Origin of the sequence: Streptomyces hazeniae, from assembly GCF_031845485.1 — a bacterium.
Taxonomy (GTDB): Bacteria; Actinomycetota; Actinomycetes; order Streptomycetales; family Streptomycetaceae; genus Streptomyces; species Streptomyces hazeniae.
In genome coordinates, this window is record NZ_JAVREQ010000017.1 from 1 (window position 1) to 57,671 (window position 57,671).

33 protein-coding genes (1 of these 33 running past the window's edge) are annotated in these 57,671 nt (G+C 73.7%); 21 read left to right on the forward strand and 12 right to left on the reverse strand.

Features of this window, described 5'->3' with window-relative positions:
- Positions 1-275: 275 nt before the first annotated feature.
- The gene (locus RM572_RS18480) at positions 276-1,295 is read left to right on the forward strand and encodes a DoxX family protein (protein WP_311674468.1); all 1,020 of its coding nucleotides are present in this window, start codon (positions 276-278) and stop codon (positions 1,293-1,295) included.
- A gap of 164 nt (positions 1,296-1,459) precedes the next feature.
- Entirely contained in the window at positions 1,460-2,212 is a 753-nt protein-coding gene (locus RM572_RS18485; protein WP_311674469.1) for a VWA domain-containing protein, read from the forward strand.
- A gap of 18 nt (positions 2,213-2,230) precedes the next feature.
- Here the strand turns inward: RM572_RS18485 and RM572_RS18490 are convergent, their stop codons facing one another.
- The 3 genes from RM572_RS18490 to RM572_RS18500 all read right to left on the reverse strand — a co-directional run bounded on the left by RM572_RS18490 (position 2,231) and on the right by RM572_RS18500 (position 5,152).
- Positions 2,231-2,737, reverse strand: a complete 507-nt coding sequence (locus RM572_RS18490; RefSeq protein ID WP_394813639.1) for an ATP-binding protein — start codon at positions 2,735-2,737, stop codon at positions 2,231-2,233.
- Between the two features lie 275 nt (positions 2,738-3,012).
- On the reverse strand, positions 3,013-3,780 hold the full coding sequence (locus RM572_RS18495) for an enoyl-CoA hydratase/isomerase family protein (RefSeq protein ID WP_027765952.1): 768 nt from the start codon (positions 3,778-3,780) through the stop codon (positions 3,013-3,015).
- 100 nt (positions 3,781-3,880) lie between these two features.
- Positions 3,881-5,152, reverse strand: a complete 1,272-nt coding sequence (locus tag RM572_RS18500) for a L,D-transpeptidase (RefSeq protein ID WP_394813640.1) — start codon at positions 5,150-5,152, stop codon at positions 3,881-3,883.
- Positions 5,153-5,455: 303 nt separating this feature from the next.
- Between RM572_RS18500 and glgX the strand changes: the two genes are divergently transcribed.
- The 4 genes from glgX to RM572_RS18520 all read left to right on the forward strand — a co-directional run bounded on the left by glgX (position 5,456) and on the right by RM572_RS18520 (position 14,117).
- Entirely contained in the window at positions 5,456-7,669 is a 2,214-nt protein-coding gene (gene glgX / locus RM572_RS18505; RefSeq protein WP_394813641.1) for a glycogen debranching protein GlgX, read from the forward strand.
- Positions 7,670-7,743: 74 nt separating this feature from the next.
- The gene (locus tag RM572_RS18510; protein ID WP_311674471.1) at positions 7,744-9,741 is read left to right on the forward strand and encodes an ABC transporter ATP-binding protein; all 1,998 of its coding nucleotides are present in this window, start codon (positions 7,744-7,746) and stop codon (positions 9,739-9,741) included.
- Between the two features lie 53 nt (positions 9,742-9,794).
- Positions 9,795-11,630, forward strand: coding sequence for an ABC transporter ATP-binding protein (locus tag RM572_RS18515; RefSeq protein ID WP_311674567.1), 1,836 nt, complete (start codon positions 9,795-9,797; stop codon positions 11,628-11,630).
- A 588-nt stretch (positions 11,631-12,218) separates the two neighbouring features.
- Complete coding sequence (locus RM572_RS18520) at positions 12,219-14,117, forward strand: M4 family metallopeptidase (RefSeq protein ID WP_311674568.1); 1,899 nt, start codon at positions 12,219-12,221, stop codon at positions 14,115-14,117.
- Here RM572_RS18520 and RM572_RS18525 read toward each other — a convergent pair.
- The 4 genes from RM572_RS18525 to RM572_RS18540 form a co-directional block, all read right to left on the reverse strand.
- Positions 14,114-15,451 carry a glycosyltransferase 87 family protein gene (locus RM572_RS18525; protein ID WP_311674472.1) on the reverse strand — a complete coding sequence of 446 codons (1,338 nt, stop codon included), beginning with the start codon at positions 15,449-15,451 and terminating at the stop codon, positions 14,114-14,116. The genes RM572_RS18520 and RM572_RS18525 overlap by 4 nt on opposite strands.
- Entirely contained in the window at positions 15,448-17,424 is a 1,977-nt protein-coding gene (locus tag RM572_RS18530; RefSeq protein WP_311674473.1) for an ArnT family glycosyltransferase, read from the reverse strand. The genes RM572_RS18525 and RM572_RS18530 overlap by 4 nt, the downstream gene beginning before the upstream one ends.
- 15 nt (positions 17,425-17,439) lie before the next feature.
- On the reverse strand, positions 17,440-18,294 hold the full coding sequence (locus tag RM572_RS18535; protein ID WP_311674474.1) for a TauD/TfdA dioxygenase family protein: 855 nt from the start codon (positions 18,292-18,294) through the stop codon (positions 17,440-17,442).
- 78 nt (positions 18,295-18,372) lie between these two features.
- Complete coding sequence (locus tag RM572_RS18540) at positions 18,373-19,389, reverse strand: isocyanide synthase family protein (protein ID WP_311674475.1); 1,017 nt, start codon at positions 19,387-19,389, stop codon at positions 18,373-18,375.
- 229 nt (positions 19,390-19,618) lie between these two features.
- Here RM572_RS18540 and RM572_RS18545 point away from each other — a divergent pair, with 229 nt between their 5' ends.
- On the forward strand, positions 19,619-20,629 hold the full coding sequence (locus RM572_RS18545; RefSeq protein ID WP_311674476.1) for a LysR family transcriptional regulator: 1,011 nt from the start codon (positions 19,619-19,621) through the stop codon (positions 20,627-20,629).
- Between the two features lie 18 nt (positions 20,630-20,647).
- Here the strand turns inward: RM572_RS18545 and glgP are convergent, their stop codons facing one another.
- Together glgP and RM572_RS18555 are read right to left on the reverse strand one after the other, a co-directional pair.
- Positions 20,648-23,224, reverse strand: a complete 2,577-nt coding sequence (gene glgP / locus RM572_RS18550; protein ID WP_311674477.1) for an alpha-glucan family phosphorylase — start codon at positions 23,222-23,224, stop codon at positions 20,648-20,650.
- 107 nt (positions 23,225-23,331) lie between these two features.
- Entirely contained in the window at positions 23,332-24,855 is a 1,524-nt protein-coding gene (locus tag RM572_RS18555) for an alkaline phosphatase D family protein (protein ID WP_311674478.1), read from the reverse strand.
- 602 nt (positions 24,856-25,457) lie between these two features.
- Here RM572_RS18555 and RM572_RS18560 point away from each other — a divergent pair.
- From RM572_RS18560 to glgB, 4 genes are all read left to right on the forward strand, one after another.
- The gene (locus RM572_RS18560) at positions 25,458-27,512 is read left to right on the forward strand and encodes an alpha-1,4-glucan--maltose-1-phosphate maltosyltransferase (RefSeq protein ID WP_311674479.1); all 2,055 of its coding nucleotides are present in this window, start codon (positions 25,458-25,460) and stop codon (positions 27,510-27,512) included.
- On the forward strand, positions 27,509-29,305 hold the full coding sequence (treS, locus tag RM572_RS18565; RefSeq protein ID WP_311674480.1) for a maltose alpha-D-glucosyltransferase: 1,797 nt from the start codon (positions 27,509-27,511) through the stop codon (positions 29,303-29,305). Before RM572_RS18560 ends, treS begins: the two co-directional genes overlap by 4 nt.
- A 169-nt stretch (positions 29,306-29,474) precedes the next feature.
- Positions 29,475-30,980 carry a maltokinase N-terminal cap-like domain-containing protein gene (locus RM572_RS18570; RefSeq protein ID WP_311674481.1) on the forward strand — a complete coding sequence of 502 codons (1,506 nt, stop codon included), beginning with the start codon at positions 29,475-29,477 and terminating at the stop codon, positions 30,978-30,980.
- A 628-nt stretch (positions 30,981-31,608) separates the two neighbouring features.
- On the forward strand, positions 31,609-33,807 hold the full coding sequence (glgB, locus tag RM572_RS18575) for a 1,4-alpha-glucan branching enzyme (protein WP_311674569.1): 2,199 nt from the start codon (positions 31,609-31,611) through the stop codon (positions 33,805-33,807).
- A 42-nt stretch (positions 33,808-33,849) separates the two neighbouring features.
- On the opposite strand, the gene RM572_RS18580 is transcribed toward glgB, so the two are convergent.
- The 3 genes from RM572_RS18580 to RM572_RS18590 form a co-directional block, all read right to left on the reverse strand.
- The gene (locus RM572_RS18580) at positions 33,850-34,464 is read right to left on the reverse strand and encodes a DinB family protein (RefSeq protein WP_311674482.1); all 615 of its coding nucleotides are present in this window, start codon (positions 34,462-34,464) and stop codon (positions 33,850-33,852) included.
- Between the two features lie 66 nt (positions 34,465-34,530).
- Positions 34,531-35,154 (reverse strand): GyrI-like domain-containing protein, encoded by a 624-nt coding sequence (locus RM572_RS18585; protein WP_311674483.1) that lies wholly within the window; start codon positions 35,152-35,154, stop codon positions 34,531-34,533.
- Between the two features lie 115 nt (positions 35,155-35,269).
- Positions 35,270-36,604, reverse strand: coding sequence for a cation:dicarboxylate symporter family transporter (locus RM572_RS18590; protein WP_311674570.1), 1,335 nt, complete (start codon positions 36,602-36,604; stop codon positions 35,270-35,272).
- 313 nt (positions 36,605-36,917) lie between these two features.
- Here RM572_RS18590 and RM572_RS18595 point away from each other — a divergent pair, with 313 nt between their 5' ends.
- The 10 genes from RM572_RS18595 to RM572_RS18640 form a co-directional block, all read left to right on the forward strand.
- On the forward strand, positions 36,918-38,837 hold the full coding sequence (locus tag RM572_RS18595) for a sensor histidine kinase (RefSeq protein WP_311674484.1): 1,920 nt from the start codon (positions 36,918-36,920) through the stop codon (positions 38,835-38,837).
- A complete protein-coding gene (locus RM572_RS18600) occupies positions 38,834-39,574 on the forward strand; it encodes a response regulator (RefSeq protein WP_311674485.1) in 741 nt (246 codons plus the stop codon). Before RM572_RS18595 ends, RM572_RS18600 begins: the two co-directional genes overlap by 4 nt.
- Positions 39,575-39,674: 100 nt before the next feature.
- On the forward strand, positions 39,675-41,033 hold the full coding sequence (locus RM572_RS18605; RefSeq protein ID WP_311674486.1) for an ABC transporter substrate-binding protein: 1,359 nt from the start codon (positions 39,675-39,677) through the stop codon (positions 41,031-41,033).
- A 122-nt stretch (positions 41,034-41,155) separates the two neighbouring features.
- Entirely contained in the window at positions 41,156-41,965 is an 810-nt protein-coding gene (locus tag RM572_RS18610) for a carbohydrate ABC transporter permease (protein WP_311674571.1), read from the forward strand.
- Positions 41,966-42,112: 147 nt separating this feature from the next.
- Entirely contained in the window at positions 42,113-42,961 is an 849-nt protein-coding gene (locus tag RM572_RS18615) for a carbohydrate ABC transporter permease (RefSeq protein WP_394813642.1), read from the forward strand.
- Between the two features lie 91 nt (positions 42,962-43,052).
- Positions 43,053-51,212 carry an aminotransferase class III-fold pyridoxal phosphate-dependent enzyme gene (locus tag RM572_RS18620; protein WP_311674487.1) on the forward strand — a complete coding sequence of 2,720 codons (8,160 nt, stop codon included), beginning with the start codon at positions 43,053-43,055 and terminating at the stop codon, positions 51,210-51,212.
- 11 nt (positions 51,213-51,223) lie between these two features.
- Complete coding sequence (locus RM572_RS18625; protein WP_311674488.1) at positions 51,224-53,191, forward strand: AMP-binding protein; 1,968 nt, start codon at positions 51,224-51,226, stop codon at positions 53,189-53,191.
- Positions 53,188-54,000, forward strand: a complete 813-nt coding sequence (locus RM572_RS18630) for an aspartate/glutamate racemase family protein (RefSeq protein WP_311674489.1) — start codon at positions 53,188-53,190, stop codon at positions 53,998-54,000. The genes RM572_RS18625 and RM572_RS18630 overlap by 4 nt, the downstream gene beginning before the upstream one ends.
- 11 nt (positions 54,001-54,011) lie before the next feature.
- Positions 54,012-56,636 carry a non-ribosomal peptide synthetase gene (locus tag RM572_RS18635; protein ID WP_311674490.1) on the forward strand — a complete coding sequence of 875 codons (2,625 nt, stop codon included), beginning with the start codon at positions 54,012-54,014 and terminating at the stop codon, positions 56,634-56,636.
- Positions 56,633-57,671 carry the 5' end (the start) of a non-ribosomal peptide synthetase gene (locus tag RM572_RS18640; protein WP_311674491.1) on the forward strand. The gene runs 7,070 nt beyond the window's last position, so the window shows 1,039 of its 8,109 coding nt (coding positions 1-1,039); the start codon lies at positions 56,633-56,635; its stop codon lies off the right edge, out of view. The genes RM572_RS18635 and RM572_RS18640 overlap by 4 nt, the downstream gene beginning before the upstream one ends.

Sequence of the window (57,671 nt, forward strand, 5' to 3'; positions counted from 1 at the left end):
CCACACCCACACCCCCGCCCACGGCCCCGAAGGTCTCCCTCGCCAAACCCACCCCACCCCGCCCCGGCAGCCCCGCCCACATCATCCAGAACGGCGGCACCTGGCGCGAAGCCCTCCACGCCGCCACCGGCACCGGCACCGGCACCGGCTGACGGACCCCCCGGACGCAGGCGGTCACCGCTGCTCACCCGGTCGCGTGTACGCAGCGTTGTGCAAGGTGCGGCTCATTGGGTACGCGGGCAGAGTGAGGACGTAGCGAGAGAGGTGTTCATCAGATGATCCTTCGTCGAGTTGCCCGTCCCTTGTTGGCTGCGACCTTCGTGTACGGCGGGATCAGTGCCCTGCGTGCGGTGGAGGCCCACGCACAGGCCGCGAAGCCGCTCCTGGACCAGACCGTCGGCAGGTACGAGGACCAGATCCCGGACAACGTGCCCACGGATGCCGAGACGCTGGTCAAGATCGACGCCGCCGTGAAGATCGCCGCAGGATCGGCGCTGGCCTTCGGCAAGGCGCCACGCGTGGCGGCGCTCTTCCTCCTGGGCAGTCTGATCCCGACCACCGCGGCCACCCACCGCTTCTGGGAGGAGTCGGACCCGGAGGCCCGGGAGCAGCAGCTCGTGCACTTCCTGAAGAACTGCGGGCTGGCGGGCGGACTGCTGCTCGCCGCGGCCGACACGCACGGCAAGCCGTCCGCGGCCTGGCTGGCGCGGCACAGCGCGCACACGGCCGGCAAGCGCATCGGCACCGCCGGGCACGCGGCCGAGCTGTACGCGGCGCACGCCCTGAAGCATCACAAGAAGAACGCCAAGCGCGGCGCCAAGCTGGCGAAGAGCATGGGCAAGGGCGGCGCCAGGGGCAAGCTCTTCGGCCGGTCGAAGAAGAGTGGTCTCCAGAAGGTGCAGCACGCGGTTCTGGACGCTCAGCACGCCGTGCTGGAGGCTCAGCACGACGGCATGCGGAAGGGCCGCAAGGCCTGGGGGAAGTCCAGGAAGCACGGGCTCAAGAAGGCCCAGCACAGCGTGGCGCAGGCCCAGAAGCAGCGGGACGAACTCGCCAAGAAGGCCCGGCAGGGCGTCAAGCAGGCGAAGAAGTCCGACCTCGCCAAGAAGGCCCGGCACGGCGTCAAGCAGGCGAAGAAGTCCGACCTCGCCAAGAAGGCGCAGCACGGTGCCAAGCACGCACGCACGTCCGACCTGGGCAAGCGCGCCGAGCACCGCGTACGTGCCGCACAGCACGCGACGCAGGCCCGGGCCGAGCAGGCCCGCGGCTACGCCCGCAGCGCCCTGTCCCACTGAGGCCGGGCACTCCCCGGGCGCGCGCGTTTCCGCAGGCCGGATGCGGCGGGGGCGGACGGTTCACCGCGAACCGTCCGCCCCCACCGCTGTGTGCGTCTAGGCTCGGCGGTACCGACGGCACAGGCTCCGGGAGCAGCGGCCCCGGAGGACGAGGGGGCACCGCCATGGCGAGCGACGACGTGAAGCGGCCGGAGGGTGGCGGCGGAGGAGCCGCGGTCAGCCTGGAGAAGATGCAGCAGGCCGCGCCGGGCCTCGTGAGCCTGTACAAGCAGGCCGCCGTCAGCCTGGAGAAGCGGCGGCTGAGCGGCGTACGGGCGGCGGTGTACCTGGTGCTGGACCGGTCGGGGTCCATGCGTCCCTACTACCGGGACGGTTCGGCACAGCGGCTGGCCGAGCAGGCACTCGGACTCGCGGCGCACTTCGACGACGACGGCCGCGTGCCGGTGGTGTTCTTCTCCACCGGGGTGGACGGTGTGGCCGAGGTGTCGCTGACGGACTACGCCGGGCGGATCGGGGCGCAGCACGACGCGTTGGGGCACATGGGCCGGACGAACTACCACCTGGCGATGCAGGCCGTGGTGGACCACTACCGGGCGAGCGGGGCGAGCGACCCGGCGTTCGTGGTGTTCCAGACGGACGGTGGCCCGACGTCGAAGTCGGCGGCGGAGCGGGTGCTGTGCGAGAGTGCGGCGCTGCCGCTCTTCTGGCAGTTCGTCGGGTTCGGCGAGGACGAGTTCCGGTTCCTGCGGAAGCTGGACGCTCTTCCGGTGCCGGCGAAGCGGGTGGTGGACAACGCCGGATTCCTGCCGCTGGGCGCCGATCCGCTCGGCTGGTCGGACGCCGCTCTGTACGAGGGGCTGACCGACGAGTTCCCGCAGTGGCTCGCCGCGGCCCGCGCCGCGGGCGTACTGCGCTGAGCGCCGCCCCCGGCCCCGCTACCGGGGGTCGGGCAGGCGCATCTCGAACCAGGTGGACTTGCCGCGCGGCAGCAGGTCCACGCCCCAGCGGTCGGCGAGGCGGTCCACGAGCCACAGGCCCCGTCCGCTGGTGTCCATCTCCGTGACGGGCAGCAGGCAGGGCAGGCCGCGCGAGGGGTCGCGGACCTCGATGCGCAGCCGGCCGCGCCGGCGGTGCATACGCAGGCCGAAGGTGCTCGCGCCCGTGTGGCGTACGGCGTTGCCGACGAGTTCGGAGACCAGCAGCACGGCGTGCTCGGCGGTGGTGGCGGGGGCGGCCCAGCCCTGACGCAGCACGGCTTCGGCGAGGCGCCGCGCGGTGGCCGCGGACTCCGGGCGGTTGGGCAGTCGCACCTCGTCGCGCGTCGGGTCGCCCACGAGTTCCACGACGGCGCCGAGGGTCGGCGGACTGCCAAGGCCCCCCAGGACGACTCCCGTCTCCGTCGCTGCTCCGGTCATGCTCGCCACGTCACCCTCTCCGGCCATGCGGACCATCATGGCGCGTGCAAGCACACTTCGTGGCTGTTCCGGAATATTGCTGACCTGGGAGTCAGGTCGGAGATCTCCGGATCTGGCATATGCCCTGGGGCGACCGGCCGCCCTGATCACGTCGATGACCAGCGACTACGTTCCGCGCAGGCATGATCACTACCCGTCCGGGGGCATGCGACACCCGCCCCCGGAAACGGCGGAGGGGTGACGCGCGGACGGCATGCGCCACCCCACGCCACCCCCGGCCGTTCGGGAGCCTCGCGGACGAGTCAGCGGAACCTGGCCTTTCCCGGGCCGTCCTCCACGAAGCTGCGCATGCCGGTCTCCCGGTCCTCGGTGGCGAACAGGCCCGCGAACCAGTTGCGTTCGATGGTCAGGCCGGTGTCGATGTCCGTCTCCAGCCCCGCGTCGACCGACTCCTTGGCCGCGCGCAGCGCCATGGCCGGGCCCGCGGCGAGCTTCGCGGCCCACGCGTGCGCCGCCTCGTACACCTCGGCGTCCGGCACGACCCGGTCGACCAGGCCGAGGGTGAGCGCCTCGTCCGCCTTGACCTGGCGTCCGGTGAAGATGAGGTCCTTCGCCTTGGCCGGACCGACCAGGCGGGACAGGCGCTGCGTGCCGCCGGCTCCCGGGATCAGGCCGAGCAGGATCTCCGGCTGACCGAGCTTGGCCTTCTCGCCCGCGATGCGGATGTCCGCGCACAGCGCCAGCTCGCACCCACCACCGAGCGCGTAGCCGGTGACGGCGGCGACGACCGGCTTGGGGATGCGGGCCACCGCCGTGAAGGCGTCCTGGAGGCCCTTGGACCGGGCGACCATCGCCGCGTGGTCCATGCGCTGCATCTCCTTGATGTCCGCGCCGGCCGCGAACACCTTCTCGCCGCCGTAGATCACGACCGCGCGGACGTCCTCACGGGCGGTCGCCTCGTGGGCGAGTTCGAGGAGCCGGTCCTGGGTGGCGACGTCCAGGGCGTTCATCGGCGGGCGGTCCAGGCGGAGAGTGCCGACGCCGTCGGCCACTTCGAGAGTCACAGTCATACGGGCAGGTTAGCGTTCGTTCACACGCCTCGGCCCCCGCACCCGGCGCGAAGGGCGCCGGGTGGGGGGGCCGGTCGTGTCGGCCGGGCGGCCCGGAGGGCTACTGCTCGGCGGTCCATTCCTCCCAGGACATGTTCCAGGCGTTGAGGCCGTTGTCCGGGGCGATGGTCTCCGGGTCGGCGGAGTTCTTCACCTGCACGACGTCGCCGATGAGGGAGTTCTCGAAGAACCAGGCGGCCGCCGCCTTCTCGTCCCAGCCGCCGCGCACGTCGTCCAGGCCGATGCAGCCGTGGCTGGTGTTCGTGGAGCCGAACGTGGCCGACGAGGCCCAGTAGTTGCCGTGGATGAAGGTGCCGGAGGTGGACAGCCGCATCGCGTGCGGCACGTCCTTGATGTCGTACTCGCCCTCGCCGTCGTCGTCGGTGAAGCCGACGGTCGCGCCGTTCATCCGGGTGACCACGTACTTCTCGCTGATCACCATGATGCCGTTGTACGTGGGCGTGGCCGGGGCGCCGGCGCTGATCGGGACCGTACGCAGCTCCTTCCCGTCGCGGGTGACGGTCATCGTCTTCTTCTTCGCGTCGACCACGCTGACCTGCGAGCGGCCGATCTCGAAGGTGACCGACTTCTTCTGCGACCCGTAGACGCCGTCCGCGCCCTCCACACCGTCGAGGTCGAGGTCGAGCGTGACCTCGGTGCCGGCCGCCCAGTACTCCTCGGGACGGAAGTCGAGGCGCTGGTTGCCGAACCAGTGGCCCTCGACGTCCACCTCGGGCTCCGCCGTCACGGAGATGGCCTTCTCCACGGCCTCCAGGTCCTCGATGGCCCGGTTGAAGGTGATCGAGACCGGCATGCCGACGCCGACCTTGTCGCCGTCCTCCGGCTGGAAGAAGCCGACGAAGGAGTCACCGGGAACGAGGGTGGAGAACTTCGCGTTCTCGGCGGCCTTCCGCCCCTCGGAGTCGGTGGCCACCGCGTTCACGGTGTAGGTCGTCTTGGTCCGCAGGTGCCCCTCGGGCTTCCACGCGCTGCCGTCGGCGGTGATCGCGCCGGGCACCTTCTCGCCGTCCGCGGTGCGCACCACGACCTCGGTGAGCTTCCCCTTCTCGGCGCTCACCGCCAGTTCGCCCGTGGTCGCCACGTCGTCGGCGCCGTCCTCCGGAGCGATGGTGACGACCGCCTCGGACGGCCCGCTCGGCTTCGCCTTCTCCGGAGTCCGTTCGTCGGCGGCGCTGTTGCCGCCCCCGCAGGACGACACCACCAGCAGCATCACGACGAGGAGGACGACGAGTCCCGCCGCCCCTCCCCCTATGAGGCGGGCCCGGCCGCCCGCCCGCGTCTCCGCCCCGTCAAGTATGGCCTTGAGTTCCACTGTGGCCTGTTCTCCCCTCGCGCACGAACGCGCTCCCCAGGTGGCGCCGTCGGGAGCGCACCACGCGCGTGTGACCGGTCAGACAACCACACACATGCGGGGGTTGTGCACCTGCAGTGTCACCGTTCGGTCGCGGTTTCCGCCGGTGAGGGGCATGCCGGGAGAAAACGTGCGCGGCTGCGGCGCAGGGTGAGCGCTCCGTGCCGGGCTGTCACCCGTTCGGCGTCACCGGGAGCCGTTCCGGCCCTCCCCGGAGGGCCCGGCGGGTGAGGATCACCGTGTGCACCGTGGAACGGAGGCTCACTGGTGACGCAGGCACCCGCGCGGACGAACGACCCGACGGACCCGCCGGCCGTGTGGCCGGGCAGTCCGCAACCGCTCGGCGCACGCCACCACCTGGGGCCGGACCGGACCCCGGGCACCAACTTCGCACTGTGGGCGGGTGGCGCCGAGGCCGTCGACCTGTGCCTCTTCGACGACGACGGACGGGAGACCCGGCACCGGCTGGCCGAGCCGACCCACGAGATCTGGCACGGCTTCGTCCCCGGAGTCCGGCCCGGTCAGCGCTACGGCTACCGGGTGCACGGCCGCTGGGACCCGTGGACCGGCGCGCGCTGGAACCCGGCGAAGCTGCTGCTCGACCCGTACGCCCGCGCGGTGGACGGCGAGTTCGTGCTGACGCCCGAGGTGTACGGCCACGTCCGCGACTGGCCGCAGCAGGACCTCGCCGACACCGTGCGGGACGAACGCGACTCCGCGCCGCACGTGCCGAAGGGCGTCGTCGTCGACGACCGCGACAGCTGGACCGACGACCGCCGCCCCAAGACCCCGTGGGCCGACACGGTGCTCTACGAACTGCACGTGCGGGGCTTCACCAAACGCCATCCCGGTGTGCCGGAGGAACTGCGCGGCACCTACGCCGGACTCGGGCACCCGGCGGCGCTCGACCACCTCACCGGGCTCGGCGTGACGGCCGTCGAACTGCTGCCGGTGCACCAGTTCGCGCACGAGGACCACCTGCTGCGGCGCGGTCTGCGCAACTACTGGGGCTACAACTCCGTCGGCTGGTTCGCCCCGCACGCCGCCTACTCCGCCTCCGGTACCCGCGGCCAGCAGGTCGGCGAGTTCAAGCGGATGGTGCAGGCGCTGCACGGCGCCGGGATCGAGGTGATCCTCGACGTCGTCTACAACCACACCGCCGAAGCGGACGAACGCGGGCCCACGCTGTCGCTGCGCGGCATCGACAACCGCGCCTACTACCGCCTCGCCGACGACGCCCGCCGCTACACCGACTACACCGGCTGCGGCAACACCCTGCACGTGGTGCGGCCGCACACGCTGCGGCTGATCACCGACAGCCTGCGCTACTGGGTGCAGGAGATGGGCGTGGACGGCTTCCGCTTCGACCTGGCGGCGGCGCTGGCCCGCTCCCTGCACGACGTCGACATGCTCTCGCCGTTCCTGGCCGTCATCGCCCAGGACCCGGTGCTCCGGCGCGTGAAGCTGATCGCCGAACCGTGGGACGTGGGCGCGGGCGGCTACCAGGTGGGCGCCTTCCCGCCGCTGTGGACGGAGTGGAACGACCGCTACCGCGACACCGTGCGCGACTTCTGGCGGGGCGCGCTGCCCGACGTGCGGGACCTCGGCCACCGCCTGTCCGGGTCCAGCGACCTGTACGCCTGGGGCGGGCGGCGGCCCTACGCCTCGGTCAACTACGTCACCGCCCACGACGGCTTCACCCTCCGCGACCTGGTGAGCTACGACCGGAAGCACAACGAGGCCAACGGCGAGGACGACCGGGACGGCACCGACGACAACCGGTCCTGCAACCACGGCGCCGAAGGCGACACCCACGACCCGGAGATCCTGGCGCTGCGGCGACGGCAGCTCCGCAACCTGCTCACCACACTGCTGCTCTCCACGGGCGTGCCGATGCTGACGGCCGGCGACGAGGCGGGCCGTACGCAGGGCGGCAACAACAACGCCTACTGCCAGGACGACGAGACCTCCTGGACCGACTGGAGCCTGCTCGACGATCCGGGGTGGCGGGCGCTGTACGAGCTGACCGCGCGGCTGCTGCGGCTGCGCCGCGACCACCCCGTGCTGCGGCGCAAGGCGTTCTTCTCCGGCCGGCCGCACGGCCCGGAGGGGGTGCGGGACCTCACGTGGTTCACCGGGTACGGCGAGGAGATGACCGAGGCCGACTGGTTCGCGCCGAGCGCCACCCTGGGGATGTACCTGCACGGGCGGGATCTGCCGCAGCGCGATGCCAAGGGCCGCCCGGTGTCCGACGACTCGTTCCTGTGGCTGCTGCACGCCGGCACCGCGACCGGAGCGTTCCGGCTGCCCGGCCCGCCCTGGGGCGCGGTGTACGAACTCCTGGTGGACACCGCGCGCGAGGACCAGGCCGAGCCGCCGGGCACACTGCTCCGTCCGGGTGACAAGCTGCCCCTGCCGCCCCGCTCGGTGCAGCTGCTGCGCGCCCGGCCCCAGCAGGCGCGGGACGTCCGGTCGTAGGTCCGCGGACGGAGGCGGGAGGGGCCAAAAAAGCGAGTGTGCGGTGTCAGTGGCGAACCGTACGCTCGCTCCTGATGACTGCCACCGACCTCGCCGCCACCGACGACCCCACCGACGACCGCTCCGCCGACACGCCCGCCGCCCGCGGTGGCGACGGGCCGCCCCCGGAAGGGCAGCGGGCCGACGGCGGCGACGGCAGATCCGCGGTGCGGTCGCTGCTGCGGCTGTGGCCGTACCTCAAGCCGGTGCGGGCCCGTTTCTTCACGGCCGCGTTCATCGCGATCGTCGCGTCCTGCATGGGGCTGGTCATCCCGCTGGTCCTGAAGTGGATCGTGGACGGTCCGGTGGCGGCCCGCGACACGCGGGGCGTGTGGCTCGGCGGCGCGCTGCTGCTCGGCGTCGGCATCGCCGAGGCCGCGTTGTTCGGGCTGCGGCGCTGGCTGGTGGCGCGGCCGCTGGCGAGCGTCGAGGCGGCCATGCGCGCCGACCTGTACGCCCACCTGCAACGGCTCCCCGTGGCCTTCCACGACCGCTGGCCCAGCGGGCAGCTGCTGTCGCGGGCGACCACCGACCTGCAACTGCTGCGCATGTTCCTCGCCTTCCCGCTGACGTTCCTGGTGGTCAACGGCACCACCATCCTGGTCGGCTGCGTGATCATGTTCGTGCAGGACTGGGTGCTCGGTCTGGTCGTGCTCGCGCCGCTGGTGCCGCTCGGGGTGCTGTGCTCCTTCTTCGAGGCGCGCTACTTCATCGTGGCGCGGCGCGCGCAGGACCAGATCGGCGACCTCACCACGGTCGTCGAGGAGGCCGTGCTCGGCATCCGCATCATCAAGGGCTTCGGCCGCCACAAGAGCCAGGCACGGGCCTTCCGCGCGCTGTCCGGGCGGCTGCTCGGCACCGAGATCCACAAGGCCCGGCTGCTCGCCGGGATCTGGGCGTTCATCATGACGCTGCCCGAGCTGGCGCTCGGTGCGGCGCTGGTGCTCGGCACGATCCAGGTCGCCGAAGGCGACCTGTCGGCGGGCACGCTGGTGGCGTTCCTGTCGACGGCGCTGGCGCTGCGGTGGCCGGTGGAGTCGCTCGGGTTCCTGCTGGCGATGAGCAACGAGTCGGCCACGGCGACGGACCGCGTCTTCGAGGTCCTCGACGCCCGCGTCCCCGAGGACGCGGGCACGGCCGGCGACCGGACTGCGACGGGCGACAGGATCACGGACGACCCCGGCTCCGGCATGCGGTTCGAGGGCGTGACCTTCCGGTACCCGGACGCACCGCCCGGTGCGCAGCCGACCCTCGACGGTGTCGACCTCCACGTCCCGCCCGGCGAGACGATGGCCCTCGTCGGCGCGACCGGCAGCGGCAAGACGACGCTGACCGCGCTCGTCCCCCGTCTGCACGAGGCGACCGAGGGCCGCATCACCCTCGACGGCGTGGATGTCACCACCCTCCCCCGCGCGGACCTCCGCGCCCTCGTCGCCGTGGCCTTCGAGGACCCGACCCTCTTCTCCGCCACCGTGCGGGAGAACGTCCTGATGGGCACCGACGGCAGCGGCACCCGCACGGACGACGCCGCGAAGGCGGACGAGAACGCCCTGCACCGGGCGCTGCGCATCGCGCAGGCCGACGGCTTCGTCGCCGCGCTGCCCCACGGCGTCGACACCGAGGTGGGCGAACAGGGGCTGTCCCTGTCGGGCGGCCAGCGCCAGCGCCTCGCCCTGGCCCGCGCCGTGGTCGGCTCCCCGCGTTTCCTCGTGCTGGACGACCCGCTGTCGGCCCTCGACGTGCACACGGAGGCCGCCGTGGAGGCGGCGCTGCGGGAGGTGCTGGCCACGACCACCGCCCTGGTCGTGGCGCACCGGCCGTCCACCGTGCTGCTCGCCGACCGGGTCGCGCTGCTGTCCGGCGGGCGCGTCACCGCCGTCGGCACCCACCACGAACTGCTGCACACGCACCCCGAGTACGCGGCACTGATGTCCGGCGACGACCGGCGCGACGCGGACGGGGACGGGGACGGCACAGATCCGGACACGGCCGCAGACGTCGCGTCCGGCACCGAAGGGAGCCTGAAGGCGTGACGACGACCGTCGACAGCGGCGCCACACCGGCCACGGACCCCGCGGCGGGGTCGGTGACGGGCGAGGCCCTCCCCACCACTCCGCCGGGACCCGACCAGGACCCCTTCTCGCAGGACGTGCTGCCGGCCCCGCGCGACGCGCCGCGGACGCTGCTGCGTTCCCTGCTGCTCCCGCACCGGCCCCGCGTCGCGCTGGCGGCCGTCCTGCTGCTGCTCCAGCAGGCGGCGGTGCAGGCGGGCCCGCTGCTGGTGGCGTACGCGATCGACGCGGCCGTCCCGGCGATCCGGGACGCCGCCGACTACGGTCCGCTGATCGCCGTCGCCCTCGGATACCTGGTGTGCGCGCTGGCCGCAGGCGGGCTCCAGTACGCCTTCGTCACCACCGCCGCCCACGTGAACCAGCGGGTGCTGCTCGAACTGCGCGGCCGCATCTACCGGCACGCCCAGGCGCTCAGCGTGGACTTCCACGACCGCTACACCTCCGGCCGGCTCATCTCCCGCGCCACCACGGACGTGGAGGCGCTGCGCGAGCTGCTGGACGAAGGGCTCCAGGAGCTGCTGACCGTCGTGGTGTCGGTGGGCTACATCCTGGCCATGCTGCTCTACCTCGACTGGGGGCTGGGCGCCTGCGCGCTCGCGTCGTTCGTGCCGCTCTCGCTGCTCGTGCGCTCGTTCCAGAACAGGTCGCGGCGCATCTACCGGACGCGTTCCACCGCGATCGCCGCGGTGATCGTGAAGTTCGCGGAGACGATGAACGGCATCCGCCCGGTGCAGTCCTTCCGCCGCGAGAAGCCGAACGACGCGGCCTTCCGCACGCTCAACGACCGCCACCTGAAGGTCAACGGGGACGCCATCCTGGAGATGGCGCGGTATGTCGTGGGCTCCCGTCTCACCGCGAACTTCGCGGTGGCGGCGATCGTGCTGTGGGGGGCGTACCGGGTGGCGGACGGCGGGCTGGAGCTCGGCGTGCTGGCCGCGGCGGCGCTCTACCTGCGTCGCCTGTACGACCCGATCGACCGGCTCGGCATGTTCCTCAACTCCTTCCAGTCGGCGAGCGCGTCGCTGGAGAAGGTCGCCGGCCTGCTGGCGCAGCAGCCGTCCGTGCCGGAGCCGGAGGCGCCGCGCCCGCTGCCGGACCGCACCGGGGACACGCCGGGCCGCGAGGTGGTCTTCGACGGCGTCCGGTTCGCCTACCGCACCGGCGGGGAGGTGCTGCCGCAGTTCGCTCTCACGGTCCCGGCCGGGCAGACGGTCGCCGTGGTCGGCGCCACCGGTGCGGGCAAGTCGACGCTGGCGAAGCTGCTGGCCCGGTTCTACGACCCGACCGAGGGCCGGGTGCTGCTGGACGGCGCCGACCTGCGGGATCTGGACACCCGGACGCTGCGCAGCGGTGTGGTGATGGTGACCCAGGAGGCGTTCCTCTTCTCCGGAACGGTCGCGGAGAACATCGCGATCGGCCGCCCGGACGCCTCCCGCGACCAGATCGAGGAGGCGGCGAGGGCCATCGGCGCGCACGACTTCATCGCCGCCCTCCCCGAGGGCTACGACACGGACGTACGCAAACGCGGCGGCCGGATCTCGGCGGGTCAGCGGCAACTGGTGTCGTTCGCGCGGGCGCTGCTGGCCGACCCGGGCGTGCTGATCCTGGACGAGGCGACCTCGTCGCTGGACATCCCGGGCGAGCGCGCGGTGCAGGAGGCGATGACGACGGTGCTCAAGGGCCGTACGGCCGTGGTGATCGCGCACCGGCTGTCCACGGTGGACGTGGCGGACCGGGTGCTGGTGATGGAGGACGGGCGCATCGTCGAGGACGGCCCGCCGTCGGAACTCACCGCCCGCGACGGCCGGTACGCCCGCCTGCACCGGGCCTGGCGGGACAGCCTGGCCTGAGCCCGTACCCGCCCGTACCCGCCCGTACCGCGCGGGCCGTACGAGCGCGGGCGCCGTGCGGCGATTCGCCTCGTAGGGGCCGCTCCGGGTCGATCGCGTGGATTGCCCCGGAGCGGCCCGTACGTGACCGCCACATGCCCGGAATGCGGACGTGCCGGGTCAGCAAACGGTCAAGTTTTCGGATTGACGCGCGTCACCCTCCCGATGCCTTGGTGACATGAACGCGTCCACGTGGCAGGGTTCCCGTGGTTCACCGGACACGGCACGCCGAGTCCGACAACTGAACAGCGAGTTGCACGGAACGGTCGGATTTTCGGCCATGTTGTTGTCGCGCCCCTGACAAGGCGCGGCGACGGTGCCACTCTGACTCCGGTCGGCTCCGCACTCCCCCATGACCCACCACCCACAGTGCGCCGCCACACCGGTTCCCCCCACACGCGTCACTCAGCTGCACACGTTCTGCACCCCACCGAGGCCGCACCACCCGAGCGGCCCCAGCAGAGTAGGAGTCACCGCGTGAGAACCCCATCCCCACACCGCGTCGGCAGACGCACCCGCACCGCAGCAGCCCTCGTGGCCACGGCCGCCATGGTCGCGGTCGGCATGCAGGCCACCGCCACCGCAGCCCCCGAGGGCGGCCGGCTGGACCCCGGCGCCCTCCCGGCGAACATCAGCGCGGCCGAACGCGCCGGTCTGATATCCGCGGCGGAGGACCGCGAGGCGGCCACCGCCGACGCGCTCGGGCTCGGCTCGAAGACCGAACTGCGGGTCAAGGACGTCGTGAAGAACCGCGACGGCTCGACCCACACCCGGTACGAGCGCACGTACGCCGGTCTGCCCGTCCTGGGCGGTCAGATCATCGTGCACCGCACCCCCGACGGTTCCGTCGACGGGGTCGACAAGGCCACCACCGCGCGCATCCAGGTGCCCACCACCAAGGCCGCCGCGAAGCACAAGCCGGCCAAGCCCGACGCCAAGGGCAGCAAGGCGCCGCGCAAGGTGATCTGGGCAGCCGACGGCACGCCGACGCTGGCCTGGGAGAAGGTCGTCGGCGGTGTGCAGGAGGACGGCACACCCAGCGAACTCCACGTCGTCACCGACGCGAAGACCGGCGAGAAGCTGTACGAGTGGCAGGCCGTGCACAACGGCGCCGGCAACAGCATGTACGCCGGCCAGGTCGAGATCGGCACCACCGGCTCCAGCGGCAACTACCAGCTGAACGACGCCCAGCGCGGCGGCCACAGGACACTGGACTCCGACAACGGGAACCAGGTCTTCACCGACGCCGACGACGTCTGGGGCAACGGCTCGCCGTCCAACACCCAGACCGCCGCCGTCGACGCCCACTACGGAGCGGCACTGACCTGGGACTACTTCCAGCAGGTGCACGGCCGGGACGGCATCCGCGGTGACGGCGTCGGCGCCACCAGCCGCGTCCACTACGGCAACGCCTACTCCAACGCCTTCTGGCAGGACTCCTGCTTCTGCATGACCTACGGCGACGGCGCGGGCAACCAGAAGCCGCTGACCTCCATCGACGTCGCCGCGCACGAGATGTCGCACGGCGTCACCTCGCACACCGCGGGCCTCGTCTACAGCGACGAGTCCGGCGGCCTGAACGAGGCCACCTCCGACATCTTCGCGGCCGCCGTGGAGTTCCACGCGAACAACTCGGAGGACGTCGCCGACTACCTGGTCGGCGAGAAGATCGACATCCGCGGCAACGGCACCCCGCTGCGCTACATGGACCAGCCGAGCAAGGACGGCAGCAGCCTCGACTACTGGTCCTCCGGCGCCGGCGACGTGGACGTCCACTACAGCTCCGGCATCGCCAACCACTTCTTCTACCTGCTGTCCGAGGGCAGCGGCGAGAAGACCATCAACGGCGTCACGTACAACAGCCCGACGTACGACGACGAGGCCGTCACCGGCATCGGCATCGGCAAGGCCGAGCAGATCTGGTTCAAGGCCCTGGCCGAGAAGATGCTCCCGAACGAGACCTTCGCGCAGGCCCGCACGCACACCCTGCAGGCCGCCGGCGAGCTGTACGGCGCCGACAGCCCCGAGCAGCTGGCCGTGGCGCACGCCTGGGCCGCGGTGAACGTCGGGGACCGTCCCGGCGACCCCGGTGACCCGGGCGGCGAGGGCGAGTTCGAGAACACCGACGACGTGGCGATCCCGGACGGCGGCGCCGCCGTCACCTCGCCGATCGACGTCACCGAGGTCGGCGGCAACGCCCCGAGCGACCTGAAGGTGGCCGTCGACATCAAGCACACCTACCGCGGCGACCTGGTGATCGACCTGGTGGCCCCCGACGGCACCGCCTACCGGCTGAAGAACTCCGGCTGGGACTCCGGTGACAACATCAACCAGACGTACACCGTCAACGCCTCCTCCGAGGCCGCCGACGGCACCTGGAAGCTCCGCGTCCAGGACGTCTGGAGCTTCGACACCGGCTACATCGACAGCTGGAAGCTGACCTTCTAGGTCTTCGTCCCGCTGTGGGAACCTGCCGCCGTCCTGGCCGGCGCCGCACGCAGAGATGCCGCGGTGGCCGCCAGGACGGCGGCGAACAGCAGCAGGTAGAGGTTGCCGTAGAGCACCTCCAGCCCGTACCGGGGCGGGAGTGCCACGAGCCCCAGCGGCGGAGCGTCCATCCGGTGCCCGGTCAGGAAGTGCAGCGGCCAGGCGAACACCAGGAGGAACGCGCAGCCCAGGGCGAGCGCGACGCGGCCGCGGGCAGCGGGGCGCAGCCGCACGACCGTGTAGACGGCCAGCGGGGCGAACCAGACCCAGTGGTGACTCCACGACACCGGCGACACCGCCGCCGTGGTCAGCCCGCACAGCAGGACGCCGAGCAGCGGCAGACCGCGCCGGTGCACGAGCGCCGCAAGGCCCAGGCCCAGCACCGCCGTCGGCACCGCGACCGCCAGCCACAGCACGAGGGGCGGGTCCGCGATGCCCGTGGCGCGGGCGAGCAGACCGTTCATCGACTGGTTCATCGGACTCGCGACCTCGCCGAGCCGCTCCGACCGCAGGAACGTGCCGCCCCAGTAGTCCAGGCTGTCGCCCGGCGCGGCGGCCAGGCCGATCAGCGCGGTGACCGCGGCGGTCCCGGTCGCGGTGGCCGCCTCCCGGTACCGGCGGGTGAGCAGCAGGTGGACGATGAACAGCGCGGGCGTGAGCTTGATCCCGGTCGCGACCCCGACCCCCACGCCGCGCAGCCTGCGCCGCCACCGCCCGTCGCGCTCCCCCGGGCCGGCCCCGCCGCCCGCGAGGTCGGCGAGCACGAGCAGCATGAGCAGCAGGTTGACCTGGCCGAGGTAGAGCGTCCAGGACACCGGTTCCAGCCACAGCAGCAGCGCGGTGAACGCCACGACGAGCCCCGCGCCGCCTGCGGTGCGGCGCCCGCCCGGTGCGAGCGGCCCGCCCGCGTGGCGCAGCGTCAGGTGCACCGAGGCGGCGAGCAGGACGACACCGGCGGGGAACACCAGCGCCTGCGCCACCGCGACCGGTACGACGGCCAGTGGCAGGAAGAGCAGCGCCGCGAAGGGCGGGTAGGTGAAGGACCAGGTCCCGTCCGGTCCCAGACCTCCCTGGTACAGCGGCACGCCGTCCAGCAGCGCCTGCGCTCCGGCCCGGTAGACCGACAGGTCGAAGAAGCCGCTCATGACCACGTACCCGGTCTCCCGCCAGTGCAGCCAGGCGAGTACGACGAACAGCGCCGCCGACAGCCCGGCCACCAGGGCCGGCCGGCGGGAGAGCACCGTGTCGAGTGCCGGGCCTCCGCCCGCTCCGGCGGTGTCGGGGTGTCGGCTCATCCGGTTCCTCCCTGGGGTCGCGGTGCACAGTCGAACAACGTCTCGGGGTGGCCCGGCGGGCCGGACGGCCTGCCCGGTGTCCGGTACAGCCGTGGCGGTACGGGCGTGCAGTGGTCGGCGACCCAGCGCGCACGTTCCGCGGCGGCGGGCCCGCCCATCGCGCCGTGGAAGCCGCCGGTCATCACGTAGCGCAGTTCGCCGGAGGAGGTGAGCGCGTCGAGGCGCGCGAGGGCCGGGACCGGAGCCGCGCCGGTGAACCCGCCCATCGGCAGCACGCTCAGGCCGGCACGCAGGTACGGGGACGCGGTGTTCGCGGTCGGTACGGCCAGGTGGTAGGTCTCGCCGTCGTACCGCGCGGTGACGAAGGCGCGTACGCCGGGCGCGGGTTCGAGCATGTTCATGTCCCCGGCCTCCGGGGGCAGGCGTACGCCGGGCGGGAAGCCGTGCAGCGAGGCCATGGCTCCGGGCGGGAGACCGTCGCCGGGCACCGTGTCGGGGTTGACAGTGGTCAGCCCCTCCAGGGGCCGGGACGACGCCGACACCGTCCACGCACCGGGGCCGAGCAGCAGGGCGGCCGCGACCAGCCCGCTCACCACCCGCGCGGACGTCCGGGCGGGTGCGGCGGTGCGTTCGGCCTGCCGGGAACGCGCGGCGGCCACCAGCGCGCAGGCGCACCCGCAGGCCAGGACGGCTGCCGCCGCGTGCCACCACCGGCCGTCGGCGCGCAGGGCGAGCACCGCCGCCCACACGGCGCTCCCCGCGAGGGCGGCCGCCCACCACCGGGCGGTGAACGCGCCGTCGCGGCAGGCGCGGACCGCACCGACCGCGCCGCCCGCGCAGAGCGCCGCGAGCGCCGGGGCCAGCGCGGCGGTGTAGTAGGTGTGCACCGCCGCGGCCGCGCTGAACACCACGCCGTGCACGAGCAGCCAGCCGCCCCACAACAACCACCCGGCCCGTACCGGATCGGTGCGCGCGGCGCCCCGCGAGGCCAGCAGTCCGGCGGCGAGGGAGAACAGGGCGAAGGGCAGCAGCCAGCCGATCTCCGGCCCGAGCGCGGAGCCGACCAGGCGTCCCGGGCCGGGCGGGCCGCCGAAGTCGGCGAGGAAGCCGGTCACCTGTGCGGCGACGGGATCGGCGTGGCCGAGCCGGCTCAGCCCGTTGTAGTGCAGCAGCATCTCGCCCACCGCGTCGTGGGTGGAGCCGTCCACGTACGGACGCCGTCCCGCGGGCGTGAGCGCGACGAGCAGCGGCCACACGGCACTCGCCGCGATCGTCACCCCCACTGCCGCCGCCACCTGCCGCACGCGCGAGGCGAGCGCGCCCGGTGCGGCGCAGAGGTGGGTGAGCAGCAGGGCGGGGAGCACCAGGTAGGCCTGGCCCATCTTGACGTGGAACGCCGCCCCGACCCATGCGGCGGCGACCAGCAGCCGGCGCGGGCGGCCGCCCGCGGTCGCCAGGTGACCGGCGCGCGCGGCGCACACCAGGAACAGCACGAGCAGGGTGTCGGGGATGTTCACCCGGGCCAGGACGACGGTGACCGGGGTCAGCGCGAAGGCGAACGCGGCGACCACGCCGGCGGTGTCCCCCTTCCAGCGGCGCACCGCCGAGGCCAGCACGGGCACCGTCGCGGCGGCGGCCAGCGCCTGCGGCAGCAGCAGCGCCCCGTCGTGGAAGCCGAACAGCCGCACGGACAGGGCCTGGAGCCACAGCGCTCCGGGCGCCTTGTCGACGGTCAGGGTGCCCGCCGGGTCCAGGGCTCCGAACCAGAAGGCGTGCCAGTCGGTGCTCATCGAGCGGACGGCCGCCGTGTAGTAGTAGTGCGGTTCGACCGCGGCGTGGGCCAGGAAGGCCAGCAGGAAGGTGAGCAGGGTGGCACCGCCGACCGCGGCCCCCGCCCCGCTCACCCACGGGCCCGGCCGCCCCGCGCGGCCGGGCGCCGGCGCGGGTGTGGTGCGTTCCGAGGTGTGCAGCATGTTTCGTCCCCGGCCTCAGGCCACAGCCGGGTTGGCGAACGCCGGGTCGCCCAGCAGGTGGACGCGGCGCAGGTGGCGGGGGGCACGGCTGGTGAAGCGCTCCCTGCCGTGCAGCAGCGCGTAGTTGTCCGCGATCAGCACGTCGCCGCTGTGCCAGGTGTGCGCGAGGAGGAAGCGCGGGTCGTGCAGGGTGTCGCGCAGTCCTGCCAGGAGCGCGGGGACGTCCTCGTCGCCGACGCCGTCGAAGGCGTGGGCGGGACGGTTGAGGAAGTCCGGTTCGTCCTGCGGCGGCGGCTCGTTGAAGCGCAGGGTGGGCACGCCGCTGCGCGGGTGCGGCACGATCAGTGGGGAGGAGGCCCGGCCGCCGTAGTGGACGACGCTGCGGATGCGGTAGGTGACGGTGACCCTCCGCCACAGCGCCAGCACCTCGGGTGGGCAGTGTTCCAGCAGGGACACGGTGTCGCAGAAGACGGTGCGGCCCCCGTCGCTCCCGCCCGGTGCGCGGACGCAGTGGAAGACCTGCAACTCGGGGATGAGCGGCTTGTACATGCCGTCCCAGTGCAGCGGGACGCTGCTGCTGTCGAAGATGTGGTCGGTGGGTTCCTCCGCCTCCCGCAGCTCCAGCACGTCGCCGAACGGCCAGGTCATCACCTCCCCCCAGGTACGGCACCAGCGGGCGAGTTCCTCCGGCTCGTCCGGGGCGTGGAAGCCGCGCAGCAGCACCAGCCGGTGCGCGCGCACCGCCTCGCGGAGGGCGGGCACGGGCAGGCCGGTGAGGCGGTCGTCGCCGGAGGGTGCGTCGATGCGCAGGCCGAACGGCTCGGCGGGCGCGGCGGCGGGCAGTCCGTCCAGGGCGGGGGTTGCGGGCATGGCGAACTCCTGTGGGGCGGGGATGAGTCGGGTCGGGCTCCGGGACCGGCGCCTCCGGAAGGAGGCGCGCGGGAGGCGTCAGGCCGCGCCGGGTGCGCGGGTCAGCGGCGACGGGCCGTGCAGCGTCTCCGGGCCGCACGTGGCGGACGGGGGCGTGTCCGGCAGGGCGCGGACGAAGTGGCTGGGCCGTCCTTCGCGGTGCACCAGGCGGGCCCCGGCCCGTTCGGTGTCGGCGCGGCGGCGCAGCACGTACCCGTCGTCGGACTCCACCGCGACGGCGTGCCAGGGCGTGAGCCAGCCGTCGTCCTCCGGCGTGAGGCGGATGCCGAACTTCGCGGAACCGCAGCGCTGCGGGTGGATGGAGAGCCGCACGGCGCGCGGGAAGTGCTCGGCGACCAGGCCGCCCCACGCGCGGCTGCGCGCGATGACGCCGTACGCCCGGCGCCGGGCCTCGCGCTGCAGGGCGCTGCGCGTCCGGGACACTCCCGGGGTGAAGGAGTCCTCGAGGAGGAACCGGGTGAGGGCGCGGTAGAGGTCCAGCGCCTCGCCGCCGGCGCGGACCTCCTCCCGGATGCGCTCCGGGCGTTCGCCGTAGGTCTCGTCCAGAGCGCGCCGCATCGCGTCGTAGGAGCAGCCGTCCATGCCCGGCACGTCGTCGATGCTGAAGAGGGAGAGGGGCGCGGGGCGGCGCCGGGCCAGCATGCGCCGGATCTCGTCCTGGTAGGCCGTCACCACCTCGTCGTGCACGCCTATCAGGTCGCTGAAGACCCGTCCGTCCGAACAGATCACCAGCCGCATGCCCGGCGGGTACACCTCCCGCACCTGACGGCACAGCCCGGCGAGGAAGTCGAGCGCGACCTCCTCGGCGCGGTCCGGGAGAGTTCCCAGCACCTTGGCCGGGTTGGGGGACTTGCAGGGGAAGCCCGGCAGCACGCACTCGACCGGCACGCCCGCGCGGACGCTCGCCCGGACCGCGGGCAGATGGGCGGGCACGCACCGGGGGCAGGTCTCGGCGTCGCAGCCGGGTTCCGGGGCGCCACGGCGATGGCGGAGGACGATGCGCAGAATCCTTGCGGAGATCTCTTCGGAGTTCACCGGAACGGGCTCCCTCGGGGCTGGTGGCTCGTGGGGGAGGGCCCGCCGCGCGGGGGCTGCGTCGCCCGGCGGGCCCCTGAGCGTGCGCCGCGCGCCGGACCGCCGGCGCAGCCGTCAGGGGGCGGCGGTCGCGCGGTCGCCGACCGGGCCGACGCGTCCTCACTGTCGCGCCGGAGGCGGTCTTGCCGCTAATCCGAGAGGTTCATAGTGTCGCCCTATGGTCCTCGAGATGCGTCATCTCCAGGCGATACGGGCGATCGCCGAGGCGGGCAGTCTCACCAGGGCCGCCGCCTCGTTGGGTGTCTCCCAGCCCTCCCTGACCGGCCAGTTGCAGCGGCTGGAGAACAGACTCGGCGGGCGGCTCTTCCTGCGCGACCGGCAGGGCGCGGTGCCCACCCCGCTGGGCGAGCTCGTGCTGTCGAAGGCCCGTCAGGTGCTTCCCGCGATGGAGGAGCTGGAGCACGAGACGGCGCGGTACACCGCCGAGGGCGTGGAGCGGATGCTCCGGTACGGCTCGGTGCCGGGGCCGCTGATGGCCGGCCCGCTGCAGCATCTGAGCGCCTGTCACGGGGACCGGGTCACCTTACGCACCGAGTCCTCCGCCCGCCTGCTGGCGGACCTGGTCGCGCAGGGCCACCTGGAGTTCGCGAGCATCCTGGACCATCCCGAGCATCCACTGCGGCTGGGCGCGGAGCTGCGGCGGCACGTCGTCGCGGTGGAGCCGGCGTTCGCGCTGGTGCCCGCGCGGGGTCCGCTGGCGGAACCGGCCGAGGTCGAACCGTCGGCGCTGGCCGCTGCCGCGTGGGTGATGCCGCCGCTGCCGGACAACGGGCTGCGCGCCTGCGTGGCGGCGATGTCGGCGCGGGCCGGCTTCACCCCGCGGGTCGTGCACGAGACCGACGCCAGCGGCGCGCGCGACCTCATCGGCGAGGGCGGGTGCGTGGGCATCGGCCAGGCCACGTTCCGGGCGACCACGGGCATCGCCGTACGGCCGCTCGCGGGGTGCCCGGTGACCGTCCGCCACACCCTGATCTGGCTCGCCGGCCGTCAGCCGGCCGACCTGGTGCGGCAGATGGTGTCCTTCGTGGACGACGCCTACGTCGCCGCGGTGGCCCGCAGCCCGGCGTATCTGGCCTGGCTGGACGACCATCCCGGGTTCGACGGCGCGAAGGGGCTGCGGAGCGCCCTGTCCGTCCGGGGACCGGCCGAGGAGCCGGCGACGGGCCGCTTCCGGCACTGACCGCGTACCGTCGCGGGGTCACCGCAGGAGGACGCCTCCCGCTCCGCCGGCCCCTGCCTCGTCCGGCGGGGCGGCGGTCAGGCCGAGTTCGGCCGGGGCGGACAGCAACGGGTGCGCGGGCAGGACCCGCACCGTGTAGCCGAACGACCCGGTGCGGTCCAGCGCCAGCGGCCCCTCGTACAGCCACCGGCCCTCCAGGTCCGGGCCGGTGCCCGGCTTGAGCGCCACCCGTACGGCGTCCGCACCGGCGAGGGCGTCCGACTCGTCCACCCGGCCGGCGACGGCCTGCACCTCGACCTCGTCCGGCGTCAGCGCCCCCAGGGCCACCCGCACCCGCACCGTCAGCGAGCTGCCCAGCTCCAGCGAGGCGCCCTCCGCCCCGGCACCGGCGTGCTCGACCCGGTCCACGGCGACCCGCGGCCACTCCTCCCGCACCCGGGACTTCCACGCGGCCAGCCGTCCGGCGGCGGCGCGGTCCAGGGCCCGGTGGGCGCGCGCGGCCGGTGCGTAGAGCCGTTCCACGTACTCGCGGACCATGCGGTCGGCCGGGACCTTCGGCGCGAGGCGGCGCAGCGTCTGCCGCACCCTCTCGATCCACCGCTCGGGCAGTTCGCCGCCGCTGACGCCCCGGTCGTAGAAGCACGGCGCGACCTGGTCCTGGACGAGGCGGTAGAGCGCGGCGGCCTCGATGTCGTCCCGCCGGGTCTGGTCCGCGGCGGCCTGGCCGTCGGCGGTGGGCACCGCCCAGCCGAAGTCCGGCTCGAACCACTCGTCCCACCAGCCGTCCAGCACCGAGAGGTTGAGGCAGCCGTTCAGCGCCGCCTTCATGCCGGAGGTGCCGCACGCCTCCAGCGGGCGCAGCGGGTTGTTCAGCCACACGTCGCAGCCGTGGTAGAGCTTGCGCGCCATGGCCATGCCGTAGTCGGGCAGGAAGACGACGCGGTGCCGTACCGCCGGGTCGTCGGCGAAGCGGACCAGCTCCTGGATGAGCCGCTTCCCGCCGTCGTCCGCGGGGTGCGCCTTGCCCGCGACGACGATCTGGACGGGACGGGTGGGGTGCAGCAGGAGTTCGGTGAGCCGGTCGGGGTCGCGCAGCATGAGGGTGAGCCGCTTGTAGGAGGGGACGCGGCGGGCGAAGCCGATGGTGAGCACGTCCGGGTCGAGCACGCCGTCGATCCAGCCCAGTTCGGCGCGGGCGGCGCCGCGCTGACGGCAGGAGGCGTGCAGCCGGGCGCGCACCTCGTGCACGAGCTGCTCGCGCAGGGTGCGGCGCAGTTCCCACAGCTCGGCGTCCGTGAGCCGGTGTGCGTCGCGCGGCACCTCCGGGGCGGTCCAGGTGGGGGCGTGGACGCCGTTGGTGACGGAGGTGATGGGCACCTCCGCCGGGTCGAAGCCGGGCCAGAGGCCGGCGAACATCTCCCGGCTGACGCGCCCGTGCAGGGTGGACACGCCGTTGGCGCGCTGGGCGAGACGCAGACCCATCACGGCCATGTTGAACAGCGTGGGGTCGCCGCCGTCGTAGGTCTCCCGGCCGAGGGCGAGCACCGCCTGCGCGTCGATGCCGGGAAGTTCGCCGTCGTCGCCGAAGTGGCGGGCGACCAGGTCGCGGTCGAAGCGGTCGATGCCCGCCGGGACGGGCGTGTGGGTGGTGAAGACGGTGCCCGCCCGCACCGTCTCCAGCGCGGCGTCGAAGGCGGCGCCCTCGTGCGCGAGTTCGCGGATGCGTTCCAGACCGAGGAAGCCGGCATGGCCCTCGTTGGTGTGGAACACCTCGGGCGCCGGGTGGCCGGTGAGCCGGCAGTACGCGCGCACGGCACGCACCCCGCCGATGCCGAGCAGCATCTCCTGGAGCAGCCGGTGTTCGCTGCCGCCGCCGTAGAGCCGGTCGGTGACCTCGCGTTCGGCGGCACCGTTCTCCTCCACGTCGGAGTCGAGCAGCAGCAGCGGCACCCGGCCGACGCGCGCCAGCCGGACGTACGCGTGCAGGGACCTCCCGCCGGGCAGCGCGAGCGCCACGCGGACCGCCGTACCGTCCTCCTCGCGCAGCAGTTCCAGGGGCAGCTCGTCGGGGTCGAGCACCGGGTAGTGCTCCTGCTGCCAGCCGTCGCGGGACAGGGACTGCCGGAAGTAGCCGTGCCGGTAGAGCAGCCCCACGCCGATCAGCGGCAGGCCGAGGTCGCTGGCCGCCTTCAGGTGGTCGCCGGCGAGAATGCCGAGGCCGCCGGAGTACTGCGGCAGGGCGCTGGTGATGCCGAACTCGGGCGAGAAGTAGGCGACGGCGCGGGGCAGCTCGTCGCCGGCCCGCTGGTACCAGCGGGGTTCGGTGAGGTAGTCGTGCAGGTCCCCGGCGGCGACGGCCAGCCGGCGCAGGAAACCCCGGTCGGCGGCCAGTTCCTGCAGCCGCGCGGCGGGCACGGCCGCCAGCAGGCGCACCGGGTCGCCTCCCGCGGCCTCCCAGCTGTCCGGGGCGGCGGCCCGGAACAGCGCACGGGTCTCCGCGTGCCAGGACCAGCGCAGGTTGCGGGCGAGGTCGTGCAGCGGAGCGAGCGGCTCGGGGAGGACGGGACGTACCGAAAAGCGACGGATTGCCTTCACGGGGGCGACGGTACCGGGCGGGCGGCGGCGTTCCCCGGACCGCAGCGGGCCGTTCGAGTGATGCTGCGCGGCGGCCCGCCCCGCGCCGGGCGGGCCGCCGTGCGGGGTCAGGCCGGCTGGGCGCCGGGGCGGCCGTTCTCGACGACCCAGCGGGCGCGGGTGCGCACGGGTGCGCCCGGCCGGGAGACGTAGTCGACGACGCGGTTCTCGGCCGTCCACTCGGTGGGGGTGACGGTGTTCCGGACGTAGCCGCGGTTGCGGTTGAGGAACTTGATGTGCGGGTTCTCGGCGAGCTGGATCGGGTCGTTCGGGCCCTGCTCGGAGCCGTCGCCGCCGCTGGTGATGGAGGTGCCGACGAGTTCGGTGGCGACGGTGGCGGAGGCCGGGTCGTCGAAGTCCGCCTTGACGTCGTTGACGTAGTTGGCGTGCACGTCGCCGGTGATGATCACCGGGTTGGAGGTGCCGGCGGCGGTGAAGTGGTCGCGGACGGCCTCGCGTTCGGCGAAGTAGTTGTCCCAGGCGTCGTTGCTGAAGTCGGTGGCGGAGCCGGAGGCGAAGTCGCGCTGGGAGAAGAAGACCTGCTGGGCGAGGACGTTCCAGCGGGCCGTGCGGCCGGCCAGGTTGTCCAGCAGCCAGCCCCGCTGGCGGGCCCCGAGGAGGGAGCGGGAGGGGTCCGTGCGGTCGACGTCCTCGACCTGGTCGTCGCGGTACTGGCGGGTGTCCAGCAGGTGGAAGTCCATCAGGTCGCCGAACTGCATCCGGCGGAACATCTGCACGTCCGGACCGTACGGGCGCTGGGCGCGGCGCAGTGGCATGTGCTCGTAGTACGCCTGGAAGGCGCGGGCGCGGCGGCGCAGGAACTCCTCGGGGTCGGTGTCCGGGTCGGGGTCGTCGCCGGCCCAGTTGTTCTCCACCTCGTGGTCGTCGAAGACGGCCATCCACGGGTGCGCGGCGTGCGAGGCCTGGAGGTCGGTGTCGGTCTTGTACTGGGCGTGGCGTATCCGGTACTCGGCCAGCGACCAGGTCTCGCCTGCGGGGACGTGACCGCGGCCGAGGGTGCCCTGGGCCGGGCCCTCGTAGATGTAGTCGCCGAGGAACGCGACCAGGTCCAGGTCCTCCTCGGCGAGGTGGGCGTGGGCGGTGTAGTAGCCGTCGGGGTAGTTCTGGCAGCTGGTGAACGCGAAGCGGAAACGGTCCACGCGCTGTCCGCGCCCGGGAGCGGTGCGGGTGCGTCCGACGGGGCTGACTTCGAGTCCGGCGCGGAAGCGGTAGAAGTACTCCCGGCCCGGGCGCAGTCCGCCGACCTCGACGTGCACCGCGTGGCCGGAGGAGGAACGGGCCAGCTCCACGCCGACTCTGACGATGCGGCGGAACCGCTCGTCCTCGGCCACCTGCCAGAGGACCGGGACGGGCCGGTCGGGCATGCCGCCGAGGCCGTCGGCGGCGAGCGGGTCCGGGGCGAGGCGCGTCCACAGCACGACACTGTCCGGATGCGGTTCCCCGGAGGCGACGCCGAGCGTGAACGGGTCGCGTATGCGGCGCTCCGCGGCGGGAGCGGCGGCCCACGCGGTGGAGGTGCCGAGGGCGGAGGCGGCGAGGACGCCCGCGCCGACGGCGCCGGCCGTCAGCATGTTCCGCCGGGTGACCGCGGGGAGGGTCCGGGCCGGTCCGGAGGCGGACCGTGACGACGAAGCCGAGCCGGTGACAGACATGCGCAGCCCTTCGGTTGTGGGGTCGGACGGACCGCCACCCGGTGCGCGGCGGAGCCCGCGCCATCAGGCCACGCGCACCTGACTCCCCCGCCACGGACGCGTGAACGGGCGCCCTCGACCTGGCTGCGTTCGCCTTACGCCCCGCGTTACGCACTTCGGGCCGCAAGAGGTGATTTCCGGACGAGATGAAGAGAAGAGCGCTTCGGGGTTTGTTTCACCTCGTGTCCGGACTCCGGGCACCGCGCCCGTGCCGGCCGAGGGGTGCGCCCGCCTCCGCGCCGGTTCCGTCGTACGACCGGCGACGACCGGCGACGACCGGCGGCGACCGACGGCGACCGGCGACACCGACAAACACCCCGCCGGCCCCCGCGGGAGGCCGTACACCCGTCCAGGCCAGGGCGGGATACCTCGACCGGGTGAAGCGGTGGCGCACGGCAAGGCACGCAACCTTCGCGGGTCGGGCGAAGCGGATAGAAAGAGCAGATGCCCGCCCGCCTCCCGCACATCTCCCAGGTGAGCCCATGATCGGTCGCATCCCCGTGCTGGACGTCCAGCCCTTCGTCGACGGCGGGCGGCGGCCCGCGAAGGCGGTGGTGGGCGAGACGTTCACCGTGTCCGCCACGGTCTTCCGCGAGGGGCACGACGCCGTCGGAGCCAACGTCGTGCTCCGCGATCCGGCCGGCAGACAGGTGCCGTGGACGCCGATGCGGGAACTGTCCCCCGGCAGCGACCGGTGGGGCGCCGAGGTCACCCCGGACGCCGAGGGCCGGTGGACGTACATGGTCGAGGCGTGGAGCGACCCGGTGGAGACCTGGCGCCGCTACGCCCGCGTGAAGGTGCCCGCCGCCCTCGACGTCGAACTGACCCTGTCCGAGGGCGCGGAGCTGCACGAGCGGGCGGCGTCCGGGGTGCCGAAGAACGACGGGCGCTCGGTGGTGCTGGCCGCCGTGGACGCGATGCGGGACACCAAACGGTCCGGTGCCGCCCGGCTGGCCGCCGCACTCGCCCCCGAGGTGACGGCCGTGCTCGGCCGGCACCCGCTGCGCGAACTCGTCACCTCCTCCCTCTCCCACGCCCTCCAGGTGGAGCGGCGGCGGGCGCTGTACGGCTCGTGGTACGAGCTGTTCCCCCGCTCCGAGGGAGCGGTCGTGCGGGACGGACTGCCGCCCGTGACGGGGACGTTCCGCACCGCCGCCGACCGGCTGCCCGCCATCGCCGCCATGGGCTTCGACGTCGTCTACCTGCCGCCGGTCCACCCCATCGGCAGGTCGCACCGCAAGGGCCCGGACAACGCGCTGACCGCCGGGCCACACGACGTCGGCTCCCCCTGGGCGATCGGCTCCGCCGAGGGCGGCCACGACGCGCTCCACCCGGACCTGGGCACCTTCGCGGACTTCGACCACTTTCTGCAGCGGGCCCGGGAGCTGCGCATGGAGGTGGCGCTGGACTTCGCGCTCCAGTGCTCCCCGGACCACCCCTGGGTGCGCAAGCACCCGCAGTGGTTCCGGCACCGCGGCGACGGCACCATCGCCTACGCCGAGAACCCGCCGAAGAAGTACCAGGACATCTACCCGCTCGCGTTCGACGTCGACTTCCGCGGCCTGGTCCGCGAGACGCTGCGCGTGCTCCGCTTCTGGATGGAACACGGGGTCCGGATCTTCCGGGTGGACAACCCGCACACCAAGCCGGTGGTGTTCTGGGAGAAGGTCATCGGCGACATCAACCGCACCGACCCGGACGTGATCTTCCTGGCCGAGGCGTTCACCCGGCCGGCGATGATGCAGACGCTGGCGAAGGTCGGCTTCCAGCAGTCGTACACCTACTTCACCTGGCGCAACGACAAGCAGGAGCTGACGGACTACCTCACCGAACTCTCCGGCGAGACGGCCGCCTACATGCGGCCCAACTTCTTCGTGAACACGCCGGACATCCTGCACGCCTACCTCCAGGACGGCGGCCGCGCCGCCTTCGAGGTGCGGGCCGTGCTGGCCGCCACCCTCTCCCCCACCTGGGGCGTCTACGCCGGCTACGAGCTGTGCGAGAACGCCCCGGCGGCGGACGGCAGCGAGGAGTACCTGAACTCGGAGAAGTACCAGCTGCGCCCGCGCGACTGGGACGCCGCCGAGCGGTCGGGCCGCAGCATCTCCCCGCTGATCACCACCCTCAACCGGCTGCGCCGCCGCCACCCGGCGCTCCAGCAGCTGCGTTCGCTGCACTTCCACGAGACGGACAACCCGCACGTGATCGCGTTCTCGAAGCGCGCGGGCGGCTCGCCGCACGGCCACCGCCACGGCCGCGAGAACGCCCCCGCCGACACCGTCCTCGTCGTGGTCAACCTCGATCCGCACCACACCCACGAGGCGACGGTGTCGTTGGACACGGCGGCTCTCGGCCTCCCGTCCGCGCAGGTCGGCGACGGAGCCGCGACCTTCCCGGTGCGCGACGAGCTCACCGGAGAGACCTACCACTGGGGCAGCGAGAACTACGTGCGTCTGGAACCGGGCCAGGACCCGGCGCCGGCGCACGTCTTCGCGCTGCGACCGTCCCCATCGACCGGAGGGTCACCCACCACATGATCGTCAACGAGCCGGTTCCCGACACCTTCGAGGACACCCCGGCGAAGGACCGCGACCCCGAGTGGTTCAAGCGCGCGGTCTTCTACGAAGTCCTCGTCCGCTCCTTCCAGGACAGCAACGGCGACGGCGTCGGCGACCTCAAGGGCCTCACCTCGAAGCTCGACTACCTGCAGTGGCTCGGCATCGACTGCATCTGGCTGCCGCCGTTCTTCACCTCCCCGCTGCGGGACGGCGGCTACGATGTCGCCGACTACACCGCCGTCCTGCCGGAGTTCGGGGACCTCGCGGACTTCGTGGAGTTCGTCGACAACGCGCACGCCCGGGGCATCCGCGTCATCATCGACATGGTGATGAACCACACCAGCGACCAGCACCCGTGGTTCCAGCACTCCCGCACCGACCCCGACGGACCGTACGGCGACTACTACGTCTGGGCCGACGACGACAAGCAGTACGCGGACGCCCGCATCATCTTCGTCGACACCGAGGCGTCCAACTGGACCTTCGACCCGGTGCGCCAGCAGTACTACTGGCACCGGTTCTTCTCCCACCAGCCGGACCTCAACTACGAGAACCCGCAGGTGCAGGAGGAGATGATCTCCGCGCTGCGGTTCTGGCTGGATCTCGGGATCGACGGCTTCCGGCTCGACGCCGTGCCCTACCTGTACGCCGAGGAGGGCACCAACTGCGAGAACCTGCCCGCCTCGCACGCCTTCCTCAAGCGGGTGCGCGCCGAGATCGACGAGCACTACCCGGACACCGTGCTGCTCGCCGAGGCCAACCAGTGGCCGGAGGACGTCGTCGACTACTTCGGTGACTACGCCAAGGGCGGCGACGAGTGCCACATGGCGTTCCACTTCCCCGTCATGCCGCGCATCTTCATGGCGGTCCGGCGCGAGTCGCGCTACCCCGTCTCCGAGATCCTGGCCAAGACGCCGCAGATCCCGTCCGGCTGCCAGTGGGGCGTCTTCCTGCGCAACCACGACGAGCTGACGCTCGAGATGGTCACGGACGAGGAACGCGACTACATGTACGCCGAGTACGCCAAGGACCCGCGGATGCGGGCCAACATCGGCATCCGGCGGCGCCTCGCCCCGCTGCTGGACAACGACCGCAACCAGATCGAGCTGTTCACCGCCCTGCTGCTGTCACTGCCCGGCTCGCCGATCCTGTACTACGGCGACGAGATCGGCATGGGCGACAACATCTGGCTCGGCGACCGCGACGCCGTCCGCACCCCCATGCAGTGGACCCCGGACCGCAACGCGGGCTTCTCGTCCTGCGACCCCGGCCGGCTGTTCCTGCCCGCGATCATGGACCCGGTGCACGGCTACCAGGTCACCAACGTCGAGGCGGCCATGAGCTCGCCGTCCTCACTGCTGCACTGGACGCGGCGGATGGTGGAGATCCGCAAGCAGAACCCGGCCTTCGGCCTCGGCACCTACACCGAACTGCCCTCCACCAACCCGGCCGTGCTCGCCTTCCTCCGGGAGTACGAGGACGACCTCGTGATGTGCGTGCACAACTTCTCCCGCTTCGCACAGCCCACCGAACTGGACCTCCAGGCGTTCAACGGCCGGCTGCCGGTGGAGCTGGTCGGTGGCGTGAAGTTCCCGCCGATCGGCGAGTGGCCGTACCTGCTGACGCTGGCCGGGCACGGCTTCTACTGGTTCCGGCTGCACAAGCGGGCGCCCGCCGCCGCGGGGGCGGAGCAGCCCACGCAGGCGGAGAAGTCGGCACGCGCCGACCGGGAGGCCGAGGCACGGGCGCACGGGGCTTCCGCACCGGCGTGACGCCCCTTCCCCCTGCCCGCCCGGCACCACCGCGCGCCGGGCGGGCAGGGCCACCGGCTTCACCCGCTTGCCGGACCCGCACCCGCGACACGGCCCGGCACCTCCGAACCGCCCAGACGGCAATCCGGGAGACTCGGCGTACCTTTCGTGCACCGGGGAAAGGACGGTCATGTCGGAAAGATCCCTACCTCTCGCCGCCCCCGCGGCCGCCCCGGCCGCGCCGCGTGAGCGGGGCACCGCCCTGCTGCGGTCGCTGACCCCCCTGCTCGCCGAATGGCTGCCACGGCAGCGCTGGTTCGCCGGCAAGGGCCGTCCGCTCGGCGACCTCACCCTCGTCTCGGCCACGGAACTCCTGCCCGTTCCCGGCCCCGACGGCACCGCCCCGAACGCCGACGGCGGAATCGATCCTGCACCCGCCGGCCTGCTGCACCTGCTGGTCCGCACCCGCAGCGGCCCGTCCGCCGCCGACCGGACCGTCGACTGCTACCAACTTCTCCTCGGCGTACGGGCGGTACTGCCGCCCGACCTCGCGCCGGCCCACATCGGCACCCCCGCGGCCGGTCCGCTGCGCGGCCGTACCGTCTACGAGGCGCTGCACGACCCCCGCCTCGCCGGCGTACTGCTGGAACGCCTGCGCAGCCCCGGGCGGCTGGGCCCGCTGCGGTTCACCCACGGAGCCTCCGGCGCGGTGATCCCCGCCGACCTGCCCGCCCGGCTGCTGGCCGCAGAACAGTCCAACTCCTCGGTCGTGTACGGCTCCTCGCACATCCTCAAGCTGTTCCGCCGCGTCGGGCACGGCGTGAACCCCGACCTGGAGCTGCCGCTCGCGCTCGCCCGCCACGGCTGCGACCGGGTGCCGGCGCCGACCGCCTGGTTCGAGGCCGAGCCGGAGGCCGGGCGCAGCCCGGGTCTGACGCTGGGCGTGCTCCAGCCGTTCCTGCCCGGCAGCGGCGACGGCTGGCAGCTCGCGCTCCGCACCCTCGCCGCCCGCGCCGACTTCACCGGCGCCGCCCACGGCCTCGGCAGGGCGACCGCCGAGGTGCACGCGGGGCTGGCCTCGGCCCTGCCCACCACGGTCCTGCGACGACCGCAACTCCTGCGCCTGGCGGAGTCGATGACGGAACGACTGAACCACGCGGCCGGCGCCGTGCCGGCGCTGCGCCCGTACCGCGACGGGCTGCGGGAGGCGTACGGCGCCCTCACCGACCTGGCCCGCCGCGGCCAGACCCGGACCGCCCAGCGCATCCACGGCGACCTCCACCTCGGGCAGGCCCTGCACACCCCGGCCGACGGCCGGTGGACGCTGATCGACTTCGAGGGCGAGCCCGCCCGCCCCCTCGCTGAGCGGCGGCGCGCGCAGCCCGTCGTCCGGGACGTCGCCGGAATGCTGCGGTCCTTCGACTACGCGGCCTGCCACCCGCGCGGCTCCCGCGCCGGCTGCGGCGACGACGGCTGGGCCCAGGACTGGGCCGCCGCCAACCGCGCCGCCTACTGCGAGGGCTACGCCGCGGTCTCCGGTACGGACCCGCGCGAGGACGCGGCGCTGCTGCGCGCCTTCGAGACCGACAAGGCGGTCTACGAGGTGCTGTACGAGGCGCGGCACCGGCCCGCCTGGCTTCCCGTCCCCATGTCCGCCGTCCGCCGCCTCGCCGCCTCGCCCGCCGACCACCGGTGAGCGAGCCGCCGCGCGGCGCGGGACCGGTGCGTGGCGAGGCGGCACCGCGCCGGAGGCGCCGACGCGGGGACCGGGCGCGTCCGGACCCCGCACGCCCCGGCAGCGCGGGACGGCAGGCGGGGCGCTGGGGCGACGTTCCCACCGCATCGCTTCCCGTCGCACGCACCAGCACCCACCCCGTATCGGAGGACGATCCGTGAGCTTCCATCCCGACGACCCGGCCGACACCACGCCCGGCCGCCACGGGCCGCCCCCGCGCGGCGGCGACGCGGGCGACCCGGCGACGGAGGCCGACGCCCGACGTCGGGCGGGCCGCGAGCCCGCCCACGTCACGGCCAGCGGTGGCAGGCCGGCCTCCGGAACCTCCACGGCGGCCTTCCTGCTGCCCTCGACCGAGTGCGAACCGCCGCGCGGCGGGCCCGCGCACAAGGCGGCGCGGCACGGCGTGTCCGGGCAGGGCTCGCTCTTCGCCGCGGCTCCGGCTGCCGCCGAGGCGACCACCCGCGACGGCGGCCCGGAGGCGTCGGAGGACGCCGCACCGGACGTCGTGGAGCACGCGACGCCCGCGACGGCGACGCCGGCCACGGAGCCCGGCAGCTCACCCCGCACCGCGCGGAGCGCACACGGCGTGCGGGTCCCCGAGCCGCTCGGGGAGGCGGACCGGCGGCGGCTGCTGGAGGGCCGCCACCACGACCCGCACGCCCTCCTCGGCGCCCACCCCGGCCCCGGCGGCGTGGTCCTGAGGACCCTCCGGCCCTGCGCGCGCAGCGTCACCGTCGTCGCGGAGGGCCTGTGCGCGGAGCTGCACCACGAGGGCGACGGCCTGTTCGCCGGGCTGCTCCCGGTGGCGGAGATCCCCTCCTACGCACTCACCGTCCGCTACGCCTCCGTGGATGCCGGCGGGCCGGACCGGGAGGTGCGGGTCGAGGACCCGTACCGCTTCCTGCCCTCGCTCGGCGCGCTGGACCTGCACCTCTTCTCGGAGGGCCGCCACGAGGAGCTGTGGCGCGCCCTCGGCGCCCACCCCATGACGCACGACGGCGTCAGGGGCACCCGGTTCACCGTGTGGGCACCGAACGCGCAGGGGGTGCGGCTCGCGGGGGACTTCACCTGCTGGGACGGGGCGCAGTACCCGATGCGTTCGCTCGGCTCCAGCGGCGTGTGGGAGCTGTTCGTGCCGGGGCTCGGCGAGGGCGCGCTGTACAAGTTCGAGATCACCGGCCCGGACGGGCACCGCTCGCTGCGCGCCGACCCGATGGCGCGGCGCACCGAGTGCCCGCCCGCGACCGCGTCCGTGGTCACCGCCTCGCGGCACGAGTGGCGGGACGCGGCATGGATGGAGCGGCGGGCGGGCCGGGAGTGGCACGCCTCGCCGCTGTCCGTCTACGAGGTGCACCTGCCGTCCTGGCGCCCGGGACTGACCTACCGGGAGCTGGCCGAGCAGCTCCCCGCCTACGTCAAGGACCTCGGCTTCACGCACGTGGAGTTCATGCCCGCCGCAGAGCACCCCTTCGGCGGCTCGTGGGGATACCAGGTGACCGGCTTCTACGCGCCGACGGCGCGGCTGGGCACGCCGGACGACTTCCGGCATCTGGTCGACGCACTGCATGCGGCCGGCATCGGTGTGCTGATGGACTGGGTGGCCGCGCACTTCCCCAAGGACGACTGGGCGCTCGCCCGCTTCGACGGCACGCCCCTGTACGAGCCGGCCGACCCCGCCCGGGCCGAGCACCCGGACTGGGGGACGCTGGAGTTCGACTACGGGCGCCGGGAGGTCCGCAACTTCCTGGTGGCCAACGCGCTGTACTGGTGCGAGGAGTTCCACATCGACGGGCTCCGGGTCGACGCCGTCGCGTCCATGCTCTACCTCGACTACTCGCGCGAGGACGGCCGGTGGTCGCCCAACGCGTACGGCGGACGGGAGAACCTGGACGCGGTGGCGTTCCTCCAGGAGATGAACGCGACGCTGTACCGGCGCTGCCCGGGCGTCCTCACCATGGCCGAGGAGTCCACCGCCTGGGACGGTGTCACCCGCGCCACCCACCACGACGGGCTCGGCTTCGGCTTCAAGTGGAACATGGGCTGGATGCACGACTCGCTGGTCTACATGTCCAAGGACCCGGTGCACAGGCGCTACCACCATGACGACATGACGTTCTCCATGGTCTACGCCTACTCGGAGAACTACGTGCTGCCCATCTCGCACGACGAGGTCGTGCACGGCAAGCAGGCGCTGGTGTCCAAGATGCCCGGCGACTGGTGGCAGCGCCGCGCCAATCACCGCGCCTACCTCGGCTTCATGTGGGGGCATCCCGGCAAGCAACTGCTGTTCATGGGCCAGGAGTTCGCGCAGGGCGCCGAGTGGTCGGAGGCCGCCGGCCCGGACTGGTGGCTGCTGGACCCGGCGTACGAGGCGGAGCCCGACCACCGGGGAGTGCGCGACCTGGTGCGCGAGCTGAACGGGCGCTACGCGGAGACGCCCGCGCTGTGGCAGCGCGACACCGACCCGGGCGGCTTCGCGTGGATCGACGGCGGCGCACGGGAGGACAACGTCTTCGCGTTCCTCCGGTACGACGCGGCGGGGCGCCCGCTGGCCGTCGTGTCCCACATGTCGCCGGTGGTGCGGAAGGACTTCCGCATCGGCGTCCCCCCGACCCCGGAGGGCACGTGGACGGAGACGCTGAACACCGACGCCCTCGACTACGGGGGCTCCGGCATCCACAACTCCGGGCTGCTCACCCCCGATCCCGTCGCCGCGCACGGCCACCCCGTGTCCCTCACGCTCACGCTGCCGCCGCTGGCCACCCTCTGGCTGCGCCCCGGCTGAGCCGCCCCTCTCCCCCGCCCCACCTCGTGCCGCCGACCGGAGTCAGTGCTTCCGGTCGGCGGCGCGCTGTGCGGTGGCCTCCAGCCGGGCGCGGTAGTCCCGCCACCAGTCGGTGTCGCCGGGCGGCATGTTGTCGTTGCCCTTGCGCATGCCGACCGCGCCGTCGAGCTGTTCACGCAGGATGTCGGCCTGGCCGGCGTGGCGCTGGGAGTCGGCGATGACGTGGACGAGGACGCGGTGCAGGGAGACCTCCGCCCTGTCCTCCGGCCACCACGGGACGCGGCCGGTCGCGTCCAGCGGCAGCGCGGCGACCGTCGCGTCGGTGTGCGCCCAGGCCCGGTGGTAGAGGGCGATGACGGAGTCACGCGTCTCGTCGAGGCCGGCCCACATGTCCTGGTTGGGGTCGGAGAGGTCCGAGAGCCACGGCGGCGGGTCCTCGGGCGGACGCCCGAAGGTCTCGCCGAAGTAGCCCAGCTCCACGCCCGCCAGGTGCTTGACGAGGCCCAGCAGGTTGGTGCCGGTGGGCGTCAGCGGGCGGCGGACGTCGTACTCCGAGAGCCCCTCCAGCTTCCACAGCACGGCTTCGCGGGCCGCCTGCAGATAGCGCCGGAGGTCCGCCTTCTCCTGATCGGCCGGTACGCCGGTGTGGCTGGTCATGACCCGAGTCTCGCACCGCCCTCTGACAACGCCGTCGCACCGGGGCGGGCGCGCCGCGGCCAGGGCCTAACCGTCCACGCGCTCGACCGGCTGGCGCAGGACGGTCCGCAGCTTCTCGGGGGCGGTCCGGCGGGGATCGCCGAGGTAGACCTCGTGATGCCGGGCCGTGGCCCGCAGTCCGTGGTCGGCGAGGTAGGTCCCGTGCAGCTCCTCCATCACGGGGGTCTCGTCGTCGTAGGAACCGATGTGCAGCACCTGGGCGCTCAGCCCCTCGTGCAGGGTCAGGTGCCGGAGCCGGGAGATCACGGGGAGCTTCTTCTTGGCCAGCGCGCTCTGCCGGGCCTCTTCGACGCGGTCCTCGGTGATCCAGGAGGGCATGCTGATGAGCAGGGTCCACTGCCAGGCGTCCTTGTCCCGGCGGGTGAAGGCGTCGAGCCGGTCCGACCACCACAGCCCCTCCAGCGGAGCGACGACGAAGTCGCCGCCCTCCGTGGCCTTGGCGGCGAACTTGAGGGTGTAGGCGACGGCGTAGAGCGCGCCGACCGCCTCGGCGTAGGCGGGCGCGGTGTTCGGGTCCCCGGCTCCGTCGACGGCGACGAACTGCTGCTCCGGAACGTCCACGAGGGCCCATCGGGTGTTCCTGGGCGCGTAGAGCTCCTTCTGCGCCCGCTTGACGTCGTACGGCGCCATGGCTGTCTCCCCTTCCGGAAGGTGCGTAGGGACATGGTCGCGCGGACGGGCCCCTCTCCCACGGCTTTCCACCGTGGGAGAGGGGCCCGTCGCAGCATCCGCGGGGATGCCGGGGTCAGCGGGCGCCGGCCGGTTCCTTGTCGAGGGAGGGCGGCGGGGTGGACGCGTCCGCCGAGTCGTCGGGCGGGACGTCGTGGCCGTGCGACGCCTCCATCTGCGCCTCGTCGAAGGGCCGGTGCCCGGCGAGGACGGCCGCGGCCTGCTCCTTGTCGATCTCCTTGGTCCAGGTGCCCACCAGCACCGTGGCCACCGCGTTGCCGGCGAAGTTGGTCAGCGCGCGGCACTCGCTCATGAAGCGGTCGATGCCGACGATCAGGCCGACGCCGTCCACCAGGTCGGGGCGGTGCGACTGCAGGCCGCCGGCGAGGGTGGCCAGACCGGCGCCGGTGACGCCCGCCGCGCCCTTGGAGGCGATGATCATGAACACGAGCAGCGAGATCTGCTCGCCGAGGGACAGCGGGTTGCCGGTGGCCTCGGCGACGAAGAGGGACGCCATGGTCAGGTAGATGGCCGTGCCGTCCAGGTTGAAGGAGTAGCCGGTGGGGACGGTGATGCCGACGACCGGGCGGCTGACTCCGAGGTGCTCCATCTTCGCGATCAGCCGGGGCAGCGCCGACTCGGAGGAGGACGTCGAGAGGATCAGCAGGAACTCCCGGCCCAGGTACTTCAGAAGGGAGAAGATGTTGACGCCCGCCACCATCCGCAGGATCAGGCCCAGCACGACGAAGACGAACAGCGCGCAGGTGACGTAGAAGCCGATCATGATCACCGCGAGGGACTTCAGCGCGTCCAGGCCGGTCTCCCCGACCACCGCAGCGATCGCGCCGAAGGCGCCCACCGGGGCGAGCCACATGATCATCCACAGCACGCGGAAGACCAGCCGCTGCAGGTGGCCGATGCCGCGCAGGATCGGTTCGCCGGAGGAGCCCATCGCCTGGAGGGCGAAGCCGACCAGCAGGGCGACCAGCAGCGCCTGGAGGACCTCGCCCTCGGTCAGCGCGGAGATCAGGGTGGTGGGGATGACGCCGAGCAGGAAGTCGACGGTGCCACCGCTGCCGCCCTCCGCCTCGGCGGCGCCGGCCTTCGCGGCCTCCTCGGTCAGGTTCAGGCCGCTGCCCGGGTCCAGGACGTTGCCCACGACCAGGCCGATGGCCAGCGCGACGGTCGACATCGCCAGGAAGTAGCCGAGCGCCAGACCGCCGACGGCGCCGACCTTCGCGGCCTTCCGGACGGACCCGACGCCGAGGACGATCGTGCAGAAGATGACCGGGGAGATCATCATCTTGATCAGGTCGACGAAGCCGGAGCCCAGCGGTTTGAGCTCCACGGCCACGCCGGGCGCGACGAAGCCGAGGAGGATGCCGGCCAGCACCGCGACGATCACGGCGATGTAGAGGTAGTGCGTACGGTCCCGCTTGGCTGCGGGCTTCTGCGTCGCCGGGGCGGCGGAGCCCTGCGACGGGGTCTCGGACGGCGGCGTCTGGCCTGGCACGTCGACTCCTCGGGGGTGAGCGGCTGTCGGAATCCCGGCGAATATGCACCCCCGGAGTGGCGCAGGTCACGGTTACGTGCATTACGTGCACGGAAACGGCGGGGAGACGGCGGGGAAGGCCCTCGTACGGCGGCGTCACCGCGGCTCGCGCGCCCCCGCGCCGCGTCACGGCGCATGCGCCGTCCGGCCGCCGCCGTGCACACTGGCCGGTATGCGCGTCCTCCGACCCCGCAGCCTGGCGGGCCAGCTCTTCGCGATGCAGGTCGTGCTGGTCGCCCTGCTGGTCGCGGGGTGCGCGGTCTACGCCTCCATCCAGGACCGCGGGCAGGCGCGGGAGTCGGCCCGGCAACAGGCCACGGCCACGGCCCTGGCGGTGGCCGACTCCCCCTCCGTGCGGAAGGCGATCCGCACGGAGCATCCCACGCGGACCCTCCAGCCGTACGCCGAACGCGTACGGCAGGACACCGGAGTGACCTTCATCACCATCATGGACCCCGAGGGCACCCGGTGGACGCACCCGAACCCGGAGCGCATCGGCGGCACCTTCGTCGGCCACCGCGGCCCCGCGCTGGAGGGCCGCACCTTCCACGAGACCTACACCGGCACCCTCGGCCCCTCGGTGCGGGTGGTCACCCCCGTCCGGGACGACGGCCGCATCGTCGGCCTGGTCAGCGCGGGCATAGCGGTGGACCGGATCAGCGCGCAGGTCGCCGAACAGGTCACCGCCCTGCTCGGGGTGGCCGGCCTGGCGCTGACTCTCGGCGGGGTCGGGACCTACTGGGTCAACGCGCGACTGCGCCGCCACACGCACGGCATGAACGCCACCGAGCTGAGCCGGATGCACGACTACCACGAGGCGACGCTGCACGCGGTGCGCGAGGGGCTGGTGATGCTCGACGGACAGCGCCGCATCGCCCTGATCAACGACGGCGCCCGCGCGCTGCTCGGACTGCACGCCCCGGCGGGCGGCGACGCGACGGCGAGCGACGACGCGACGGTGGGCCGGTACGTCGCCGACCTGGGCCTGCCGCCGTCGCTGACCGGTGCGCTGCTGGCCTCCGAGCCGCGCGTGGACGAGGTGCACCTGACGGACGACCGGGTCGTGGTCGTCAACACCTCGCCCGTCACGGGTGGTGAACGGCGCGGCACCGTCGTCACGCTGCGGGACCACACCGAACTCCAGACGCTCACCGGCGAACTGGACTCCGCGCGGGGTCTCGCCGAGGCGCTGCGCTCCCAGGCGCACGAGGCCGCCAACCGGCTGCACACCGTGGTGTCGCTGATCGAGCTGGACCGGGCGCAGGAGGCGATGGAGTTCGCCACCGAGGAGCTGGAGCTGGCGCAGGCGCTCACCGACCAGGTGGTGGCCGCCGTCGCCGAGCCGGTGCTGGCGGCGCTGCTGCTGGGCAAGGCGGCGCAGGCCAACGAGCGGGGTGTCGAGCTGACGCTCACGCCGGACAGCCGCATCGACGACGGTCTCGTCCCGCCCGAGCTTCCGTCCCGCGACCTGGTGACCGTCGTCGGCAACCTCGTCGACAACGCGGTGGACGCCTCCGCCCGCGTGGCCGACGGCGCCGCGCCGGACGGGTCCGACGGGCCGGATGCGCCGGGCCTCCCCCGCCCCGCCCCGCGCACGGCGGGCGCACCCGCAGCCGCTGAGGACGCCCACGGCACCCGTACCGAGGGGGCGGGGGCGCTCCCCGACACGACGGAGCACGTCGCGGGGACCTCCCGGGCCGCAGGGGCCAGGGGGAGGGGCCGGGGCACGACCTCCGCCCCGGCACGGGTCACGGTGACCGTGCGGGTACGGGAGGACGGCACGGACCGCGCGCGCGAACTGCTCGTCCGCGTCGCCGACTCCGGCCACGGCATCGACCCGGCGGACGCCGACGCGGTCTTCCACCGGGGCTGGTCCACCAAGGGCGACCCCGGCGGCCGGGGCCGCGGCCTCGGCCTGGCCCTCGTCCGGCAGACCGCCCGCCGCCACGGCGGCGACGTGACGCTCGCCGAAGCCCCCGGCGGCGGCGCCGAGTTCACCGTGGTCCTCCCCCTCGGCCCGGCCGCCCCGGGGACGGCAGGCCCGCCGCGTCCCCGCACCGGCGACACCGCCCGCACCGGAGGCCGCCGGTGAAGCCCCCCGGCAGAACCCCGGACGGCGCGACCGGCCCGCCGCAGGCGATCCGTGTGCTCGTCGTCGAGGACGACCCCGTCGCCGCCGACGCGCACGCGACCTACGTCGGGCGGGTGCCCGGCTTCGAGGTCGCGGGCGTCGCGCACACCCGCGCGGAGGCGGCGCGGGCGCTGGACCGCACCCCCGTCGACCTGATCCTGCTCGACCTGTACCTGCCCGACGGCCACGGCCTGGCGCTGCTGCGTGCGCTGCGCGGAGCGGGACACTCCGTCGACGTGTTCGCCGTGACCTCCGCGCGCGACCTCACCGTCGTGCGGGAGGGCGTCGTCCTCGGCGTGGTGCAGCACGTACTCAAGCCGTTCACCTTCCCCACCCTGCGCGACCGGCTGCGCCAGTACGCCGAGTTCCGGCAGAGCACCGGCGGCGACGGGGGCGGCGGAGAGGCGGGCAGCCAGGCCGAGGTGGACCGGGCGCTGTCCGCGCTGCGCGCGCCGCAGCCCGCCACGCTGCCCAAGGGACTGGCCGCCGCCACCCTGGAGACCGTCACCGCGGCGCTGCGGGACGCCGGGGAGGAGGGCCTGACGGCGGCGGCCGCCGCCGAGCAGGTGGGCGTCAACCGCATCACCGCGCGCCGCTACCTGGAACACCTGGTGACCGCCGGGCGGGCCGAACGGCGGCCGCAGTACGGGCAGGTGGGGCGCCCGGAGTTCTGTTACCGCTGGCTCACGCGATATTGACCTTGGACGGTGACGGCCGTACGGTCCCGGGCAGCAGACCACGAGGCCGACGGCGGACCACCGGTGGCCCGCCACGGCCGTGGCCGAGGAGGTCATGCTCGTGCGCCCCACCGCCCCGCTGATGCTCACCGTCGCCGCGGTCCTCGCCGCGGGCACGCTCACCGCCTGCGGCGGCGACTCCGGCGACGACCCGAACACCCTTCAGGTCGCGTTCCCCAAGGACACCAACAACAAGGTGACGGTGCGGGACGACTACGTCGAGTACGTCGCGAAGCAGTTCGAGAAGGCCCACCCGGGCAAGACGGTCGAGCTGGTGCCGATCCAGGCGTCCCAGCAGGACTACTACACCAAGATCCAGCAGATGATGCGCTCCCCGCAGACCGCGCCGGATCTGGTCTACGAGGACACCTTCCTCATCAACTCCGACATCGAGAGCGGCTACCTCCTCCCGCTCGACCCCTACCTGAAGAAGTGGAAGTACTGGGACCGCTTCGAGGACTCGGCGAAGACCGCCGCCAAGGCCCGCAACGGCAAGACCTACGGCGTGCCCGACGGCACCGACACCCGCGCGCTGTGGTTCAACCGGAAGATCTTCGCGAAGGCCGGGCTCCCGGAGGACTGGCAGCCGCAGACCTGGGACGACGTACTGAAGGCCGCGCGCACCGTCGACCGCGAGGTGCCCGACGTCATCCCGCTCAACGTCTTCACCGGCAAGGCCGCCGGTGAGGCGGCGGCCATGCAGGGCTTCGAGATGCTGCTGTACGGCACCGGCCGGGACCCGCTGTACGACCCGCAGTCCGAGAAGTGGGTGACCGGCAGCCAGGGCTTCGTGGACAGCCTGGAGTTCATCGACACCGTGTACGCGGACGGCCTCGGCCCCGACGTGTCCGACGCGCTGTCCCCCAACATCCAGACCCGGGTGCCCACCGAACTGCTGCCCGAGGGAGACCTGGCCATCGCGCTGGACGGCTCCTGGCTCGGCAACCAGTGGCTCGACACCGGCGGCCGCCCCTGGCCGGACTGGTCCGAGACGATGGGCATGGCGCCGATGCCGACACAGGACGGGCAGGAGCCGGGCAGCGTCAGCATGTCCGGGGGATGGACGTGGTCCATCCCGAAGAACTCCGGCAACCACGACCTCGCCTGGAAGCTGATCGAGACCCTGCAGACCCCCGAGAACGCCCGCGAGTGGTGCATCCGCGGCGCCCAGATCGCCGTCCGGGAGGACGTGGCGCAGCATCCCGAGTACCGCAAGTCCATGCCCGGCATCGAGTTCTTCACCGACCTGGTCGAGGTGACGCACTACCGGCCCGCACTGCCCGTGTACCCGCGGGTCTCCGGCGCGCTCACCGAGGCCATGGAGAAGGTGACGACCGGCGACGCCTCGCCCCGGGAGGCGGCGAAGACGTACAACGAGGAGCTGCGCACCCTCACCGACGGGGCGGTCGTCCAGCGGTGAGCGTCGCGAAGACCGCCGCCGGGTCCGTACGTCCGCCGCGGCGCCGGGACACGGCGGCGCACGACCTGGCCGGGCGGGGGCCGCGGGGCCTGCGATGGCTGCCGGTCGCCCCGGCCACGGCCATGCTGCTGCTGTTCCTCGCCGGGCCGATCGGCTACTGCTGCTGGATCGCCTTCACCGACACCCAGCTCACCGGGCAGGCGTCCGCGTCGTTCGTCGGTCTGGAGAACTTCCGCCGCGCGTTCGCCGACCCCGACTTCCTGAACGCCGTGGTCCTCACCCTGGTGTTCACCGTGGTCTCCGCGATCCTCGGGCAGAACACCCTGGGCCTGGCGCTGGCCGCGCTGATGCGACGCGCGAGCCGCCTCGTACGGTCGCTCACCGGAGCGGTCGTCATCTGCGCCTGGGTGCTGCCGGAGATCGTCGCCGGCTTCCTGCTCTACACCTTCTTCAGCAGCCGCGGCACCCTCAACGACGTGCTCGCCTGGCTCCAGCTCCCCGAGCAGAACTGGCTGTTCACGCTGCCGATCCTCGCGGTGTCGTTCGCCAACGTGTGGCGGGGCACCGCCTTCTCCATGCTCGTCTACTCCGCGGCGCTGTCCGACGTGCCGCGCGAGGTGACCGAGTCGGCGGAGGTCGACGGCGCGAGCGGATGGCAGCGGATGTGGCACATCACGCTGCCGATGATCCGGCGCTCCATCGGCACCAACCTGATGCTCAACACCCTCCAGACGCTGTCCGTCTTCGGGCTGATCTGGGCGATGACCCGCGGCGGCCCCGGGCAGCGCAGCACCACTCTGCCGGTGTTCATGTACGACACCGCGTTCAACAAGGCGCTCATCGGCTACGGCACGGCCGTAGCCCTGCTGCTGCTCCTCGTGGGCGCGCTGTTCTCCGTCGTCTACCTGCGCCTGCTGCGCGAGGAGGTGTAGCCGGTGCCGCCCACCGTGCCCCGGGAGGTGCCGCCCGGCGCCGACGCCGCCTCCACCACGCACGCCGCGCCGAAGCCGACGCCCGACTCGCTGGACCTGCCGCGCCCGCACCTGGACCGCGACCTGCGCACCCGGCTCCGGCCCGGCCTGTCGCTGCGGCCCTCGGTGCTGCTCAGCCGGCGCCGCCGGCAGCGGCTCGCCGCCGACCTCGGCCTGCTCGCGGTCGCCGCCGCCTTCGTGGTGCCGCTGCTGTGGCTGGCCTTCGCCTCCCTGGACACCGAGGCGACGCTGCGCGTCGCACCTCCCGGGGACCCCACGCTGGACAACTTCTCCGCGGTGCTCACCGAGGAGATCACCTTCCAGCCGATGCTCAACAGCCTGCTGATCTGCGGCGGCGCCACCCTGATCACCATGGTGTGCGCGGCGCTCGCCGCCTACCCGCTGTCCCGTTTCCGGTCCCGCTTCAGCCGGCCCTACCTGCTGACCATCCTGTTCAGCACCTGCCTGCCGATCACGGCCGTCATGGTCCCGGTCTACGGCCTCTTCGTCCAGATCGACCTGATCGACACCCGTTACGGCACCGCGCTGTTCCTCGCCACCTCCCAACTGCCCTTCGCCGTCTTCCTGATGAAGAACTTCATGGACGGCGTGCCGGTGGTGCTGGAGGAGGCGGCGTGGACGGACGGCGCGAGCTGGCGGCAGTCCCTGCTGCGCGTCATCCTGCCGCTGATGGGCCCGGGGCTCGGCGTCGTGACCGTCTACTCCTTCATCATGATGTGGGGCAACTTCTTCGTCCCCTTCATGCTGCTCGTCGACCCGGCGAAACTGCCCGCGTCGGTCACCCTCTTCACCTTCTTCGGCAACTACGGCGCGGTCGCGTTCGGGCAGCTGGCCGCCTTCTCCGTGCTGTACTCGACGCCGGTCATCCTGCTGTACGTGCTGATCTCCCGCCGCCTCGGCGGCGGATTCACCCTGGGCGGCGCTGTCAAGGGCTGAATCGCGCCAGCGTCTGGTCGTTCCCCTAGCGGGGCGCCGGTTTACTTCCCGCAACGTCGCCGGGGGGCGGCTGGAGGGGGAGTGCATGCCGGTGAGCACCACTGTGCCGGGCGCGTGGGCCGAGGATCCGTCCACCCTGGTGGGCTGGATCGCCCGGAGCGTCGCCGAACGGGCCGGGCTCCCCGCGGAATCGGTGGACCCGACCACTCCGTTCGCCGACTGCGGCCTCTCCTCGCGGGACGCCGTCGCCCTGATCGGCGACCTGCAGACGCACCTCTCGCAGGACCTCTCCCCCGCCCTGATGTGGGAACACCCCACCCCGCAGGCGCTCGGCACCCACCTTGCGGGCGCGCCGTCCGAAGCCACCGCTCCGCACCCGCCGTCCAGGCTGAAAACCGACCTCCCGGATGTGGAGAGGGCCGCGTCCCGGCACGAGGCCGGCGCCGTGGCGGTGATCGGGATGGGGTGCCGCTTCCCCGGCTCCGACGGGCCGGCCGCCCTGTGGCGGCACCTGATCGCGGGGGACGACCTGGTGTCGGCCCCGGGCGCCCGGCGTGAACTGCTCGGCGACCACGGCCCGCTGGGGCTGCTCGACGACGTGGCGGGATTCGACGCGGAGTTCTTCTCGCTGTCCGGCCGGGAGGCCGCCTACGTCGATCCTCAGCAGCGTCTGCTGCTGGAGACCGCCTGGGAGGCGCTGGAGGACGCCGGCATCCCGCCGCGCTCGCTCGCCGGCAGCACGACCGGCGTGTTCGTCGGCATCAGCGCCAGCGACTACGGCCGCCTTCAGGGCGGCCCGGGCGCCGCACTCGGCCCGTACAGCGGCAGCGGCCAGTCGCTCACCATGGCGGCCAACCGGCTCTCGTACCTCCTCGACCTCGGCGGACCGAGCATGGCCGTCGACACCGCCTGCTCCTCCTCCCTGGTGGCCGTGCACCTGGCGTGCCGGAGCCTGCGTTCCGGCGAGTGCGGCACGGCGGTCGCCGGCGGCGTCAACCTGATCCTGACCCCCGACACCACCGAGATCTTCACGATGGCCGGGATGATGGCCGGAGACGGACGGTGCAAGACGTTCGACGCCGCCGCCGACGGCTACGTGCGGGCCGAGGGGTGCGGCGTCGTCGTCCTCAAACGCCTGACCGACGCGCTCCGTGACGGCGACCCGGTGCTGGCGGTGATCCGAGGGACCGCCGTCAACCAGGACGGCCGCAGCAACGGCCTGACCGCGCCCAGCGGCGAGGCGCAGCGTCGCGTGATCCGGGACGCGCTGCGGGACGCGGGAATCCGGCCCGCCCGCATCGGCTACGTGGAGGCGCACGGGACCGGTACCCCGCTCGGGGACCCGGTGGAGACCCGCGCCCTGAGCGCCGTGCTCACAGAAGGCCGCCGGCCGGACGACCCGCTGCTGACGGGCTCGGTCAAGACGAACATCGGCCACGCCGAGTCCGCCGCCGGAATGGCCGGACTGATCAAGACCGTGCTGGCCCTGCGGCACGGCGTGATCCCGCCGCACCTGCATCTGAGGACACCCAACCCGCGCATCGACACCGGCGGCGTCCTGCGCATCCCGACCGTCGCGACGCCCTGGCCGGAAGGGGCCGCGCCGCGTGCAGCGGGCGTCAGTTCGTTCGGCTTCGGCGGCACCAACGCCCACGTCGTCGTCACGGAGGCCCCGGAGGCCGACGACCGTGCCGCCGGACCGGGCGGCGACGCGACCGGCACGCGGCGGACGGACGTGCTGACGCTGAGCGCCCGCACTCCGGAGGCGCTGCACACCCTGGTCGACCGGTACGCGCGGGTGCTCCGGGACCCGGCGGGCCCGGCGTGGGACGACGTCTGCCACACGGCGGGCAGCGGCCGCACCCACTTCGCGCACCGCTTCGCGGTCGCCGCCGGGGACGCCGAGGAAGCCGCGGCCCGCGCGGAGCAGTGGCTGGCCACGGGCCGTGCCACGGGCACGCGCAGCGGACAGACCCTCGCCCCGATCGCCCCCGTCGCCCCGGGCGGCACCCCTGCGGGCGGCGTGGCCTTCCTGTTCGGCGGCCAGGGCACCCAGTACCCCGGGATGGGGCGACGGCTCCTCGAGACCTCGCCCGCCTTCCGCCGCGCCCTGGAGGAGTGCGACGAGAGCGCCGCGGCGCACCTCGGACACACCGTCACCTCGCTGCTCCTGGCGGAGTCCGCCGAAGCGGACCTGCTCGCACGGACCCGCTACACGCAGCCCGTCCTCTTCGCGGTCGGGTACGCACTCGCCGCACTGTGGCGCTCCCGGGGCGTGGAACCGGCGTACGTGCTGGGCCACAGCGTCGGCTCACTCGCCGCGGCGTGCCTGGCGGGCGTCTTCGGCCCCGAGGACGGCCTGCGGCTCGCCGCCGAACGCGGCCGGCTCGTCGAAGAGCGGTGCGACGAGGGCCGGATGCTGGTCGTGCTCGCGGCCGAGGAGACCGTGCGGGAGGTACTGGCCGGTCCGGACGTGGACGCGGCCGGTGCCGTCGTCGCCTGCGTCAACGGCGAGAGCAACGTCGTGGTCTCCGGCACGGCGGCGGCAGTGGACGCCGCCCGGCGCGCGTTCGCCGCCCGCGACGTGGTCACCCGGGACCTGCCGTCGGAGTACGCCTTCCACTCCCCGCTGATGGCCCCGGCCCGTGCCGCCTTCCTCGACGTCGCGCGCACCGTCGAGTTCGCGGCGCCCCGTATCCCCTTCGTCAGCGACACCGACGGTCGCCTCTTCGACGGGTCGCTGCGCCCGGACGCCGACCACTGGGCACGCCATCTGGAAGGGCCCGTGCGCTTCGCCGACGGCCTGCGCGCCCTGGCCGCCGAGGGCTGCACCACCTTCCTGGAGGCGGGCCCGGGCCGCACGCTGGGCACGGCGGGGCGTCGCACGGTGCCGGGCGCGCTGTGGCTGTGCTCGCTGCGGGAGGGGGCCGACGACCAGGCGGTGCTCGCCGACGCCGTCGCCGGACTGTACGTCGCGGGGCATCGGGTCGACCGGGAGGGGGCCGACGCGGGAAGGCCCCCGCGACGTGTCACGGGGCTGCCCACCTACCCGTTCCGGCGCTCCCCGCACTGGCTCCCCTCCGCCGCGCCGCACGCCCAGGCGGTCCCGGCCGCCGGCCTCCGGCCGGCCGGCACTCCCTCTCGTCCCCGAACGGAAGGACCCCTCCCCGTGGCACACCGGCCCGACGAATCTCCGGCGCAGGGCCGGGTGCTGTCGCTGCTCACCGAGACCGTCGGACGGCTGCTGGAGAACCCGGAGGCAGCCGATCCGGACGCGTCGTTCCTCGAACTGGGCGCCGACTCGCTGACGCTGATGCACACCCTGCAGGCGGTGCAGCGGACCTTCGGCGTACGCCTGCCGGTCGCCAAGCTCTTCGACGAGCTGAACACCCCGCGCCTGCTCGCGGAGTACGTCGAGGCACAGGCACCCCGGGCCGCCGCCACCGCGGACCCGGCCGGGGCGGGGCCGCCGGAGCCGGCGACGCGTGTCGCCGCGCCGGACACGCCCGCCGGGGAGCCCGCGGGGGGCGGGGCGCCGGGCGGCGACGCCGTCGAGCACTTCCTCTCCGTGCACGCCCGCGTGATGGACCAGGCGTACGAACTGCTGCGGGGCTCCGGGCGTCCACTGCCCCCGGGGACCGGGGCGTCACCGGCCACCGCGACGGCGGAGGCGGGCCCGCGCACGGAACACCCGCACCGGCCCCCGACGGCCGCCCCGATCCCCCGCGCGGCGCCGGACACCTTCGTGCCGTTCCGGCAGGCCAAGGCGTCCGGCACCGCCGCCGCGTCCGGCTCCGGCCGGGCCGAGGGACGGGACGGCGAGGAGGCGAGCCGCCGCGCCTACGTCGCCGCCCTGGTGGAGCGGTACTGCGCACGGACCGCCGAATCCAAGGCGCAGGCCGTGCGGGAGCGCGTCCACCACGCCGACGTACGCCACGCGCCGCAGCCGCACCTCAACCTGAGAGAGGCGCGGTACCCGCTGGTCGTCACCCGCTCCGAGGGCTCCCGGGTGTGGGACGCCGACGGCAACGCGTACCTCGACCTCACCATGGGCTTCGGGGTCAACCTCTTCGGGCACCGCGAACCCTTCATCGAGCAGGCGCTCACCGAGCAGCTGGCACGGGGCATGCATCTCGGCCCGCACAACGACCTCGCCGCCGAGACGGCGGAACTGGTCTGCGAGCTCACCGGCCAGGAGCGGACCGTCTTCTGCAACACCGGTTCGGAGGCGGTGATGGTCGCGGTCCGGCTGGCACGCGCGGTGACCGGCCGGTCCAGGGTCGCGCTGTTCGCGGGCGCCTACCACGGTTCGGCCGACCCGATCCTGGCCGTGCAGAACCCCGACGGCTCCTCCGCCCACGCCGTGCCGCTCGCGCCGGGCATTCCCGAGGAGGTCGCGGCCAACGCGCTCGTCCTCCCCTACGACGACCCGGCCTCCCTGCAGGCGCTGCGCGACCACGCGGGCGAGCTCGCCGCGGTACTCGTCGAACCGGTGCAGAGCCGGCGACCGGACATCCAGCCCGGGGAGTTCCTCCGCGAGCTGCGGGAGCTGACCCGGCAGGCGGACGTGCCGCTGATCTTCGACGAGGTGATCACCGGCTTCCGCATGCATCCGGGCGGCGCGCAGGCGCTGTTCGGGGTGCAGGCGGACCTCGCCGTCTACGGGAAGGTGATGGGCGGCGGCATGCCGATCGGTGCCGTCGCCGGCCGGGCGAAGTATCTCGACCCCATCGACGGCGGCGCCTGGACCTTCGGCGACGCGCCCTACCGGCAGAGCGTCCGGACCTTCTTCAGCGGGACCTTCTGCAAGCACCCGCTGGCGCTCGCGGCGGGCCGGGCGGTGCTGCGCGAGCTGAAGCGCCGGGGGCCGGCCCTGCAGGAGTCCGTCAGCGGAAAGGTGGCGGCCCTGGCGTCCGCGGTCAACGGCCTCTTCGAAGCGGCCGACGTACCCGTCCGGCTGACCGCCTTCGGCTCTCTCTTCCGGTTCCGCTTCCTGCGGGAGACCGCGCTGTCGGAGACGGTGGAGGTCTTCCACACCGCCCTCGCGGAGAAGGGGATCTACGTCTGGGAGGGCCGCAACTGCTTCCTCTCCACCGCGCACACCGACGAGGACGTGGCCACTCTCGTCGCGGCACTCGCGGAGACCGCCGACGAGATGGCCGAGGCCGGCTTCTTCCCCGGCGCGCGCACCGTCCACCCGCCCGCCAGCGTGCCGCCGGGCGACGCGCAGCACGAACTGTGGCTGCTGGCCCAGACGGGCGAGGACGCCTCGCGGGCCTACAACGAGAGCGTGCGGCTCGACCTCCGGGGGACGCTGGACCTTCCGGCGCTCCGCGAGGCCGTGCAGGCGGTGGTCGCCCGCCACGAGAGCCTGCGGACCGTGTTCAGCCCGGACGAGGGCCGTCAACGGGTCCTGCCCGTCGACGTGTTCGACGTGCCGCTCGTGCGGTTCGGCGCGTCCGGTACGGACACGGCGGGCTGGGCGGACGCGGCCGCCTGGGCGGACGAGGTCTTCGACCTGGAAGCCGGGCCGCTGGTCCGCGCCGCGGTGGAACGGCTCGACGACACCCACCACCGCCTGCACCTGACCGCACACCACACGGTGGTGGACGGCTGGGCCTTCCGCGTGGCGCTGGAGGAGATCGGCCGGCTGTACTCCGCCGCCGGCACGGACACCGAACCGCTGCCGCCGGCCCGCCAGTTCCGGGAACTGGTCCAGCGCGAGCACGAACGCCGCAGCGGTGAGCGCCTGCGGGCCCACGAACGCTTCTGGCTGGACGCGCACGCCGACCCCGCGCCGCCGCTCCGGCTGCCGACCGACCGGCCCCGGCCCGCCCGCCCCTCGTCCGAGGGCGCGTCGGTCACCGTCACCCTCGACGCCGGCCTCTCCCGCCGGATCGCCTCCGCCGGCTCACGGCTCGGGTGCACCCCGTTCACGCTGCTGCTCAGCGCGTACGCCGGGCTGCTCCACCGGCTCACGGGCACCGGCGACGTGGTGATCGGCGTGCCGGTGGCCCAGCGCGACGAGCCCGGCGCCGACCGCGTCGTGGGCAACTGCAGCAGCGTGCTGCCCCTCCGCAGCCGCCCCGCACCGGACGCGTCGGTCCGGGACGTCACCGTCGCGATGCAGCGCCATCTGGCCGAGGCGTTCGCGCACGGCGACTGTTCGTTCGCGGCGATCGCCTCCCGGCTGCCCGGGGAAACCGAGGGCCCGCGGCGGCAGTTGCACGCCACTCTCTTCAATCTCGACCAGGCCCCCGAACCGCCGGCGCTGGCAGGGCTGGAGGTCTCGCTGGGCACGCCCGGACGGCGGCACGTCAAGTGCGACCTGGCCATGGACGTGCTGCAGGAGGGCGAGCGCTACCACGTGACCGTCGAGTACCGCACCGACCTCTTCGACGCCGCCACCGTGCGCGGCTGGGCCGACGCCTACACGCGGCTGCTGGAGACCTACCTCGCCGCACCCGACGGGCCCGCGCCCCTCACCGGTCCCCTGCCGGACACCGGAGCGAAGACGCCCTCCGCGACGCCGTCCACCCCCGCGGAATCCGCTCCCGCAGCAGTGCCCGCCGCCGAGGCGGTACCGGACGCGCCACCCGCCTACCGGGCCCCGCGGAACGCCACCGAGGCCGCCCTGCTCTCCGTCTGGCAGGAGGTGACCGGCAGCCAGGACGCCGGGACGGACGACGACTTCTTCGCCCTGGGCGGCCACTCGCTCCAGGCCGTCCGGGTGGTGGCCGCCGTGCGCGAACGGCTCGGCGCGACCATGCCCGCGCGCTGGCTGTTCGAGAACCCGACCGTCGCCGCGCTGGCCGCCCGCCTCGGCGCGGGCGACGCCGTCGCCGCCCCGCCGGCCCGGCGGGAACGACCGGACGTCCTACCGCTGTCCCACGCGCAGCAGCGGCTGTGGTTCCTCGGCCGGCTCGAAGGCCCGAGCTCCACCTACAACCTGCCGCTGCCGCTGCGGCTGACGGGCCCACTGGACACGGAGGCGCTCACCGCGGCCCTGGGCGACGTGCTGGCACGCCACGAACCCCTGCGCACCGTCTTCGAGGAGCGCAGGGGCGTGCCGCGCCAGCACATCCTCCCGGCCGAGGACGTCCCGGCGGCCCTGGCCAAGCGGACCCTCGAACCGGCCGAGCTGGACGCGGCCGTGCGGCAGGCCGCCGCGCACCCCTTCGACCTGGCCGACGAGGTGCCCCTGAAGGGCAGCCTGTTCGAACTCGGCGAGCAGGACCACGTGCTGCTGCTGGTGCTGCACCACGCGGCGGGCGACGGCTGGTCGCTGCCGGTGCTGGCCCGCGACCTGACGACGGCGTACACGGCGCGCCGGGCCGGGCGGGCGCCGGACTGGGCACCGCTGGAGGTGCAGTACGCCGACTACACGCTCTGGCAGGCCGAGCGGCTCGGCTCCGCGAAGGACCCGGAGAGCCTGCTCTCCCGGCAACTCGGCTTCTGGCGCGAGGCCCTGGCAGGTCTGCCGGACGAGATCGCGCTGCCCGCGGACCGCCCGCGGCCCCGGGTGGCGAGCCACCGCGGCGGGCAGGTGCGGTTCACCGTCGACGAGCGGGTGCACGCCGCGCTGGCGAAGCTCGCCCAGGAGAGCAGGGCCAGTGTCTTCATGGTGACCCAGGCCGCTCTCGCCGTCCTGCTCGACCGGCTCGGTGCGGGAACCGACGTCCCCATCGGTACGCCGGTGGCCGGCCGGCCGGAGGAGAACCTGCAGGACCTGGTCGGCTTCTTCGTGAACACGCTGGTCCTGCGCACCGACACCTCGGGGGAACCCACCTTCCGCCGGCTCGTCGAGCGCGTACGGGACGCCGGCCTGGCGGCCCTGGCGCACCAGGACGTTCCGTTCGAGCAGCTGGTGCAGGCGCTCAACCCGCCGCGCTCGCGCGCCCGTCACCCGCTGTTCCAGGTGATGCTCGGGTTCGAGACGGAGGGCCCGCTGGAGCTGGAGGCCGCCGGGCTGCGGATCTCCGAGGAGCCGGACCCCACCGACGTCGCCAAGTTCGACCTGTTCCTCAGCGTGCGGGAACTCCGCACCGGGGACGGCGGCCCCGCGGGGCTCTCCGCCTGCCTGGAGTACAGCACCGACCTGTTCGACCCGGCGACCGCCCGGACGCTGACCGCCCGGCTGGAGCGTCTGCTCACCGCCTTCGCCGCCGACCCGGACCTGCGCTGCGCGGAACCGGCGCTCGACCCCGAGCACCCCGAGCACCCCGAGTACCCCGAGAACCTCGAGAAGTGAGGGACACCCCCATGCCGGACAGCGCCGTGCGCACCGCACCGACCCACCGCGTCGTGGTCGACCACGCGGGCCGGTACTCGGTCCACCCCGCCACCCGTGCCCGCCCTGCGGGCTGGCACGACGCGGGCTTCGACGGCACCGAGGAGGCCTGCCTGGACCACGTCGCGCGGACGTGGTCCGGGCCCGCGCCGACCCCGCTGCGCCGTCATCCGGCGTACCGACGGCCGGGCCGGGACACCCTCGTCGCGGTGCTGCGCGGGCACGCGCGGCAGCGACCGGACGACATCGCCTGCACGGTGCTCGGCCTGCGCGGCGAGGAGACGGAGGAGGCCACCTACGCGGACCTCGACCGCCGGGCGCGGACCGTTGCCGCCGCCCTGCTCCGCCGGGCGGCCCCCGGGGACCGCGCCCTGGTGGCGCTCCCCACGGGTGTCGACTTCGCGGCGGCCTTCTTCGGCTGCCTCTACGCGGGGATCGTCGCCGTCCCGGTCCCCCTCCCGGAACCGTCACCGGGCTTCCGGCGCCAACTCGACCGGCTCCGCCTGCTGGTCGAGGACGCCGGGCCCGCCGTGGTGCTGACCACGGCGGACTTCGCCGGCAACGCGGAGGCGGACGTCCTCGGTGACGTCGAACGCCTCGCCGTCGCCGGGCTGGAGGACGCCCTCGCGGACGACTGGCGGGACCCGGGCGCCACCCCGGAGACGCTCGCGTTCCTGCAGTACACCTCCGGTTCGACCAGCGCGCCCAAGGGCGTGGTGCTCACCCACCACAACGTCATGGAGAACCTGGCCGCGGTGTGCGGCGCCCTGCGGTCGGCCGACGGCTTCGGCGTGGACAACGCTCCCGTCCAGGACTTCCGGTTCGTGAGCTGGCTGCCGCTCTTCCACGACATGGGCCTCTCCCAGCTGCTCATCCCCCTGTTCGCCGGCGGGCGCACCGTGCTGATGCCGCCCGCCGCGTTCCTGCTGCGCCCGGCGCTCTGGCTGGAGACCATCAGCCGCTACCGCGCCGCCGTGGCCAGCGGGCCCGACTTCGCCTACGGCATGTGCGCCCGGAAGATGAAGGACGAGGAGGTGGCGGCGCTCGACCTGAGCAGCTGGAAGCTCGCGCTCAACGGCGCGGAACCGGTGCGCTGGGAGTCGCTGCAGGCCTTCACCGAACGGTTCCGGACGGTGGGCTTCGACCCGTCCGCGCACCTCCCCTGCTACGGCATGGCCGAGGCCACCGTGTACCTGAGCGGCGGCCGCGGCGCGGGCGAGGCGCGCGTCCTCGACATCGACCCCGAGGCGCTGGAGCTGTCCGGGCGCGTGACGCCCGCGCGCGACGGTGCCGGTCGGCGGCTGGTCTCCTGCGGACGCGTCCCGGCCCATCACGACCTGCGCATCGTCGACCCGCAGACGCTGCGCGAACGTCCCCCGGAGCACCTCGGCGAGATCTGGGTGTCCGGCGACAGCATCGGCCTCGGCTACTGGCAGAACCCGGAGGCCTCCCAGGAGCGCTTCGGTGCCCGGCTGGCGGGCACCGACCGGACCTTCCTGCGCACCGGAGACCTCGGATTCCTCTCCGGGGGCGAGCTGTTCGTGGCGGGGCGGGCGGACGACCTGATCATCATCGACGGCAGGAACCACTTCCCCCAGGACCTGGAAGGCACCGCCGCCGACAGCCACCCGGCCCTGGCCGGCGGCAAGTGCGCGGCCTTCCCCGACCCGGACCCGGACGTGCCGCGCGTCGTGCTCGCGGTCGAGACGCGCGGCGACCGGCGCGTCCTGCCCGCCGGCGAACAGCCTTCCGCCACAGGCGAGGTGACGGCCGACGAGGTCACGCGGGCCGTCGTGCGGCGGCTGGTGGAGGACCACCACGTCGGCGTCTCGGCCGTCGTCCTGCTCCGGCCCGGCGGTCTTCCCCGCACCACCAGTGGCAAGATCCAGCGGAAGCTCACGCGGAAGCTGTACGGCGCGGGCGGACTGAAGACCTGGTGACAGCCCGGCTGCCCCTCCTGCCCGGCTCCCGGCCGTCCACGGCGCACGGGCGGCCCGGCGCGACCCCCGCCACCGGCCACGGGGGCGGGGGCGAGGCGACGGGACCGGTCCTGGGGATCCTCGGCGGCATGGGGCCGCTGGCCTCCGCCGCGTTCCTGCAGACCGTCTACGAGACGGCCGTGGAACGGGCCGGCGCGGCGGCGGAGCAGACGCTTCCGCGCTGCCTGCTCGACTCCGACCCGGGCTTCCCCGACCGCACCGACACCATCCGCAGCCGTGGGGAAGCCGCGTGGGCCGACCGGTTGCGCCGCGGCGTCGGCGGACTGCTGGACATGGGGGCCACGCGGGTGGTCGTCGCCTGCGTGACGGCGCACCACTTCGTCGGCGCGCTGGAGCCCGAGCACCGGCGACGGCTGATCTCGCTGGTGTCCACGACCCTCGACGAGCTGGCGGCCGCCCCCGCGGGCGCCCGCTACCTGCTCGTGGCCACCGACGGCACCCGGGAAGCGGGGATCTTCCAGCGCGCACCGCGCTGGCCGGAGTCGGCGCACCGGGTCGTCCTTCCGGAGCCGGACGTGCAGCGGGAGCTGCACGGGCTGCTCTACCGCCTCAAGGCGGAGCCGCTGACCGCCGCCCTGGCGGACCGTTTCCGCGTGCTCGCCCACCAGCACGGCTGCGCGGGCCTGATCGCCGGGTGCACCGAACTGCACCTGCTGTCGCGATGGCAGCGCAGGAACGGCGACGGGACGACCGTCATCGACCCCCTGCTGGCCATCGCCACACAACTCACGACCCTGCTCAGCCGATAGAGGAGTACACGGTGGAATCGGAGACAGCACTGCGGCACTGGCGGGAGAGACTGGCCGGCTTCGCGCAGCCCACCGCCCCCGGCGGCTGGTCCCGCCTCCCGGCCCCGGACGCGCCCGGCTCCGGCAACGACCGCGCCCGGACGTCGCTGGCCTGGACGCCCGGGCGGGTCGCCGAGCTCGACCGCGCGGCCGAGGCCGCCGGCACGACCGCCGAACGGCTGGTGACCGCGTCCTGGGGGCTGGTGCTGGCGGCGCACGCGGGCGAGCGGGACGTGCTGTTCGGCGTGACCACCGGCAGCGCCCCGGACGGAGCACCGGTCCCGGTACGCCTGGACACCGGCCCGGAGCAGGACGTGGGCGCCTACCTGGAAGCAGTCCGGGAGGCGGAGGAGTCCGGCCGCCGGCACGCCGGACCGACGCTCGACCAGCTCGCCGCCTGCGCCGACCTGCGCGGCGACGTGCCGCTCCTCGCCACCTCGGTCGTCTGCGCCCGCACCGGACCGGCCGCGCCGCCGGCCGGGCCGGACGGCGTCGTCGTGACGGCCCGGTTCGGCGACGAGGAGCCGGGGCTGCAGCTCGACCACTCCCCGGGCACCCTGACCGACGATCACGCGCACCGGCTGCTCGCCCACCTGGACCGGATGACGGGCATCCTGGCCGGCCAGGCCGCCTCCCCCGGGGCGCTGCTCGGCGAACTCCTCGTCCTGCCGCCGGAGGAGTACGACACGGTGGTGCACGCGTGGAACGCGACCGACACCGCACGCGGCCCCGCCCGGTGCCTGCACGAACTGTTCGAGGCCCAGGCCGCCCGGACCCCGCACGCGCTCGCCGTGGTGCAGGGCGGGGAACGCCTCGACTACGCGGAACTGGACGCGGCCGCCGACCGGCTGGCGGCCCGCCTGGCGGCGGCCGGTGTGGGCACCGGCGACATGGTGGCCCTGAGCCTGCGCCGCACGGTGCGTTCCGTCGTGGCGCTCCTGGGCGTACTCAAGTCCGGGGCCGCCTACGCCCCCGTCGACCCGCACCTGCCCGCGGAACGCTTCCGCGAACTGGTCGGCGCCCTGGCGGCGCCGGTGGTGCTCACCGACCACGACGCGGTGCCCGACGTGGTGGACCGCTGCCGGGATCTGCCGGAGCTGCGCGAGGTGTTGTGGCTCGGCGGGAACGGGACCGCCCCCGCGACCGCGCCGGGCGGGCCCGCAACCGGCTGGGCCCTGGCCGACGTGCCGCCGGACTCCCCCGCGCCCGACCGGTGCAGGCCCGAGGACGCGGCCTACACGATCTTCACCTCGGGCTCGACCGGCACTCCCAAGGGCGTGCTGATGACGCACGCGCCGGTCGTCAACCTCATCCGGTGGGTCAACGACACCTACGGGGTCGGTCCGGACGACCAGGTCCTGTTCGTCGCCTCGCTGAGCTTCGACCTGTCCGTCTACGACGTCTTCGGGCTGCTCGCCGCCGGTGGCAGCATCCGCGTGGCTGCCGAGGAGGACGTACGCGACCCGCAGCGGCTGCTGGCGCTCCTGGACGACGAGCCGGTCACCTTCTGGGACTCCGCCCCCGCCGCGCTCCAGCAGCTGGTGCCGTTCCTGACGCTGCGCGACACGGCGGCCGAGCACTCGCTGCGCCTGGTGTTCCTCAGCGGCGACTGGATACCGCTGTCCCTGCCCGACGCCGTCCGGGCCGCCTTCGCCGGCCCCGAGATCGTCGCGCTCGGCGGCGCCACCGAGGCCGCCGTCTGGTCCAACCACCACCGCGTCGACCGGGTGGACCCGGCCTGGCGGAGCATCCCGTACGGCCGGCCCATCGACAACGCGCGCTACTACGTCCTGGACGCCGCACGGAACCCGTCCCCCGTCGGCGCCCCCGGAGACCTGTACATCGGCGGCGCCTGCCTCGCCGAGGGCTACCTGGGCGACCCGCGGCTCACCGCCGCCAAGTTCGTGCCCGACCCGTTCACCGCGGAACCCGGCCGGATGTACCGCACCGGGGACCGCGCCCGGTTCGGGGCGGACGGGACGATCGAGTTCCTCGGCCGTCAGGACCACCAGGTGAAGATCCGCGGCTTCCGCGTCGAGCTGGGCGAGATCGAGACCACGCTCGCCGACCTGCCCGGTGTCGCGTCCGCCGTCGCCGTGGTGCACGGCGAGGCCGCCGCCGCGCACCTCGTGGCGTACGCGGTGCCGCGGCCCGGTGCCCGGCTCGACACCGGCGAACTGCGCGCCGCGCTCGCCCTCCGGGTGCCCGCCCACATGGTGCCCGCGCGGGTTCTCGTGCTGGACGCGCTGCCGGTCACCCCCAACGGCAAGCTGGACCGGGACGCACTGCCCTCGCCCACGGCCGAGGACGGCGGGCGCCCGCCCTACCGGCCGCCGGGCACCCCCGTCGCGGAGGCGGTCGCGGAGATCTGGGCCGAGGTCCTCGAGGTGGACGAGATCGGCGCCGAGGACAACTTCTTCGACCTCGGCGGCCATTCGCTCCTCATCACCCAGGTGATGGCCCACCTCCAGGCCGACCTGGAGGTGGAGATCCCGCTGCTCGAACTCCTGGAGAGCCAGACCCTCTCCGCCTTCTCCGACGTCGTCGAGAAGGCGCTGATCGCCCAGATCGAGGCGGGCGGGGGCGAGGACCGGTGACCACGAGCCTTCCCGGTCCGGACCAGGACACCGGGCCGGACCAGGACACCGAGCCCGGCCCAGACACCGGGCCGGGACCGGACCGCGCGGACCGCACCCGGGCGCTGCTGGCGGAACGGCTGGCGCGGGCGGGCCGCAGCCGCGAACGCCGCACGCTCTCCCGGGGCGAAGGCCCGGTACCCGCGGCGCCGCAGCAGGAACGCATGCTGTTCCTCCAGGAGCTCGACCCGGACGGCACCGCGTACCACATGGGCTTCGGCCTGCGGCTGGAAGGCCCGCTGGACCCGGACGCCCTGGAACGTGCGCTGCGCGGCATCGAGCGGCGGCACGAGGTGCTGCGCAGCACGTACGTCCGGCGGGACGGCAGGGAGATGCTCGTCCCGCACGAACCGTCGTTCGTCCTCCGCCGCACCACCCTCGCAGCCGACGGGGAGAGCTCCGGGGACGCCACCGCCGCCGGGGACGAGGCGGCTCTCCGCGCGCTGCGGGACGCGGAGTTCCACCGGCCGTTCGACCTGCGCCGAGGGCCGGTGTGGCGCGCGCTGCTCGTCCGTACGGGCGCCTCGGCCCACGAGTTGATGCTGAGCGTGCACCACATCGCCTTCGACGGCATGTCGGTCGACGTGTTCCGGCGGGAGATGCTGGAGGGCTACGCGGCCGAACTCGGCCGGGGCGACCAGCCCGCCGGGCCCCCGGTCCGGTACGCCGACCACGCCGCCTGGTTCCGCCGCCGCCTCGACGCGGGCGCCTACCGCCGCCAGCTGGACTTCTGGCGGGCGCGGCTGGGCGACCGACCGCCCGCCCTCGAACTGCCCGCCGACCGCCCGCGTCCGGGACGACCGACCCGGCCCGGCGGCGTGGTCCGCTCCGCGGTGGACCCGGACCTGGTCGCCGCCGTGCGGGCGCTGGCCCGGGAGACGTCCGCGACGCCGTTCATGGTGCTGGCGGCCTGCTTCCACGCCCTGCTGCACCGCTACTCGGGACAGCCGGACGTGCTGGTCGGCACGCCGGTGGCCGGCCGTGGCGCCGGCCACG

What these genes read in the sequence shown, in the direction of transcription:
- RM572_RS18555 (WP_311674478.1), bottom strand. Translation starts at nt 24,855, where the DNA reads ATGCTGACGGCCGGCGCCGTCGGCGCGGGCGTCCTCGCCGCCTCCGCC.
- RM572_RS18530 (WP_311674473.1), bottom strand. Translation starts at nt 17,424, where the DNA reads ATGCTGCACACCTCGGAACGCACCACACCCGCGCCGGCGCCCGGCCGC.
- RM572_RS18520 (WP_311674568.1), top strand. Translation starts at nt 12,219, where the DNA reads ATGGTCGCGGTCGGCATGCAGGCCACCGCCACCGCAGCCCCCGAGGGC.
- RM572_RS18580 (WP_311674482.1), bottom strand. Translation starts at nt 34,464, where the DNA reads ATGACCAGCCACACCGGCGTACCGGCCGATCAGGAGAAGGCGGACCTC.
- RM572_RS18490 (WP_394813639.1), bottom strand. Translation starts at nt 2,737, where the DNA reads ATGGCCGGAGAGGGTGACGTGGCGAGCATGACCGGAGCAGCGACGGAG.
- RM572_RS18610 (WP_311674571.1), top strand. Translation starts at nt 41,156, where the DNA reads ATGCTGCTGCTGTTCCTCGCCGGGCCGATCGGCTACTGCTGCTGGATC.
- RM572_RS18545 (WP_311674476.1), top strand. Translation starts at nt 19,619, where the DNA reads ATGCGTCATCTCCAGGCGATACGGGCGATCGCCGAGGCGGGCAGTCTC.
- RM572_RS18570 (WP_311674481.1), top strand. Translation starts at nt 29,475, where the DNA reads ATGTCGGAAAGATCCCTACCTCTCGCCGCCCCCGCGGCCGCCCCGGCC.
- RM572_RS18525 (WP_311674472.1), bottom strand. Translation starts at nt 15,451, where the DNA reads ATGAGCCGACACCCCGACACCGCCGGAGCGGGCGGAGGCCCGGCACTC.
- RM572_RS18485 (WP_311674469.1), top strand. Translation starts at nt 1,460, where the DNA reads ATGGCGAGCGACGACGTGAAGCGGCCGGAGGGTGGCGGCGGAGGAGCC.
- RM572_RS18560 (WP_311674479.1), top strand. Translation starts at nt 25,458, where the DNA reads ATGATCGGTCGCATCCCCGTGCTGGACGTCCAGCCCTTCGTCGACGGC.
- RM572_RS18495 (WP_027765952.1), bottom strand. Translation starts at nt 3,780, where the DNA reads ATGACTGTGACTCTCGAAGTGGCCGACGGCGTCGGCACTCTCCGCCTG.
- RM572_RS18625 (WP_311674488.1), top strand. Translation starts at nt 51,224, where the DNA reads ATGCCGGACAGCGCCGTGCGCACCGCACCGACCCACCGCGTCGTGGTC.
- RM572_RS18510 (WP_311674471.1), top strand. Translation starts at nt 7,744, where the DNA reads ATGACTGCCACCGACCTCGCCGCCACCGACGACCCCACCGACGACCGC.
- RM572_RS18585 (WP_311674483.1), bottom strand. Translation starts at nt 35,154, where the DNA reads ATGGCGCCGTACGACGTCAAGCGGGCGCAGAAGGAGCTCTACGCGCCC.
- RM572_RS18535 (WP_311674474.1), bottom strand. Translation starts at nt 18,294, where the DNA reads ATGCCCGCAACCCCCGCCCTGGACGGACTGCCCGCCGCCGCGCCCGCC.
- treS (WP_311674480.1), top strand. Translation starts at nt 27,509, where the DNA reads ATGATCGTCAACGAGCCGGTTCCCGACACCTTCGAGGACACCCCGGCG.
- RM572_RS18595 (WP_311674484.1), top strand. Translation starts at nt 36,918, where the DNA reads ATGCGCGTCCTCCGACCCCGCAGCCTGGCGGGCCAGCTCTTCGCGATG.
- RM572_RS18480 (WP_311674468.1), top strand. Translation starts at nt 276, where the DNA reads ATGATCCTTCGTCGAGTTGCCCGTCCCTTGTTGGCTGCGACCTTCGTG.